Raw genomic sequence first — 57,671 nt, 5'->3', positions numbered from 1 at the left:
GCCGCAAGTTCATGCGTAGCCCCGCCGCAATGAACGCCTCCGCCGGCGATAATGACCGGAGCGTGCGCCGCTGCGATAAGAGATGCGACCTCGGCCAGTGCATCATCAGAGGGGCGGACGCGATCCAAGGGCCAATGACCTAACTGCTTTGAACGTACGACCGCCGGAGATTTCGCCTCTGCACGCAGGAGATCGGCTGGAAGCAGCAGAGCGGCTGGGCCGGCACGGCCCGACGCCGCGGCCGTAAACGCCGCGTCGACATAGTCGTCGATCCGCTCCGGAACGGTGACGCGCCGCACCCATTTAGTGCAGGACTGGAAGAGAGCAATCTGATCAAGGTCCTGAAAGGCATTTCGGTCCGTTTGGTCTCGCTCGACATCCTGCACAAGCGCCACGATCGGCACACTGGCCTTCAAAGCCTCGGCGAGCGGCGGCACGAGCAAAGTTGCCGCGGGGCCGTTTTGCGCGGCCACGACACCGACTTTTCCGGAGACACGGGCATATCCGTCAGCCATCGCCCCGCCCATGTTCTCCTGACGGTACGCGATTTGGCGAATGCCGATCGCTTCCGCTGCGAGGATGACCGCCGAGGGCAGGCTTTGCCCGAAGATGAATTCGACGCCGTGGCGGCGAAGAATGTTGGCTATACGCTGCGCAACGGTTACATTTGGATTCTGTTGCGTCATTTCGCGCGCTCCTTTCCGGGTCCGATTTTGGCCTCAAGAAATTCGTCAAATGCACTGAGGATACGGTCGATGTCGCTGTGGACCATTGGCGTCGAAAGACAGGCGGCGGCTCCATAGGGTAGAAGAATGCCCGCTTCCAGGAAGTAGCGGCTCATCGTTCGCATGATCCAGGCCTCTTCGGCGCTCAAATGGGCATCGCGATATTCGAGCGGTGCCACGCGCTTCGGATGGATGCGAAAGAGCGAGGCAGCGCCGGTAACCGAGAAGCGCGCGTCGCGGCTGGCAATGCTTGCCCTCAAGCCCGCGCGCAACCTCTCGCCCATCGCTTCGAGGCGATCGAATGCATCTGGGGTCATCGCTTCCATGGCCGCTAGGCCAGCCGCCATGGAAACCGGATTTGCCGAAAAGGTTCCCCCCTGCGGCAACAATGGCTGTGCATTTTCGGTGCCGAAAACGCGCATTACTTCCTCGCGGCCACCTATCGCACCGATCGGAAAGCCGCCTCCTATGATTTTGCCGGCCGTAACAAGGTCGGGTTTGAGACCGTATCGTGGTGAGGCCCCGGCATAGCCCTGCCGAAGATTGAGCACCTCGTCGGCGACGATCAGGATTCCGTACTTATGTGCCGTCTCCGACAAAGCCTCTATGAAGGTGGGCTCCGGGTGCAGCAAGCCTGCCCGGCTGGGCATCGGATCGATCAGCACGCAGGCAATGCGGTCGCTCGCCGCGCTCAGGCGCCTTTCCAACCCTTCGACATCATTGAAGCGAAGCAGGTGCACCTCGTCGGCGACGCTCGAGGGAGTGCCACGATAGGTTGGCGTGGGGATCGGAATAGGATCCCAGCCGTCTTTACCAGGCGAAACACCCTGTCCCGCCTCCGCCCAGTCATAGGCGCCGTGATAAGCTCCTTCGATGCGTGCTATTGCAGGCCTGGCGGTGAAGGCGCGCGCCGCCTTGATCGCGAACATCACCGCCTCCGTTCCGCTGTTGACGAAGCGGACCCGCTCCATTGCGGGAATGCGGGCGGTCAACAGTTCCGCGAGCGCGATCTCATGCTCCGTCGGGTTGGCGAAACAAGTTCCCAAGCGCAGCAGATCGACGACAGCTTCGGAGACGTGTGCGAAGCCGTGGCCGTGGATGAGCGTTGTGAAGTTGTTGTTCAGATCGAGGAGTCGGTTCCCGTCGACGTCGACGAGATAGGCCCCCTCACCACGTTGGGCATAGATCGGAAATGGATCCCTCTCGACCGATGCGCGGGTGGTTCCATCTGTAAATACGCCCTTGGCGCGATCGAATAGATGCTTGGACCTACTGCGCGCTGACGCCTGCCGCAGCCTGTTTGTTGCTTGAACGAGCATAGTTCTGCTTCCCTGAGTGAGAAATCGACCACTCGCTTTGCACGAGCTTCGCATTTTTGTTGCAACAAAAATGCGCCCCGTCAAGTCCACGCAACAAAATCTTATGACGATTGGCCGGCATCCCTCTCTGGATTGGCCCGCTTCAACCGGCGATATCCATCGCGAATATCATTCTCCATCGCCGCCCTGAGACTTGCCGCGTCGCGCTCTGCGAGAGCCTCCATTGCGATCTCGTGGTTGCGAACACCATATTTCTCCTCGGCAAACTCTGGGTAGAGATTGTGCAAGGACGGACCGATCCTCAGCCATAGGCTTTCGATCATCGAAACGAGCTGGGGAAGACCCGCGAGACGATAGACCGTAAAGTGGAATTCCTTGTTGTGCCACAGCGCTTCCGCGTAGCGCTTTTCGTCGAGGGCGGAATTTATAAGTTTCTGTAATGACTTCAGTTTCTCGACCTCAGCAGGCGTGCCGTGTTGGGCAGCCTGCTCCGATGCAAGCCCTTCCAGCGCAAGGCGCGTGAGCGTTATCTCTCGCAGGGCGCTCGCGTCGAGCACTGGAACGACAACCGTCTTCGGCCCGGCATAAAAAAGCGCGCCCTCGCTCGTCAGCCGATTGATCGCGTCACGCGCAGGCGTTGTGCTTACTTCGAGATCCTGGGCGATGGCCCGCACCGTCAACTTGTGGCCCGGCCTATAAACGCCACGGATGATGCGCTCTTTCATTTCCCGATAGGCGGCATCCCCCAATCTTTCCGGCGCTCTTTCAAGAGCTGGCGATTCCTTAGAATTGTCCGCCATTTCCCTCTCTCACTCGGTTGACACTGTGAACTTTTGATGCAACAAAAACAGAGTGTGAAGGTTTTGCAAAGTTTTTGTCGCATCAACGACTACTAGCAGCTTTCTCATGCATCGTCACGCGGACCGCAACAACGGCTCGCGCGGCGCCAGAACCCAACAACAAGCAAATGATTCCTGGCCCTCAAGGTCGGAAGAAGGCCCCTCATTGCGGTCCCGGCCCAAACCAAGGGAAAGGCGCCGAAGAGCGTCCAGCAGCTGAAAGGAAAGGCGGAATTGATCGGTCAATCTCTGTCCCTTGCGGGACTTCAAAAACGATACGGTGAGGCCCTCGCGGTTCGCGAGCTGTCGCTCGAGATCGCAGCCGGGGAATTTGTCTCCCTTCTGGGGCCCTCCGGCTCCGGCAAGACGACAGCCTTGACGATGATTGCCGGCTTCGAAAGCCCAAATGCCGGCAAGATTGCCATCGGCGGCCGGGACGTAACCTTTCTTGCGCCCAATCACCGGAACATCGGAATGGTGTTCCAGAAGTACGCACTCTTTCCGCACCTGACGATCCGCCAGAACGTCGCATTCCCGCTCAGGATGCGCGGGCGCATGCAGAAGACCGCGATCGCGCAACGCGTCGAGGAGATGCTGGATCTGGTGCAACTCTCCAGTTACGCAGAGCGCTATCCCAACCAGCTCTCGGGCGGTCAACAGCAACGCGTCGCCCTCGCGCGGGCTCTGGCTTTTGAACCGCCCGTTCTCCTGATGGACGAACCGCTTGGAGCGCTCGACAACAAATTGCGAGAGGCGATGCAGTTCGAGATAAAGCGGCTGCAGGAGCGACTTGGCGCCACGGTCGTCTACGTGACCCACGATCAGGACGAAGCGATGACGATGTCGGATCGGGTCGCCATCATGTCCAACGGCGGCCTGATACAGGTGGGCACGCCGACGGAGCTCTACCGGCAGCCGAAGACCGAGTTCGTCGCGGACTTCATCGGCCGAATGAATTTTCTCGATGGCGATTGCCTTGACTGTACGGCTGAGCAAACGGTTGTCCGTTTCTCGGAGAGAACCGTGCTTAGGCTCCGTGCTGCAGCAAACGAGCGAGCGCGCAAATATGATGTCGGAACGGCGCTGCGTGTGGCAATCCGTCCGGAGCGCATGCGCCTTGCGAAGCGAGGCGAAGGCGGGGCGGACGGATTGCCGGGCGTTGTCGATGCCGCAGTGTTCATCGGTTCGACATACATCTTTCTCGTCCGCCTGGCCGATCGCCCGGAAGTAAGCCTGCAGGTGCAGGTCGCCGCTGACGGACTGTTGCCATTCCAAAGGGACGACGAGGTGGACATCGTCCTCGACGGTGCAGCAATGCACGTCTTTCCAGTGGCAGAGAGGTGCGCCGCATGACGCGTTCACTGGCATCACTCCCACATTCGGTGTCCTTCCGCCGCTCGAGCTCCGCACGCTTTTATTCGCCAATCGCCTCCATGGCATTGGTCACGCCCCTCCTCGCGGCCATGCTGGCCGGCTTCTTGTATCCGGTCGCGCGGCTGATCGCGCTAAGCTTTTCCGGCGGAACATTCAGCCATTATCGGCGCATTTTCACCGAGCCGCTTCATCTCGAAGTTCTCTTCAGCACGATCGAGGTCGCCTTTGTCGTGACGGTCGCAGGCCTGCTATTGGGTTTCCCCGTCGCCTACCTGATGGCGCGGCTGAGCAGGGGCTTGGCCATGGCAGTCGCTGCCTGCGTCTTCGTCCCCTTGTGGACCTCAGTGCTTATCCGCTCCTATGCTTGGGTCGTCCTTCTCCAGCGCAATGGCATCGTCAACAAGCTGCTCGCCGATACGGGGGTGACAGAAGGGCCGTTGAAGCTGATCTACACCCAGGGCGCGGTCATCCTTGCCATGACGCATGTGCTGATGCCCTTCATGATCCTGCCGATATATTCGGCACTGCGCGCATTGCCTCCAGACTACGTGCGTGCCGCCCGCAATCTCGGCGCCGGGCCCATCCGGGCCTTCGTCACCGTAACGCTGCCGCTCAGTCTTCCCGGCATCTTTGCCGGCAGCGTGATGTGCTTCGTGCTCGCGCTCGGCTTCTACATCACCCCGGCACTGGTGGGTGGTCCGAGCTCGATGCTGATGGCGACGCTCATCGGCCAGCAGACGACGGTGCTCCTCGACTGGCCGTTCGCCGCGGCACTGTCGACCGTGCTTCTCGCCGTCACGCTCCTCTTCGTTCTGATGTTCCGCAGAACGCTATCGCTCAGCAAGGGATTGAACAGTGTCTATTGATCACGCACAGCTGCCGGGCCGAGTCCCTGCGTTGATGGATATCTTCGCCTCGCCAACGATCCGCGCCTATTCGAGAGCCATGGGGATCATCGCTATCGGCGTGGGGATCGGATGCATTCTCTTCTTCCTCCTGCTGCCGACACTGATCGTCCTACCGATGTCGCTCAGCGAAACCGATTATATCGAGTTCCCGCCCCAGGGCCTGACGCTGAAATGGTATAGTGCCTATTTCAATGATCCGGACTGGATGACAGCGACGTGGTTCAGTCTAAAAATAGCACTCGCGACAACCGCGACGGCAACTGTCGTGGGTACCATGGCAGCTCTCGCGATCGTACGAGGATCTCTTCCGTTCAGATCCACATTACAGGCGCTGGCGCTCGGGCCGATGATCGTACCCCACATCATCCTCGGCGTGGCGCTCTATCTATCCTTTGCACCACTGCAGCTCACCGGCAGCTTCTACGGCTTTCTTGTCGCACACACCGTGCTTGCAGTTCCTTATGTGATCATCACCGTCACGGCGTCGCTGCAACGCTTCGACCCGACGCTCGAACTGGCGGCATTGAACTGCGGAGCCAATAGGCTGCAGGCATTCTTTCTGGTCGTGCTGCCGAACATCGTGCCGGGTGTCGCAGCCGCCGCGGTGTTCGCCTTTCTAGCCTCGTTCGATGAAGCGACCGTTGCGTTCTTCATATCGGACATCGGTGGCAAATCGATCGGGCGCAAGATGTTCGAGGACATCGACTTCAACCTAACGCCTGTGATTGCTGCGGTCTCTACGGTGCTTGTTGCGACTTCCCTCCTGCTTATGGGCACGCTTCATCTCATGAACCGTAAATCCCGCTCCTAATCACGAACTTCAGACGAAGGAAGCTCTTTCATGATCTCTCCGCTTTCACGTTCCACAACAGTCCTGAAGACTGCGATTGCCGGGCTCCTGTCCTTGTTGCCCATTTCACTGCCGGCACTCGGCGCCGAGAAAGTAATCATCGCATCGACCGGCGGTGCCTATGACAAGGCCTTAAGGGAGGCCTGGTTCGATCCATTCACGAAGGCAACGGGCATCGAGGTAGTCACCGTCGCGGCGACGAACTCCGAGATGCGGGCCAAGGCGGCGGCGATGGTGAAAACCGGAAACGTCAATTGGGACCTCTATCTCGATGGCGAGATCCAGGCCGCGTCCAAGCCGCATCGGAAGGTCACGGAGGACCTGACCGAGTTCTGCCGGCAGTTTGCCGATCGCGAGGATCTCAGCGTCAATGCCTGCTCCGCTGGCGGGGCGCTGCTGCAGTCCACGGCTACGTTGTTGGCCTACAGAACGGGTAAACACGGGGATTCAGTTCCCGCCACTTGGGCCGATATGTGGGACACGAGGAAATTTCCGGGCGAACGCGCTTTTCCGAATTTCGATGATCCCTGGCGCGTCATGGCGGCCGCGCTGCTCGCCGATGGTGTCACGCGCGATGAACTGTTTCCGCTCGACATCGATCGCGCGTTGGCCAAGCTCGACCAGATCAAGCCTTCTGTCTCGCTTTGGTGGAAGACGGGCGATCAGAGCGTGCAAGGATTTCGTAATGGCGAGTATTCACTTGGGCAAATCTGGCTGACGCGCGCCAAGGCAATGCAGAGCGAGGGACTGCCGATCGCCTGGTCTTACAAGGCCGCATTCCTCGTTGGCGACCGGATAGCACTCCTCAAGGGGGCGCCGCATCGCGACAATGCGCTCAAGTTGATTACCTTCTGGCTAAACTCTCCTGCGGCGCAAGCCAAAGCGTGCGAAGTTCTTTCCTGTACGCCCCCGAGCAGCGATGCGATCGCGATGATGTCCGATGAGGCACGCAAGACGATGCCGCAAGGTGACGACGTTCGGGATTACGTCATCATTCCCGATGCAGAGTGGATCAATGCCAACGCTGCAATGATGTTGCAGCGGTGGAACGAGTGGATCCGCTGACTGCGTGCAGCGCCCGGATGCATGGAGGCGACGCGGCGCAGTGAACCCGCAGCGTCCGCGTATGTCCTCGTTGCTCCAATATGGTTGAAAAAACTTCGAGCTTGAACGCATTCGGAGCGGTTGCCGGTCTTCTTCGGGATTTCAGCGTGGGGCGCGTGGGCAGGGCCCGCTCGTCAGGAGGCATGCACGTTCACTGCAGCATCTGGAGGTCGCCGTCCGAGTTGCCAAACGCCGCGATCGGTCGCGGCCGATGGCTGATGGATGGCCGACGGGCTTGCCAGCCTTGTCGTCGATAAGGTTGACTTCTGCCAGTCGCATCAGCAAGGGCGTTCCGTCGCGCATTTCGAAGTAGGTCTTTCGCTGCTGCCGATCACCTGTTCCGGCGGAATGCATTCTTCGCTGAAGACGCGCATGGAATCGATGCCCCACCGGACGCAATGAACGTCTTGGAATCGTTGGCTCTGATGATAGGCCAGCAACTCCAACCTCGGCTGGTAGACCATCTTCATACAGAGCTGTCCGGTATTCGGATGCTTGGCGCCGGAAGTCCAGGCGCGGACGATCCGGTCGAACTCGTCTGTTGTCATGCCTGAGCGGGGCCATGACGATCTGCATAACCGCAGGTTCGCCACCCGAGAGCGCCACTTTCACATCGCCCTTCAGCAGTGAGGCAAGCGGCTACTGCTAAGACCATTCCGGATGTTGAAGAGCGGGCACCTCCACACGGTCAAGTGCGAACAGGAGTTGAAAGTACATCGGCTGCTCGGCCAACAAGGTGCCATCATTGTCAAGACGGCGATACGCTCCGGCACATGTACGAAATCCGCCGAACCTTGAGCGGCTAGGCGCTCGACGAACGAGACAACCGACTGCTTGGCTTCGCCTTCATTCCAGGAGGGAAAGCGCATCTGCACGCTGGGCAGTTGAAGCGAATACCAGCAGAATGATTGGCAACAGGTAGCTCTTTGCACCGCGAATGAATAGGTCTTGCCCAATCTCCTCACGGTTCTCATCAGCAGGCATGCCATGGGTTACGTCACTCTTTCGCGACATGTGCCGGGCCGCCGTGATCAAGGCCATCGCGATATTCCAAGAGCAGATCCCAAAGCCGGCCTTCACCGAGTGCAACGGCAAATTCCCTCGAAGCTAGATAGGGGATGAGTATCAGCAGCATGACCATGCTTGTTGCCAGAAGCTCTGGTAGCTTGGCGCCTCCAACTTCCGAAAGCGTGGCGGCGACCGTTCTGCCGTTGCTGAGCCCGACGATCGCTTCCTCGACGATGGAGAGGACTATGAGCAGAAGAAGGGTGAGCGCGACGAACAGCCCACCTTTTCTTTGCTGATTGAGACCGCGAGATAAGCTCCTTCATCTGCAGGAGTGGAACGGGATGGTTGGAGATCGCGCTGGTGCCATGCTTGGAGTCATGGATGAAGCCATGGATGAAGCCAGGCATGATGGAGTCTACCGGCGGATCGAGGTGATCACCGGTCGACGACAGCGGCGGAATTGGACCGACGAAGAGAAGGCGCGGATCCTTGCTGAAAGCGCAGAACCCGACGTGAACATCTCGGCTGTTGCCCGGCGTTGGGGCGTCAACCGTGGTTTGCTGAATGTCTGGCGCCGCCAAGCCGGGCTGACCGCTCGACGATCCGTGCAAGCCTGCGCGCAGCAGGCCATGTTCGTGCCGGTGACCGTCGTTGGAGAACGAGCGCCTCCCCAGAGCGCGTCGTCGGATATCGCTTCCGTTGCTTCCGGCCGAATTGAGATCGAGATTGCCGGAGCACGCATGACCGTGATCGGCTCGGTGGCGCCCGAGTTGGCGCAGGCGATCGTGGCAGCGTTGCGAGCACGCCGGTGATCGGACTTTGGCCGAATGGCGTGAAGATCATGGTGGCGACGCAGCCTGTCGACTTCCGGCGCGGCATGAATGGCCTTGTTGCGCTGGTGGCGTCAGCGCTTTCGGCTGATCCCTACTGTGGTGACGTGTTTGTGTTCCGCGCCAAGCGGTGCGATCGCCTGCGCTGCATTTATTGGGACGGGTCGGGCATGATCCTAGCGACGAAGTGGCTTGAGGCGGGCAAGTTCGTTTGGCCACCGATCCGCGATGGCGCGATGCAGATGAGTAGCCAAGAGTTCTCGCTTTTGCTGGCCGGTATCGACTGGACTCGGGTTAAACGGAACGTCGTAAAGCGGCCGACGAAAGTGGGCTGATCTTATTGGATTTGCTTGAAGATTCAGGATCATGTGCTAGGGTCAGCCATGCCGCTTCGACCCGACCCTTTACCTCAGGATGCCGCCCAATTGAGCCGGATCATTCTCTCGCTCGATGCGGAGAATGCCGACCTCAAGGCGCGCGTTGCCTTCCTGGAGGGTCAGCTCTTTGGGCCGAAATCGGAGAAGATGACGGCGATCGACCCGACGCAGGTGACGCTCGAGCTTGGCGATCTCAGCGACATTCCCGAGGCGGCCAATGACGATGTTGCACCCGTGGCTGAAGGGCCAAGACAGGAGCGGCGATCGCCGTCGCGCAACATCGGCCGTTTGCCCAAGCACCTCCCACGGTATGAAGAGCTCATCGAGCCGGAGAGCAAGATTTGCCCGTGCTGCTCGTTCGAGCTTCATTGCATCGGCACGGACGTCAGTGAGGCGCTCGACATCGTGCCGGCGGTTGTCCGGGTGAAGCGGACGATCCGGCCGCGCTATGCATGCCGGGCCTGCGAAAGCGTCATTGTGCAAGCGCCCGCACCGGCGCGCGTGATGGACGGCGGCATGGTGACTACGGCGTTTGCAGCCCATATCGCCGTTTCGAAGTTTGCCTGGCATCTGCCGCTGCATCGCCAGGCGCAGATGCTTGCCTCCTGCGGCGTGATCATCGATCGCGGCACGCTTGGCGCCTGGGTGACGCGGGTCGCCTGGTGGCTCGAGCTTCTCTACGATGCGCTTACCGCCTTCATCCGCTCCCAGCCAAGGGTGTTTTGTGACGAGAGTGTGCTGCAGAGGCACGGAAGGAGTTCAGTATGAACTGACACTGTGTCGTAAAGCTGTGTGAATGATGGAGGATGGCCCTCCGGGATCGGCTTTCAGGAGCGGGTCTCAAACCAGTCCGAGCTGCTGCGGTAAAGAGCCGTGGTGGTGAGCGTCGGATGAAAAGTTCGGACGAGATCCGAGCAGGTGCGTGTCCGAAAGACGAACGAAAGTGAACCCTCCGAAGACGCGTCGTTAAGAAATTCAAGCGTCGTCGAAACCAGGACCGTTTCGTCATCCTGGGATAAGCCCGCCAGGCGCCTGATGACTGGGCGGGCGGCGACCGGCGTAGAGGGGGCGTGAGTCGGACACAGGCTTTCACGCGGAACTGCAGGAACCAGGCTCCTGATGCCAAGGGAGAAGCCCAAGCGGAGCAAACCGCAAGGCGAGAGTACCGATGCAGGAGACTGGGGCGGACCGATCCGTATGAGCGTTGAGGGCCCTGTAATGGGGTCGGAGCAAAGGGGTCGGATCAGGTGGTCGTAATGCTTGGAACAACTGGAAACAGGATGACTTCGATAGATACGACAGACAAGCCGTTTCGAATTGAGAAGCGGCAAGTGTACGAAGCTTACAAAGCGGTCAAAGCCAACCATGGCGCAGCCGGAGTGGACGGTGAGACCTTGGAGATGTTCGAGAAAGACCTTGCGAGAAATCTCTACAAGATCTGGAATCGGATGTCGTCCGGGACCTACTTTCCGCCACCGGTGCGCGCCGTCTCCATTCCGAAGAAGACTGGTGGCGAAAGGGTTTTGGGTGTGCCCACGGTCAGCGATCGGATCGCGCAGATGGTGGTCAAGCAGATGATTGAGTCGGATTTGGATTCCCTCTTTCTTCCGGACTCCTACGGATACAGGCCGGGAAAATCGGCGCTGGATGCCGTTGGGGTGACGCGTCAGCGGTGCTGGAAGTACGATTGGGTTCTGGAATTCGACATCAAAGGGCTGTTTGACAATCTTCCGCATGATCTCTTGCTGAAGGCGGTCAGAAAGCACGTCAAATGCAACTGGGCTCTGCTCTACATCGAAAGATGGCTGGTCGCGCCCATGGAAAAGAACGGAGCAGTCATTGAGCGCACACGTGGTACCCCGCAAGGGGGCGTGGTCAGCCCAATCCTCTCGAATCTCTTCCTGCATTACGCGTTCGACGTCTGGATGACTCGGACGCACCCTGATCTTCCATGGTGTCGGTATGCCGATGATGGTCTCGTGCACTGCCGGACCGAGCAAGAAGCACAGGCCCTCAAGGCTGCGCTTCAAGCCCGGCTGGCAGCATGCGGACTTCAGATGCATCCGATCAAGACCCAGATCGTCTACTGCAAAGATAATCGGCGTCGGAAAAGGTATCCGACCGTCAAATTTGACTTTCTTGGATACCAATTCCGGCCGCGACAGGTGGCGACGGCGCAGCAGGATGAGTTCTTCTGCGGCTACACCCCGGCGGCCAGCCCGACGGCGCTAAAGTCGATGCGGGCCACGATCAAGAGCTTGAACATTCCGCGGCAAACGCCGGGGACGCTGGCTGAAATCGCCAAACAGATCAATCCGCTCCTCCGGGGATGGATTGCCTATTATGGGCGGTTCAGTCGTTCGGCCCTGTTCTCTCTGGCTGACTACGTCAATCGGAAGCTCAAGGCCTGGATTATGCGAAAGTACAAGCGCTTTCGGTTCCACAAAACTCGGGCTTCGCAGTTCCTGCGGCAACTTGCTCGAGATAATCGGGGCCTCTTCGTACACTGGCAGGCGTTCGGAACGAACCTGTTTGCCTGATGGGAGCGGTGTGAATCGAGAGGTTCACGCACCGTTCTACGAGAGGCCGGCAGGTGAAATCCCTCCGGCCTACTCACCCGCCGCTTCCGCGGCTCGATCCGGGACGCAAACGCACCAAGCTTTGTCAACTCTGGGCGCAGGCGGTCGACGACCGGCCATGGAATGGTCCGGCGCCGCCGGCGGTGGCCTATACTTTTGCTGAAAGCCGCAGCGCTCGCGAGGTCGAGGGGCAACTGTCGTCGTTTGCCGGCGTACTTCAGGTCGATGGATACCAGGCCTATAAAACCTTGGCCAAGCGCCGGGGGAAGAGCAATATCGCCCCCATGCGGCTGGCGTTCTGCCTTGCTCACGCGCGACGCAAGTTCGTCGATGTCGTCAAGCTGACCGGCTCTTCGGAGGCGCTGTCGATCCTGGCCAGGATCGCCGAGGTCTATCGCATCGAGGCGAAACTGCGCGGCGAAAGTGCCGATACCCGGCTCAGGGTACGGCGTCGCGAGACAGCACCCATCATGCGAGAACTGAAGGTCCAGCTCACCGAACTGAGCGAAGAGGTGTCGTCAAAATCGGCGCTGGGCAAGGCCGTCTCCTACGCGCTCAATCATTGGAACGGGCTGGCAGCCTTCCTGGAGGATGGCCGGATCGAAGCGGACTCCAATGTGGTCGAGCGTTCAATGAAATCGGTGGCTCTGACGAGGAAGAACTCGTTGTTCGTGGGCAACGAACGCGGTGGCAAGTCCTTCGCGGTCCTGGCATCGCTCGTCAACACAGCAAAGCTCAATAGTGTTGACCCCGAGGTCTGGCTTGCCGATGTGCTTGAGCGCATCATCTCGGGCAAGGTGCCCGCGAACCGGATGGATACGCTCTTCCCATGGGCCTGGAAGGCCGAACGCGAGGCCATTGCACGTCAGGAGCGACGGGCGGCATGACACAGAACAGCCAAGGGACGACGGCACGACCGAAGCTCGATGACAAGGCGTTCGAGGCGTTTATCAGGGCACGCCGTCCAGCATCGCCAATCTGGTCAATGAGCGGTCTCGATGGTTATCTTACGGCTCTCATCATCGGACCGAAGTTCATCGACCCACGCAAATGGATCCCGGAACTGACCGGTCCGGATGCCCTGAACCTGCCGATGGAAACGACCGAGCATCGGGCCGTACAGACCATTGTTGCGGAATATAACCGCATCTCGGCTAGCCTTTCCGAAACACCGAAAGACCACCGGCCCCGGTTCACCCGGATCGATGATCAGACCTTTGATATCTTCGATTGGGACCTCTGCTTTTTGTTGGGAACTGGATACGCGCCGAGGCTTTGGCAGCCGGTTCTTCGTGGTCATGCCGTCACTGGGGATATCATCGCACCCATCCGCAAGCTCGGCGAGGCAAAACGGAAAGTGACAAGCCAGGATGCTGCTGACGTCGCCGAAGCACTCGTCAATATCCGAACCTACTTTATGCCGAAGCGGGCAAAGCAGAAGTTCTGACCGAGCGCCAGAAACCTATCCGTCAATCATGAAAGCCGTGGGCCATTCGTTGCGCTCACGAAGAAGGTAGAGCCCGGCCTTGTAGGCGATGACGGAAACGAGCCGCAGCCTTCCATATCGTTCTCCCAATTTCATTGCATGGCCGAGAAGGATGAACTTCCCGAGGATCAGCGCCTTGATAATCGGGACGCCGAATGCAGAGACGTGCACGCCCTGACTGCCAAGTATAGCCATCTTGTAAAGGACGAGCGCACCGAAGCAGACGTACAGATACACGGACAAAAGGGCATACTCCTTCAACTCGCGCTTTGCTCTTTGGGCAATTGTCGCAGTCGGGCGGGCTTTCTCTATCGTCATCAGTCTGCCTTTCATTCGCGCTGAAGGTCGCGCCGGCTGCTTGCCTTGCGCGACCCTGCGATGATTTCATAATCGGGTCAGTGCCTTCCGCCCTCCTGCAGCTTCGCCAGCACCTCGTTCAGCGCGAAGCTTCCGGGCTTTTGCCGCGGCGGAAAATCGACGTAGGTCTGCAGGTGCCGGGCCACAAAGGCCTGGGCCGGCACGAGCGCAAACGCGTGCTCGACGCGCCATCTGGCGTAGTCGCCGGCGACATGCTGGGCCATCTCGAAGGGGTCCGCACGTAGGTCTATTAGCTTGGGGAAGCGCAGCGTTATCAACGGATCCTGCCACACATCGAGACCTTCGGCCCGCTGTTCCATGAACACGATCTTCCAGCGGTCATAACGCAGCCCGGCAAGATTACCATCGTCCGTCCAATAAAAGTATTCCTTGCGCGAACTTGGCCCAGTGCCGGCGAGGAGCTCCCGCTGATTGTAACCGTCGAGATGGACCTTGAATGTCTTGCCTGCCGCCTCGTAGCCCGCCAGAAGCTTCTCCTTGACGTTTGGTTCGCCAGCGGCGGCGACCAAGGTTGGCACCCAGTCCTCATGGGAGACGACGTCGTTGATTTCCGTGCCCGGCTTGATGACGCCCGGCCAGCGCATCGCACCCGGAACTCGGTAGCCGCCTTCCCAGTTTGTGTTCTTCTCGCCGTGAAACGGCGTGGAACCACCGTCGGGCCATGAAAAGACCTCTGCGCCGTTGTCGGTTGTAAACAACACGATGGTGTTGTCAGCGATGCCCAAGTCGTCCAGTTGCTTTAGAAGCTGGCCAACCATGCCGTCGAATTCCGTCATACCGTCGGCCACCAAGCCGAGGCCGGTCTTGCCTTGTGACTCCGGCTTCAGATGCGTGTAGATATGCATTCGGGTCGCATTGAACCAGCAGAAGAACGGCTTTCCGGCCTTCTGGTTCTTATCGATGAAATTCATCGCGGCGCCCAAGAATTCCCCATCGACCGTCTCCATGCGCCTTTTGTCGAGAGGTCCGGTGTCCTCAATTTTCTGCTTGCCTACCCTGCCAAAGCGCGGGTCTTCGGTCGGGTCATCCGTGTCGCTCGCGACGCATCTAAGCACGCCGCGCGGACCGAATTTGGCGCGGAACTGCGGGTCTTTCGGGTAGTCGGGGTTTTCCGGCTCCTCTTCTGCATTGAGGTGATAGAGATTGCCGAAGAATTCATCAAATCCGTGCACGGTCGGCAGGAATTCATTGCGGTCGCCAAGATGATTCTTGCCGAACTGACCGGTAGCGTAGCCGTGCGGCTTGAGCAGCTCAGCTAGCGTTGGATCCTTGTCCGACAGGCCTTCCTTGGCGCCTGGAAGACCAACTTTGAGGAGCCCGGTGCGGAAGCAGCTTTGCCCTGTAATGAACGCGGCTCGGCCCGCAGTGCAGGATTGTTGGGCGTATAGGTCGGTAAAGATCGCCCCTTCGTCGGCAATGCGGTCGATGTTGGGGGTTTGGTATCCCATCTGGCCGCGGTTGTAGGCGCTTGTGTTCCACCAGCCGATATCGTCGCCGAAGATAACCAGTATATTCGGCTTTTTGCCCGCCGTTTGCGCTTTTGCGCCCGCGCCGGTCAAAGACCCCAAAGCCGTTACGGCCAGCAAAGATCCTCCCGCAAGCAGAACCTCGCGCCGGCTTGGATGGCGGCGCGAATTTGCGTGCTTATCGCTCATCTTTCTTCTCCCTGATTGCTTTGAAGGCAGGCATGGTGGCACTAACACCCGCGGGCGTCCGGCCACTTCGGTCGGAACACACCCTCCCTCAATGATGTCGGATTTTCTGGCACTCTCCCCTTGATGGCGCTTCCGCTGTTTTTCTGGTGGCAATTCTATGAAGTTTATGACCAGGCGCTATTGTACTTTGGGGAAGACACTTCCTGTATGCGGGTAGACCCCGATCCGACGCTCAATCCGTTGCATCCCAAGCGAGTGCCTCCTTGACTGCAGCAATCAACGAGGCAGCGGCAAACGGCTTCTGGAGATAGGCGAGGCAACCCACCCTACGCGCCTCCAGTTGCCATCATCGATAGCCGTGATGAAAATGACCGGGAGCCGGCAATGAGCGGTTTTCAGCCGGCGCCGCAACTCCATGCCCGACATGTCCACAAGGTGCATGTCGAGCACGACGCAGCCGAGCTTCGCCGGCGTAGCGTGGCTGAGAAAGGCTCCGGCCGAGGAGTATCCCTCGGTCCTCAAACCACAGGCGTTCAGCAACCGCTCTACGCTCGTCCGCATGCTCGGATTGTCTTCCACGACAGCAACCGGTCGGGTTCCCAACGTACTGCCTTTCCAGTGCTGGTCGGCCGCGGAATGCGGTCATGAAGGCCATTAGGAGGCAAAATTGCGGTGTCGCCTATTGTCCTTAGGGGAAGACGAATGTGAAGGCCGGCGCGTCAGTCATGTGGTTTTTTCAAGCAAGCCCAGTCGTTCCGCCATCGACACGACCTCGGCCAGAGAGCGGACTCCCAGCTTTTCCATGACCTTGTGACGGTGTGCCTTGACGGTCCGCTCGGATGTGTTGAGCTCAAAGGCGACCTGCTTGTTGCGCATGCCACGAACGATCAGGTCGAAGACTTGTGACTCCCGTGGTGTCAGGCTGGCAAGAAGAGTATGCAACGCTTGGGCGCGATCGTGCTCCTTGCGTCTCGTCTCACAAAGCTGCAGCGCCCGTTCAACGGCTTCAAGCACCGCCGCGCTCGAGGCCGGCTTTTCGAGAAAGTCATGGGCGCCAGCCTTCATCGCCCGCACAGTAATCCCGATATCGCCGCGGCCGGTGAGGAAGACGATCGGCAGCAGAGGTGCCAAATCGGCAAGACGAGCCTGCAGCTCCAAGCCGGATAGGCCAGGCATCTGCAAGTCGAGCAGAATGCAGCCGGACCCCCTTGGCAGGCGTGCCAGTAACTCTTCCCCCGATGAGTAGGACTCGATTTGGAAGCCCGAGGCCGCGAGCATTCGCCCCACCGCTGCGCGGAACGATTTGTCGTCATCGACGATATGAACGGTCGGCCCCACTGAATCACCCCGGGCGCGCGAGGGGCAGGACAAAGCGAAAGACAGCACCGCCCTGCGGGCGGTTGTCGGCCCAGAGCTTGCCACCATAGATTTCTATTATGACGCGAGCAATCGAAAGACCAAGCCCGGTGCCAGTAGGCTTGGTCGTATAGAAAGCATCGAAGATGTTGCTGAGCTTGTCGCTTGGAATCCCGCTCCCGGTGTCGGAAATCGACACTTCAACCTTTTCATTTCTCTCTACCATCGTCGTTTGAAACATCAGATTTCGCTCGGCGGTCGGTGCTTGGAGCATGGCGTCCATCGCGTTGATCGCCAGGTTGAGAATGACTTGCTGGACATGCACCCGATCGGCGCGAACCGGCAGCCCTTGCGCGGACGCAATGGAACTGACGGTCACATCTCGTCGCTGAGCTTCCGGGTGAAGAATGTGAATCGCGCTCCGAACGACATCGTTCAAGTCGAATTCTTGCCAGTCGATCTCGCTGCGCTTCCTCAGCAATCCCCTCATCCGGTCAATGATGTCGCCAGCGCGCTGGTCGTCGTCGCGGATGTCGGCGAGAATCTGCTGGATCAGCTTCAAGTCGGGATTCGGTCTCTCGAGCATCAGGGCTGCGGTTTCGGCGTTGATGCGGATGGCACCGAGCGGTTGATTGAGCTCATGGGCGATCGAGGCCGACAGTGCACCGGCAGTGGCCGATTGGTTCAGATGGATAACCTCGAGAAGACGATGACGCGCTTGAAACTCCGCGGCTGCCCGGCGACGGCGTTCAAGGACCAACGAAACGATAACCAGACTTTGAGCTGCGACAAAGGCGGATATCGCTATGATCTCCTTCCAGTATTCTTGCCAAAGCGACCTTTCCTTGAACAATACGGCGGTGCCAAGCGGAAGATCGGCTTCGGAAAGCCCCCAACGCCGCAATTGCCGTGAATCGGCCATGTAGCTTTGCGGTACGGTGATATCGGTGATCGCCTTGCCGGCAAGGGCGTCGATGGCAAGACCGGCGACGGCGGTCCCGGTGGATTCGAAAGTCGCCGCATTGCCGCCGACGACGCCATGGTCCAGATATGTGGAATATGGACCATAGACCGGGGCGCTGGCCGCTTTCGCGATCTTTTCCAGTGAATTGCGCGGGACGAAGTTCCGGCCGGTGCGATCACTTAGCACGGTCAAGACGACGACAATTGTGTCTGGCGGAAGAGCTGCCACGCGCTCGACAAACTCCTCGATGGACAATCCGGTGAGATAGGTCGTCTCAATATAGCTCGGCAGGCCGATCAGGTCTTCCTGCGCCGCCGCGACCCATGCTTTGTCGAATTCGGCAGATCCCGCAATCACCACAACTTGCCGGGCGTCCGGCTGCAATCCGATCGCCATCTCGACGGTTTTCCTTATCTCGAATTCCGTCAATGCGCCCACGACGTCATTTGGCAAGCGCAACTCCTCGGCAGTGGCACTGCCGAATCCGCCGAAGACGATTTTCGCATCCGGCGCGATTGCATTTCGGTTCGCAACAATGAAACGGGTTGATTCCTCACCCAGGGCGATGACCAGGTCCGGTCGGCCATCGCTGTACTTCTCAGCGAGATAGCGTGCTATGCGATCGACGTGGCGTTTCTTCGGAAATCTTGAAAGATCGAGGAACTCCGAGAAGACCTCGACCTTGCCGGAGGTCGCCTCGACGAGCCGAGTTCTCGCGGCCTCACCGACGATATTCGTAGCGGGAATGCGCTCATCATAGGGGTAGAGGATCAGGACACGTGGAACCGGCCCTGCGCCTTGCACAGAATAAATTCCGGTCGCCGCGAAAATCACGACCAACAGAAGACAAATGAAGGTGGACGCGTTCGGGCATGAGGGGCTCACACGGATTCTGCCGAAACGTGCCTGGGACCGAGCAATCATGCGACACCAGGTGGCTGGAAATTATCGAGGAACGCTTCTGAAATGACCTTGAAAGATTACTTCGTCGGTTGCCCTAAAGGACAATATTCTAGACGCTAGCTTACCACTAAAATTCACTTATTGTGAGTGTCGGTTGCATTGATCCGACGTGCTTCGGTCCCCTCAGATTGTCAGCACATGCACGGCACCTGGGACGTAGCGATAGCGAAAGGACGTGCAGTGAGCATTCCGCACAGGTTCGGGGAGGAGTGAATCGATGATACCGACGAGGATCATTGCACTGAGCAGCGCGATGACGATCATGCTGTCATTGCAGGTGACCGCACCTCTTGCACAAGAAGCGCCTACCCCCTCCGGGCAGGAGCAAGCCGCCCCAGAACCGCTCTCCGAGGATGAACTCGAGGTGCTCGTCGCCCGTATCGCGCTCTATGCGGACGAGTTGGTCGCGCTGGTCTCGGCCGCGTCGCTTTTTCCCCTGCAGGTCGTTGAGGCGGAACGGTTTCTCGAGGCGCGCAAGAAGAACCCTGACCTGATGCCAAAGGAAGGCTGGGACGGCAGCGTGATCTCGCTGCTCAACTATCCCGATATCGTCAAGATGATGAGCGAGGAACTCGAATGGACGCAAAGCTTCGGCCAGGCGATCACCTATCAGCAGAAGGACGTGCTGATCGCCATCCAGCAATTGCGCGACGAGGCACTCGCCAAGCATATCATCAAGTCCGATGACAAGGTGAAGGTGGTCGAGGAGGGTGACAACATCATCATTCAGTCGGCGAGCCCTGAAACAATCTACGTGCCGCAATATCCGCCGGAGATGCTCTACGAGCCGGATTACGTGCCGGCTCCGGTGGCCTACTATCCGGATCCCTATCCCGCCTACTACTATCCGGCCGCGACGTTCTTCGCCGGAGCGGTGACAGGCGCGGCATTCGCCGCCGTCGTCGACTGGGATGATTGGGGCGTCTGGGGCGGTCGCTGGAACGGCGACATCGACGTGGATTGCAATAAGTGCTTCAACAACATCGATATTGACGGCAAGATCAAGTGGAACGATATCGACTGGAAAAACGTCGACCGCAGCAAGCTTCAGATCGATCGCGACCAGTTCCAGAAGTTCGACCGTACGAACATCAAGAACAACATCAAGGCCGACGGCGACAACAACATCCGCAACCGTGCCGCCGAAATCAATCGCGATCGGGTGGTCGCACGTCCGGGCGCGGGCGCCACTCAGATCAAGGATGTGCGCAGGAGCACACTCGAGGGCCTGAAAGCCCAACCGCGACCAGAGGTGCGGCCAGACGCACGCCCTGGCAGCGGACAGGCCGTGGCGAAGGCGCAAGGCGGTGGCTCGAAGCCCAGCGTCAACCGTCCCAAGGGCAAGAAGCCCTCGCAGGTCAACCGCCCGGCGGGCAAGCCGAAGATGGCGGCCAAGGCGCAGAACCGGCCGAAGAAGCCGTCCGGCCTCGGCAATGTTTCATCCGGGCGGCGGGAGGTGGCGTCGTCGCGTCGCGGCGGCGAAAGCATGGGCGGCGGCCATCGCGGCGGCGGATCGCACAAGGCGATCAAGCGTGGCGGCGGTGGCGGTCGCAGACGTTGAACGAAGGGGAAGCACGACCATGACACAGTTCTTGCATACTCTTCTCCTCGGATCGGCAATTACGCTCACGCTCGTCAATGCGCCGATCAATGTGGCTATCGCGCAGGCGCAGCCGCCGGTAAGCGTCGATGACTATGCCGCCGCAGAAGACCCGCCCGCCTTCGGCGATCCATCGAAGGCGGTCGACGCCTTCAAGTCGGCGCTGACCACCAATGACTTCGACGGTCTTGCAGAACTCCTTGGCCTTGACGCCGCAAAGCTGAGGACGGGTGAAGGAGCGATGGAGACCTTCAATCTCATCCGCGAGGGCGCGGCCCGCAAGGTCGTCGTGCGCGATCTCGACAATCGCAAGATCCTCGAGATCGGCGACCGGCTGTGGCCGCTGCCGTTCCCGATCACCGAGCGCGAGGAAGGCAAATGGGCCTTCGACACCTATGTCGGGCTCGAAGAGATCGTCAACCGCCGCGTCGGCGAGAACGAGCTTGAGGCGATAGAGACGGTACGGGCCTATGTCGAGGCGCAGAAGGACTATGCGGAACGGGATCGCGATGCCGACGGCGTCTTCGAATATGCCCAGAAGCTGATCAGCAGTCCGGGCCAGACCGACGGCCTCTACTGGCCGGCCGACCAGGGCGATGGTGCAAGCCCTGTCGGCGACGCCATCAGCGAAGCCGCATTGGAAAAGGCTGAGGCCGGCGAAGGCTATTTCGGTTATCGCTTCCGCATCCTGACCTCACAGGGGGACAACATAGCCGGCGGTCGGCACGACTACGTCATCAACGGCAACATGATCGCCGGCTACGGATTGATCGCCTGGCCGGTCACATATGCCGAAACCGGCGTGAAGACTTTTGTCGTCAACCAACAGGGCATCGTCTATGAAAGGGACCTCGGAGCGAGCACCGCGGAGATCGTGCCCTTCATCGACCGCTTCGATCCGGACGAAAATTGGAACGTGATCAACGACTGAACCGCTTACCTCTGAAGCAGCCAGGCCCGCAAGGGCTAGATAAAAACAGCATTCTAGGGGTCGCAGAAATGGCAGAGACATTGCATCCGGCCGCAGTCGATCATCTCCCTGTGTTCATCACCGCTCCGGGGGACACGGATATTCTCTTCAACGTCATGGTGGTGTTCGTGCTGCTGCTGATCTTCCTGATCGGCATTCTCTATCTACGGCTGCACGCGCTGCCGGAGCACATGGCGCATGGCGCGAGCAAGGGACAGCTACAGTTGGTCGCCGTGCTGTCGCTGATCGCGCTGTTCACCCACAATCATCTGTTCTGGATCGCCGCGCTGTTGCTTGCACTGATCGAGTTTCCGGATTTCTCGTCTCCCATCACCTCGATGGCCGACTCGCTTCGGAAAATCGCCGATCGGGACGATCGGTCGCTGGAAACCGCGCCGATGGAACCCCAAGATAAACCGACAAAGCCGCACCCAGCGCAGCCTGAGTCCCAACGGACACCGTTTGAACCGGAGCCTTCGGCGAACGACACTCTATCAGAGCGGAGGGGATGAACCATGCTTGAGTTCCTGATCTGCTCGATGCTTACGATTCTTCCGGACTTCCTCTTCCGCCGCTACGTTCAAGGAAAGAAGATCGGCCAGGACATCAATCTCTATTCGATGTGGTTCGAGCTGCGCTGGGGTATCACCGCCTGTGTCATTCTCACGCTTTCGCTGATCACCCTGATTTTCTACTACCATCCCGCAACCAAGAACGTCACCGCGGTCTTCCGCACGGTCACCATATTGCCGGAGTCGACCGGACGCGTGGCCGAGGTCTTCGTCGGCACGAACGAGAAAGTCGCGGCGGGCGCTCCCCTCTTTCGCCTGGACAACACGGAACAGCAGGCGGCGCTTGAAACGGCCCGCCGGCGTGTCGCCGAAATTGACGCCGAGAAGGCAGTCGCGCAGACCGAGCTGGCCGCGGCGGACGGCATGATCGCGCAAGCGCAGGGCGCGTACCAACAAGCGCTGGACGAACTCAACACACAGGTTGAACTCAATCGTCGCAACCCGGACGTAGTGGCAAGGCGGGAAATCGAAAGGCGTCAGGTGGCCGTGGACGGCCGCAAAGGTGCGCTTGCCGCCGCCGTTTCCAACAAGCAGACCCTTCAGACGAAAATCGCCTCCCTTCTGCCAGCGCAGAAGGCCAGCGCCGAGGCAGCGCTAGCCCAGGCCCAGGTCGAACTCGACAAAACCATTGTGCGTGCAGGCACCGCCGGTATGCTTCAGCAGTTTGCTCTGCGGCCCGGCGACATCGTCAATCCGATGATCCGCTCCGCCGGCATCCTGGTGCCTGATGATCGCCGGATTGGGCTGATCGCCGGCTTTGGCCAGATCGAGGCCCAGGTGATGAAACCGGGGATGATCGCCGAGGCGACCTGCGTCGGCAAACCCTTCACCATTATTCCGATGGTGGTAACAGAGGTCCAGAACGTTATCGCCACCGGGCAGATTCGCCCGACCGATCAGCTCGCCGACGTGGAACAGATGTCGCGTCCTGGGACGCTGACCACTTTCCTGGAACCGCTTTTCGACGGCCAGTTCACTGGCATCCCGCCCGGAAGCAGTTGCATCGCCAACGCCTACACCAGCAATCACGACGAATTGCACTCGCCGGACATTAGCACACCGCGCTGGCTGTTCCTGCACATGGTGGACGCCGTGGGGCTGGTACACGCCATGATCCTCCGGCTGCAAGCGCTGCTCCTGCCGGTGCAGACGCTTGTACTGACAGGGCATTGAATGGGAGGGGCGCCGGATTCCTTGACTGGCGGCGCCTTCTTGCTCGTCCCGGAAGCCTACGGGCCGGCGCAACGACGTATCCGCCCGCCTGGGTATGCAGCCGTCGATAACCGGTGCAAAGGACTGGAAGCAGATGAGTGCAGTCTTCAAGCATGGTGATAGAGGCCTTGCCGCGATCGTTCTGTGTCTCCAGCTCGTTTTCGGGCTTGCCGCTACGGTGGCAGCACAGGAGCCGGCGACCGCTACCGCGCCGCCCGCGAAGGTCCAGCAACTGATCGAATTGCTGGACGACCCGGAAGTCCGGCAATGGCTGACCGCCAAGCAGGCCGCGGCGCCGGCCGCCGCCACGACACCGGCGGGTCTCGCATCCCAATGGATCGCAGAAATCAGGAGGCACCTTGGCGGCATCAGGAACGCCGTGCCGCGGGTGGTTCCCGAGTGGATGGCGGCGAGAGAGCGCATCGCGGCCGAGATGCACCAAGGAACGATGCCGATCCTGCGCGGCTTCGCCTTTCTGCTCCTTGCCGGCTACGGCGCCGAGTTCCTGCTGCGTTATCTCCTGCGGCGCAGTGCAAGCCGAAGCTTGGCTCAGTTCGGGCCTGGTCTTGACGCTCTTCTTCGCATCGCACCGCTGGTCGTCTTTGCGATCGCAGCGATCGCGGCCTTCGTGTTAGCCGGCTGGCCACGCCAGCTCGAGGTGGCGGTCGCACCGCTGCTCATCGCCTGGATCGCCGCCCGCTTGCTGGTTGCAATCGCTGCGGCCGTGTTCAAGCCCGCAGAGGACGGCAGGGCGCTGGAGGGGGGCGTATCTCTCACGCCGGGAGCAGCGCATTTCTGGCACAGACGATTCGTGCTGTTTGCCTGTTCCGTTGCTTTCCTGTGGGCCGTCATCGACGTGATGCAGGCACTCGCGTTTCCGGCCGACGTCCGCGATCTTACGGCTGCCGCCCTCGGCCTCGTCGTACTGGGCCTGGCGATCGATACCGTGTTGCGCCGACCCGTCGCGGAAATGTCAGCCGGACGGCGGATAATGCGCAATGCGCTGCTCATCGGCTTCCTTGTGCTGCTGTGGCTCGTCTGGGTGGCGGGCATGAAGGTGCTGTTCTGGCTCGGCATCTATGTACTCGGCCTGCCGCCGCTGTTGCGTTTCACCAGCGCCACTACAAGGACAATGCTGGACGCCGAAGCGGCGGATAACGTCCGGGTCATGCGCAACGTCCTGATTGACCGCGGTGCCCGGTTCGCGATCATAGGGCTCGCGGCCGCCTGGCTCGCCGTCGTTTTCCGTATCAACGGCAGTGCGATGATGCAGGACGATGTTTTCAACCGGATCTTCCGCGGTCTTCTTGCAGGCGTAGTTATTCTGCTTGCGGCAGATCTGATCTGGCAACTGGCGAAGGGTTTCATCGATCTGCACCTGAGGCGGGCGAGCGTCAACGGTGCTGCCGACTCAGCGCAACTCGCCCGCAGCATGCGGTTGCGCACGCTGCTGCCGATCCTGCGCAATTTTCTCGCGGCCTTCATCGCGGTCGTCGCCGGCATGATGGTGCTTTCGGGCCTCGGCGTCGAGGTCGGCCCGCTGATCGCCGGTGCCGGCGTCTTTGGTGTCGCCATCGGCTTCGGCTCACAGACCCTGGTCAAGGATATCCTCAGTGGCGTCTTCTACATGATGGACGATGCCTTTCGGGTCGGCGAATACATCCAAAGCGGCAGCTACAAAGGCACAGTGGAATCCTTCAGCATCCGTTCGGTGAAGCTTCGGCATCACCGCGGACCGGTGTTCACCGTCCCTTTCGGCTCGCTCGGCGCTGTCCAGAACATGAGCCGCGACTGGGTTATCGACAAGTTCATGATCAACGTCGCGTACGATGCCGACGTTGCCAAGGTGAAGAAGGTCGTCAAGGGCATAGGCGCCGCGCTCCTCGACGATCCCGAACTCGGGCCGCTGATCATAGAAACGGTGAAGATGAAGGGCGTCGAGCAGTTCGGGGACTATGGCATCACCTTGAGTTTCGCCATGACGACGAAGCCCGGACATCAGACCCAGATCAGGCGCCGGGCCCAGGCCATGATCAAGGATGCCTTCGCGGCCAACAGCATCCATTTTGCCTCGCCGACCGTTCAGGTCGCCGGTGATGAAGCGCAAGCGACAGCGGCCGCCGCCGCGACACGCGACGCAATCGCGAAGAGGAATGTGGCCGCGGCGCAGAAGGGGGAGACAGCCGCCGAGTAGTTCATGGTCTGCGGGAGTGAAAGTGCATGGGCGCCATCGTTCTTGTGCCGCTTCACGGATATGGATCCGGCTCAAGACGGCAGCTGCACAATTTGTCAAACACAGCCGCTGCTTTGGATCCGAGACACGACTTTGCAGTGCCACCGGTATATGTCGCGAAGTGGATGCGAAGCTGCCGTTCGGCAGCTTCGCATCCACTTCGGCTGTTCACCACTGCAGCCCTTAGAAATCGACACCGAATGGCGGAAATCTGTGCAACTACGTCAATCGCTGGTCGCCAATCGCGTTTGAGCAATTCTGGCGCCACCGAGGATCCTTGTCCTCAAGCTCGTAGACGCGGCCGGGGACGATCGCGCGCCTGGTTGACGATCTCGATGGCGATCCCGGGGCGAATGACCGCGTCGTAAGAGCTTCCCGTTCAGGCATTCGTCTCTCCTTCTGCTTTCTTCAATATACTCATCGGGTGACGCCGCGAGCGCGATCGATGACGCGCCGCTGCCGCTCGGAGACGATCTTCTCGCTGCTTTGAATGCGAACCGCCTGCTGCAAGACCTGGAGCCGATCCCGCATCGCCTCGAAGGCGCGGCGCTGGGCCGGCGAGACGCGATTGATGACGTCCGTCTCGCCGCGCAGGATGGCGTTGCGGCCGAAGCGTTCATCGAGCGCGCGGCTGACTTTGGCGAACTCTCGGGCGATGTGCGGATCGAGCGAGCCCGCGGCGACGTCGAGCTTGCCGTCCTTGTTCTTGATCTGCGCCGCCAGCCGCTTGAGCGCGTCCTCGGCCGCTGGCGACAAACCGGGAATGGCAACCGCCATCCGGCGGCGCTCTTCGGTGATACTTCTAGTTTCGGCATCGAGGGCACTGGCATAGGACGCGCCGAGGGAACGGATACGGCTTGCCGCTTCCGGCACAGCTTGAAGTGCACCCTTCCTTTCCCGGCCGACCGCAAGCAACTTGTCCATGATGCGGTCGGAACCGCGCAGCGCCCCATAGGCGGCGGGATCGTTGGTCACCGCCGCGGCGATGCGCTCGGCCGCAAAGCCCTTGACGATCAGATCCTCGATCTTGCCGATCGCGTCTGCTGGGTCTCGCCAGACGCGTGTTGCCGTTTCAACGAGGGCCGCGCGGTGATGTGCATAGTGAGGAGCGGCGAGCGCTCGCTCCCTCGCTTCCTCGTCCACCGTCGTCTTGAACTCGGTGACAGGCGCAAGCATCGGCAGCACGGCAAAAGTCTCCTTCCCCAACTCGACACTGGCGCCGGCGACGATCTTCGACCGATCCTGTCTCTCGGCAAGGTGCTGTTCTTCGGCAAAGCGCCTGATGACGGCGAACAGGCGCGTCAGTTTTTCGCGACGCTCGGGGGCAATATCCTCCGGCATGCGCTCGGCGATGTTGCGCTCGGCAATCACATCCGCCTTCGCGGTGAAGGCACTCCAGCCGAAGCGTGCGGTCAAGGCCTCGTTGACGGCCTTGACCTCCTGGACCAGCAAGCGGTCCTCGACGGCAAAGGCAAAGGCGGTCCTGTAGGCGTCGTCTCCCCCTTGCTTGCGGACCGCCTCGATCTCGACCAGGCGCGCCATCGCCGTTTTCGAGAGCGCCGGAACCGACAATGCCATATGCGCGCGCCGCTGCTGCTCGCGGATACCGAAGCGCTCGGCGTTTCTGCGGAACTCGGTCGCATGAGCGCGTGCCAGAGGCAGCAATTCCGACAGCGCGGCTGTCGCCGCGGTGCGCTCGTCGCGCGCGGCGCGGCCGTCGACCACGAGCTCGGACCCGCGCAGGCGGCCAAGCCGCTCGGGTGCAAGGCCAAGGTCCTCGGCAAGCTTGCGCGGCTCGATGGCGGCGTCCGATGCCAGCGCATTCAGCGCCGACAGCGCGCCATCAGGATCGCGATAGATTTTCGCGAGCACCGGATGCACGATCGCCTCCCGCTCCTTCCACCGTTGCGAGGAGAGCTGCGCAAGACGTGCATCCTCCGCGACGCTGCGGGAGAATGTCGTGGTCGGCGGGACCAGATATTTTCCATCCGACGGAATTCCGGTCGAGAGGGTTTCGGTCCGTTCCTCGTTGTAGGCGACACGCCGTTCCCGCTCGATCGCAAAGCCGAGCGCAACGCTCGCCCGCTCCCAGAGCTTGGCCACCTGCTCCCGCTTCTCGGCAATCCCGGCCCAACGCCGCAACACCTCCGCTTCCATTCCGGCCGCGACCAGCGAGAGATGATAAAGCCCGCGCCGTCTGGCGAAGTCGCGGGCCTGCGCCTGATAACCGGCCTCATCCTCAAAATCGAGCGTCGTTGTCTTGGCGCCGGAGCGCGACAGGCGCTCGACGAGCTGCTTGAACAGTTGCGGCCGATGGCTCTCGCGCTCGATCCGCTCCCGGCGGGCCGCGGCGGTTTCCAGCTGGCTTGCGCTCCAGACATTGCGATCGACCTGCCGTTCCTCGAAGCGCTTCTCACCGGTTTGCGCATCGACAATCGGAACCTGGACCTTGACCCGCTCCACGCCGTCTTTGCGCAACGTGATCGTGTCGCCTTCCGCGGCGCCAGCATCCTTAAGCGCCTTCGGCAGGCTGACGCCCCAAAGCCGCTGGACGGTGCCGTCGTCGGTCCTGATGTCGGCATAGGGGCTCTCGTCCGCATCCTCATCATTGGGCCGGAACTTTGCCATCCCTTCTTTCACCAGTTCGCCGGTGACGCCGGCGGCATGGTCGACACGCGGCTTACGACCCCATTTGGGCTTCGCCTCGAAGTCCTCTTTCGCCGCGTAAAGATCGGCGCGGTCGCGATGGCGGGTCATCGCCACATAGGTCAGATGCTGGTCCATCATGCCGGTGGCAAGCACGAAGGTGCGGTCGACGGTCGACCCTTGCGACTTATGGATGGTCGCGGCATAGCCGTGATCGACATTGCGATAGCTGTCCTCGCTGATGACGACCTCGCGGCCACTGTCGAGACGCACCGACAGCAGCGTATCGCCGCGTCTGTCGCCGGTGGAAACGACCGTGCCGAGCATGCCGTTCTTCACGTATTGCGGTCCAAGCCGCCGTGCCCGCGGCTCAATGAAGCGGGCGTTTTCGAGGAAGATGATCCGGTCGCCAGCGGCGAACTCGCGAAGCCCACGCGCCGTCTGGAATTCCCGCGCCCCTGCAAGCGCGCCCTCGCCGATCATGACGTTGCGCAGGGCCTCGTTCAGCTTCCGGACGTCGTCGTTGGTGTGGGCGAGAACCAGCAGCTCGTCGCCGCGAAGGCGGCCCGGATGTTCGCCGTCGGCGGATTTCTGAAGCAGGTCACGGCGGGCATTGGCCCAATCGGCAACGATGCGGTCGACGATCTCGGCGCGGGTTTCGGTCTCGACAATCCGGCCCTGCTGCGCATAGGCATCGAGACCCTCTTCGACCTTGCCGCGGGCAAAGAGACGCGAGGCATCGCGCGCCCACGCATCACGCTGGCGGCGCACGCCGGCAAGTTCGGCAAAGCCGATCCGTTCGGTGATCGCCCGGAACGCCGCACCCGCCTCGATCGGCTGCAGCTGCATCGCGTCGCCGACCAGCACGGCTTTCGCGCCGGCATCTTCCACCGCCTTCAGGATCCGCGCCATCTGCTGCGACGACACCATGCCGGCCTCGTCGATCACCAGCACATCGCCACGCTGGAGCAGATCGCGCCCGCTTTCCCAGGCCAGTTCCCAGGAAGCCAGCGTGCGCGACCGGATGCCGGAACTGTCCTCCAGCCCCTCGGCCGCCTTGCCGGCCAAGGCTGCGCCGATCACCCGCCGGCCTTCACCTTCCCAGGCGACGCGGGCCGCCGCCAGCAGCGTCGACTTGCCGGCCCCGGCAAGACCGACGACGGCTGCGATGGCGTTGTCACGCGTAACATGACGGACCGCATCGACCTGCTCGAGATCGAGCCGGAAGGGCTTTTCGGTATCAGCCGTTTCGATGCTTCGGACGGCTGCGGCGGCTCGCGCGTCGGAGACGCCGAAGCCCTTGCGCCTTGACAGCACCTCAGCCGACCGCGCCATGGCATATTCGAGGCGCAGCATCTCCCGGGTGGTGAACACCGCCGGCTGCTTCGCCTTGCCGGTCTCGGCATCGATCTGCTGCGGCTTCAGCAGCACCAGCTCGTCGGACGCCATCAGCCGCGCCCGGATATTGGCGAAGTCGACGGGATCGTCGACATAGCGGTGCAGCGCCCTGGCGATATCGCGCTCGTCGAAGGTGGAGCGTTCGTTGCCAAGCTGTTTCAACAGAAGCCCAGGCTCGGCCAGCAGCCGGTCGGCCATTTCGTGCCGGCGGGCGAGATCGGCCGGCGCAAAATACATCGCGATGCCCTTGCGGGCGAGCGCCGCCTTTTCCGGCCCAAGATGTTTCTGTGCGATGCCGTCGAGGCCCTGCTCGGCATAGGAGCGGCCGTCGAGGCGGATCTCGTGGCCGGCAAGCGCCAGATGCCGGTTGGCGGTTTCCGCCCAGGCGATCTTCCAGGCCTTGATCGTTTCCTTGTCGCCGGCCCAGAGCTTGTAGACGATCTTGCCGTTCGGCCTGTCCGGCGTGACGACACGCAGCGGCTCGCCGTCTTCGCCCAGGACCGGAACCTTCTTCGGCCCGAACCCCTCCTCCGTCAGCGGACGCAGCGCGGTCATCAGATGGATGTGCGGATTGCCGTCCTTGTCGTGATAGACCCAGTCGGCGACCATGCCTTTCGACGTCAAATTGTCCCGGACGAACTCACGCACCAGGGCAATGTTCTCCGCCCGCGTCAGCTCTTCCGGCAAAGCGATGATCAGCTCGCGCGCCAGCTGCGCGTCCGCCCGCGTCTCGTGAGCCTCAACCGCATTCCAGAGCGCCTCGCTCGCCTTGGCGACCGATCGCCCGTCAATCGCCGCCTTCAGCCAGGCGGGGATATCGTCCGGCAGCGCCAGCTCCTCATGCACCAGCTCCGAGGCGCCGCCGCGATAGCTGAACGAGGTGCCGGCCTGCTCGTCGATCATCCGGGTGCGATGGCGATAGGCGGCGGCCGAGACGATGCTGCGTCCCGCTCCCCTGCCGATCACCTGCGCTCTGACGAACATGATCGCCACTGATGTCTCCAGACCTCTCCGAGCACGTCGCGCCAGCGACGTATATTGCGCCCTCAGACCGATCGGACCGAAGGACCGATGCCGCTTCTCGGTTGCAGGCTAGCCTATTTAACTATATTGTTCTAGATAGTATAACCGTGTCGTAGAGATTGCTCGAACCGGAAAGGACACATCCGAATGGCCGCAAAATCCTCGATCTCCGACATCGACGCCCAGATCGAAAAGCTGCGTGCGCGCCGACGATCGCTGATAGTAAAATCCGCCGAACGGTTTGCGCGCGCCGCGACAAAATCAGGTTTGGCGGAGATGGAGATCACGGAGGAGGAGCTTGACCGGATCTTCGAAGAAATGGCCGCGCGATTTCGCAAAGACGAGAAGAAGGGGGTGGATCACGCAACTGCTTCGCCGCGTCGGCCAGCAGCTGGCGCAACTGGAACGGCGGCGGAGGTTTCTCATGACGGCTGATCGCAAGAACGAGGCCCGCGAGAAATTCCGGCTCGGCGGCATCGTCGTCAGGGCCGGACTGTCGAAGGCGGACCGGGCGTTTCTGCTCGGCGGCTTCATCGAACTGGCGAGGGTCACGCCCGGCTCTGCCGAGCATCGGCGGCTGCGCGATATCGGCGAGGAAGCCTTCAAGGCTCCCGCGCTTGATGGCGGTTCGCCTAGCACCGGGGAGACGGCGGAATGGCACTGAAGGCAAAACCGCATCCGAGCCTGTTGGTCATTCTCTTCCCCGTCGCCGTCACCACCGCTGCCGTCTATGTCGTCGGCTGGCGCTGGCCGGGGCTCGCCGCCGGCATGTCGGGGAAGACGGCATATTGGTTCCTGCGGGCGGCGCCCGTGCCAGCGCTACTGTTCGGGCCGCTCGCCGGCCTGTTGGCCGTTTGGGCCTTGCCATTGCACCGGCGAAGGCCAGTCGCAATGGCGAGCCTCGCCTGTTTTCTGACGGTCGTGGGCTTCTACGCGCTCCGTGAATTCGGCCGGCTGTCCCCCTCCGTGGAAAGCGGTGCGCTATCATGGGACCGGGCGCTGTCCTACCTCGACATGGTCGCTGTCGTCGGCGCGGTCGTTGGCTTTATGGCCGTCGCTGTCTCCGCGCGCATCTCCACCGTCGTGCCCGAACCGGTAAAGCGCGCTAAGCGCGGAACCTTCGGTGACGCGGACTGGCTGCCGATGGCGGCGGCGGGAAAGCTGTTTCCGCCGGACGGCGAGATCGTCATCGGGGAGCGCTGCCGCGTCGACAAGGACATTGTCCACGAACTGCCCTTCGATCCAAACGATCCGGCGACTTGGGGCCAAGGCGGCAAGGCCCCTTTGCTGACCTACCGCCAGGACTTCGATTCCACCCATATGCTGTTCTTTGCGGGCTCGGGTGGATACAAGACGACCAGCAACGTCGTGCCGACGGCCCTGCGTTATACCGGGCCGCTCATCTGCCTCGATCCGTCGACCGAGGTCGCGCCCATGGTGGTCGAGCACCGAACCCGCGTGCTCGGCCGCGAGGTGATGGTGCTTGATCCGACGAACCCGATCATGGGCTTCAACGTGCTCGACGGGATCGAGCACTCACGGCAAAAGGAAGAGGAGATCGTCGGCATTGCCCACATGCTGCTGTCAGAAAGTGTGCGCTTCGAAAGCTCGACCGGCTCCTACTTCCAGAACCAGGCGCACAATCTCCTGACCGGCCTGCTCGCCCATGTGATGCTGTCGCCCGACTATGCCGGACGGCGAACCTTACGCAGTCTCCGGCAGATCGTATCCGAGCCAGAGCCGTCGGTGCTGGCGATGCTGCGTGACATTCAGGAGCATTCCGCGTCCGCTTTCATCCGCGAAACGCTCGGCGTCTTCACGAATATGACCGAGCAGACTTTTTCGGGCGTCTACTCTACGGCGTCGAAGGATACGCAGTGGCTGTCGCTCGACAGCTACGCCGCACTCGTTTGCGGCAACGCGTTCAAGTCGAGCGATATCGTCTCGGGCAAGAAGGACGTTTTCCTGAACATCCCCGCGTCGATCCTGCGCTCCTATCCGGGCATCGGCCGCGTCATCATCGGCTCGCTGATCAATGCCATGATCCAGGCCGATGGCTCATTCAAGCGCCGGGCGTTGTTCATGTTGGATGAGGTCGATCTCCTCGGCTACATGCGCCTCCTCGAGGAGGCACGCGACCGCGGCCGCAAGTACGGCATCAGCATGATGCTGCTGTACCAATCCCTAGGGCAGCTGGAGCGGCATTTCGGGAGGGACGGTGCGGTGTCGTGGATCGACGGATGCGCCTTCGCCTCCTATGCCGCGGTTAAGGCGCTGGACACGGCGCGCAACATTTCCGCGCAATGCGGAGAAATGACGGTTGAGGTAAAAGGAAGCTCCCGCAATATCGGGTGGGACACGAAGAACAGCGCATCGCGCAAATCGGAAAACGTCAATTACCAGCGCCGGCCGCTGATCATGCCGCACGAAATCACCCAGTCGATGCGAAAGGACGAACAGATCATCATCGTCCAGGGCCACAGCCCGATCCGCTGCGGGCGCGCGATCTACTTCCGACGGAAGGACATGAACGAGGCGGCGAAGGCCAATCGCTTCGTCAAGGCGATCCCTTGAGGAGCCGCCAGTGTCACGTTGGGAGAAGCCCCATCGATCAGAACGGCGCCGCCGCGCAAACGGGTCCTCCGCGCCGGGCGGAGTGAACCAGTCGAGGAAAATCGTGTAGCCGATCGCAAGGGCAACAAGCCCGAGCGCCGTCAGATCGAACGCCCAGAAGGACATGCCATTGGCCCGCGTGGGACGGGCGTATACCACGATCGAGATCGGCACCTTGACCATAGCATCATGAAACTGTGATTGGGCGAAGCATGCAAAGGATATGGAAGGCGAGATACCACGCGCTGTAAACCGCCGCTCTGACGATGCCGAAGGCGCTCACGAACGGAGGCCCGACGATGAACCGAAGCGCAGGAAAGTACCGCTTCGGCTCGTCGCGTCGGTTTCGCGTTAAGCGCTTTGAGGCTCTGTCGACTGACCGGTTCCCTCGGCAGGAGACTATCCGTTTCCTGAGAGTTTATCCGCAAGCCCAGATCGACCCAAGCGAGAGGGCAAACGCCGCCCTCAGAAGGGCGGCGCGGCGTCAATGGTGCCCTCCAGTTCGGCGATCGCTGCGGCCAGTTCGGCCTCAGCCAATTCCAGCTCCGCTTTGATCTGGCAGCGTTCGGCGGCGTCCGCGTTCCTGAGCTCGGCGCGCAGTTCTTCTACCTGGATTTCAAGTGCAATCGTCATCGTCGTCATCTCCTTGGATAGTGTGAAAGATGACGCCCGGAGTCGTGAGGATCGGGCCGGGTCAAGGATCGCGTCAGCGACCGCCGGAGGCGGCGAGCGGAGGAACCGATTTTCTGACGGTGCCCTTCAGGGCAGCGGTTGAAAATTGGAGGGGCCGCGAAGTCCTTGAGGCGGCGCGATGCTCACGGCAGACTTGGCTATCTGAGCAGACAGGCTTTCCTCTCGTGTGGCACGGCAGGAGGAGCACAATCGGGCTCGATGCCCGTTTTTGCTCCCGATGCTGCGCGAAACGATGAAACGGCGAAAGCGGCCCCGATTGCTCGGGGCCGCTCGCTTGGCTCGTCAGTCCGGATTGTTCCACAGGATCACCTTCTTGCTGGGATCGCCGCCGGGTGCCGGTGCGAGGTTGCCGAAGATCACGCCGATCTCGGGGGCCTCCAGCTTCACCGAGAGGTATTCCTCGCCCGTCTGGCGGGCGATGCGGTTCCAACCCGCTCCGATCTCGAAGCCGGTCTTGCGGTGGATGACGCGGTAATCGGGGGCTTCTTCGCTCGACTTGCTTGCGTTCGGGATGATGGCGATCGGGGCGTTGACCCGGATGGTGGCGAAGACGCCTTCGAGGATGCCGTCGGTCTTCTGCGTCAGGGTTGCGATCGTGGTGGCCATGGTTCTGTCTCCTTCGGTTGCTCGGGACCATTCCCGATGGCGCACGAAGAGACGGCCGACCTGCTGCGGTCAGCTCGGCCGAAATTTTTGCAAAATTCTATTTTCCGCCGAGAGAAAAAGAACCGAAATCGAATTTTTCAAAAATTTCGGCTCGAGACTTACCCCTTTAGGGGTTGGCCGCAAAAGCAGGCGGTCGTCTATACGAGCGACATAAAACGGGAATGGTTCGGGCGACTGAAGGACGCGACAAACCACCATAGCCGCCCGACCCAGCGCTGCGGGATATCGGCCGCATCCCTTGAACGTTTTGCCTGCAAGCCAGTCAATTGCGTACCCTCGCCCGCTCCCAACTACAGCAAACGGGTGGGCACCCCTTTCGATATCATCCCTTTGTTGATCCGAGAGGTCGACGCGGCCACGGTATGGCGCCTGCAGACCGTGCGGCAGTACCGGATGAAGCTAATCGCGTGGACATCAGACGAGTGATCTTTCCCCACTCGTCCCTCCGCGCCCGGCCATCTGAGCCGTCGGTCTTCGCCAGGCACATCGCCGCTGGCAAGCGTGCCATCCGAGCGATCGGAGCCGGCTTGGGCAGTGCAACCAAGCCCGTCGGAGATCACGAGACAACAGGATCCGAGCAAGTGACGTCATCGGCAACTTTGATCTTTCCGCGCAATGCTCCTGGTTTCCGTATGACGACGTCTGACGACGGCGGTCCGATTTCCGCAACGACCTTATGATGGGACGTGAGGACGAACCTCTGCCCGTCTTCGACCTGCTTGAGGAAGGACGTCAGGTTGCCGCGAAATTCCCGCACGCCGACGCGGCGGGGAGTTGATGTCTGCTGCCGGGATTGAGGCATGGCGAGGCTCCGTTTCAGTGGGAAATGTGTACACATTTTTCAAGAAATGAAAGCTTGTCGAGCCGCGTGGAGAGACGGAGACCCGGCCGGCATGACGAGGACATGTTGTCGTGAGGCGGAAGGGCGCGGCCTTTCTCGCCTGCATGTTGAGACGACCGCGGTGACCATGCCAGCCATCAGCACCGCGATATCTCGATGCGCTGGCCGGTGCGGAGATCGACCAAGGCGATCTTGCCACGGTCACGTCCCGACACAATCGCTGTCGCCTCGACAGACGCTCGCATGCTCCGATCCGTGGGCCCTAGGAAAGTGTGGCTCCGGCTTTCACTTACTCCGTCCGATTGACGCGTCGGCCCGATTTGCGCGGCGCCTCGCCAAAGGCTGCGGCAATCCTCATCATGAAGGCCTTGCTGAACCGGCCAAGCGCCTGCTCGTCCGGCCCGATGTACCAGGATCGTTCGGCGACATCGTAATTGTATTCGTCGACAACGACCCACAGCGCTTGCGATCGCTAAGGCCTGCCCGCCGGCACTCGATATCAGAAACTTCCAAGGCGATCCTATCGGCCTGCGGCGGCTGGGTTGTGAACGCGAGAAGCGCCAGATGCGTGAGAGCCATTCGCCGCGCTCGTGTTGCCACGCCCAGAGATAGGGATAAGCAATCACCTGACCGGGCAGGAACTCACGACTCATCGTCATACCTTTCGGCCGCGCCAGCCGGTCGATCTCCGCGGCGAAGAGCTCCCTATGCTCCTCCGGCATCTCGGAAGCGCGATGGACGCTGCGCGGATCGCGCCGGTGCGCATCTGCTCGTAGTATTCGTAGCTCATCAGCACGAAGCGGGGTTTCTGGTGCTTGGTGAGAACCATCTTTTCCAGATTTGCAAGAAAACGGCGCTTACGCGCCGCTTCCCGAAGCCTGCCAGACCGGGATGCCAAGGCGGCGAGCCTTGTCGGCGAGGTTCTCGGTGATGCCGGAGCCGGGAAAGATGACGACGCCTGATGGCATGACCGAGAGCATGTCGTCGTTGCGGCGGAAGGGTGCCGCCTTGGCGTGCTTCGTCCAATTCGGTTTGAAGGCGATCTGCGTCACCTTGCGCGCCTCGGCCCAGCAGGCGGCGATGCGCTCTGCTCCCTTCGGCGAGCCGCCATGCAGCAGAACCATATCAGGATGTTTCGCCAAGGCCTGATCGAGTTTCGCCCAGATCCGTTCGTGATCGTTGTAGTCGATGCCGCCGCCGAAGGCGATCTTGGTGCCGGCCGGGATCAGCACCTCGGTCTCGGCGCGGCGGCGGGCGGAAAGAAAGTCGCGGCTGTCGATCATCGCCGCGGTCATATTGGCATGGCTGACCTTGGAGCCGGTCCGCGGCCGCCAGGCGGATCCGGTCTGAGCTTCGAAGAGATCGGCTGCATAGTCGCGCATGAACTCGAAGGCGTTGCGGCGCTCGAGGAGCGTGATGCCCTCGGCGATCAGGCGTTCAAGCTCGACGCTTTTCACCTCCGAGCCGTCCTGCTCGCTCTGTCCCGCGCGCTGCGCGTCCTCATTGCGCTGGAGCTCGCGCTGGATGCGCTCGCCGGCGCGGTGGAAGAGATTGACCGTCGACCAGAGCAGATCTTCGAGATCGGGTTCCAGCCGCGTGTCGCCAAGCATCTCGAACATGGCGCCGAACATCGCAGTCAGCGCCGACTGGACGACCGGCTCCTCGGGAAGTGGGCGCGGGTCTGGTTCGTCCTGGAAAGGGCGATGGCCGTAGATTTGCATCTCGTAGATGAAGCGGTCGGTTGGGGAAGACGCGTGGTGGGGCTCGAAGGCGTCGTCGAGGGACAAGGTAAGACTCATGATGATCTCCGTCGGTTTGGGCCGCGGCTTTCGCGGCCTGACGGCGATCCCTGTCCATGCGGCGGCGGGCCGGAACCGCGAGCGCAGCGAAGCGGCCCAGCGCAGCGCCGGGCGGCTGAGGGAGGGTTTCTTGTCCCGCGAGGAATGCCGGGTTGCGAAGCGGCCGGCAGGGGAAGAAACCTGACTGACCCGCTGAAGACCCGCCTGCCGTATGGTAAGGGTCGTCTCTCGGCAGGTCCGCGGGCGCCCGCCCACCCGTACGCGATCAGCAGGGTCCGGCCTTCTCTGCCACGCCGCGCCCTCCCCCCGCCTTCCCGTCCAGCAGCATCAGGTGGGCAAGAACGCCTCGGCGTCTTCCGGCGCGAGCTGGGCTCTCAGGTGCACAGTGAGCCGATCGGATCCGAGCCGGAGCAGGTCCTCGTTGAAGTCGCCGAGCTCCGGGGCAAGCACGAGCGGTAGGATCCCGAGCGCCTGCGCGCGGCGGCTCAACCGCTCGGCGCCATGCCGGCCGGCCGCGTCGGCGTCGGCTGCGATGTAAAGGCGCCGGCAACCATCGGGCAGCCGAAAGGCGGCAAGGTGATTGGCGGTCAGCGCCGCGGCCATCGGCATACCGGGCATCACGTGCGCGACTGACAAGATGCTTTCGAGCCCTTCGCCCGCGGCCGTGACCGGCACTGGGCCATGGGCGGGAAACCGGAAGCGCACGGCATTTCCGAGCAGCCCACCGAGCGCGCGGCGGGGATCGTCCACCTTCGCCTTTCCGTCGCCCCCCGGATCGAGCCAGGTGCGATGCACACCGGTGATCGCCCCGGAGGGATCGGTCACGGCTGCGATCAGCGCCGGATAGCTAAACGTCCTGCCGGTCACGAGGTCCCGGTAAAAGCACGAGGGATGGAAGCGGAGCGCCTGGTGCAGAGCTGCCCGGAGGATGCCCCGCTGGCGCAAATAGCTGTCGGCTAGTGTGCCGGCGAGCGGCTTCGTCATCCGGAACAAGCGTCTTGCGCGTTCGCCTGCCGGTCTATCGACCGGCGGATCGGTGTGGGCGTCGCCCCTGTGGGACGGCGCAGGATGGGGAAGGCTTAGGAAACGCCGCACCTCGTCTGCGACATCACGGAAGTCCACCAACCCGCAGGTCTCTCGAACGAGGTCGAGAAGATCGCCATGTTGAGAGGTTGCTGCATCCGTCCACCGTCCGGCACGCGGGCCGGAGAGATGGACATAGAGCGACTTGCCCTTGCTGTTCGCGACGTCGCCGACGATCCAATAGTTGCCGGCCCGATGACCGGCGGAGAGGTAATGACGGCAGACCGCCTCGGCGTCGCGCGCGAGGCGATCGGCCAATTGAGAAGCGGACAGCATGGCGATCACACCGGTCCAGTGACATCGACGATCGGATGTCGTTCGACGAGGCGAGCGAGGATCGCCGATCCTTCCTCGGATGTCGGAATGAAGAACCTGAGCTTCCAGGCGATCGTCTCGGAGAACAGACCCATGGATTTGAGCCTGTCCCGCGTCCCGTCGGTGAAGCCACTGAGTGCGACACGACGGTCGTTCATCAACCGAACCCGGCGCAACGTCATACCGCCGGCGAGGGCAACGACCGAGGAGCCGCCGAGAAGCGATCGCCAGACCTGTTCGGCGTTGATGACCTCCGTCTGATCGAGCCCGAAATTCCGGCTAAGCCGTGAAAGCCCGCCGGTCTGGCGCTGACCCCGGGTAATCGCGTCGAGTGCGTCGAGGCGCCGAGCAATTGTTGACAGGAAGCGCCGTTCCGCCTTGACGTTGGTGGCGATCATGCGGAAGCGCGGCGGCTGTACGATCGCCATGAAGCCGGTACCGGCGGACGGTTCATCCACGGTATCGTTCGCGATGACGCCGGCGGCGTGAGCCGCGACAAGGCCAAGCGGCAGCGGCGTGGAAAACTGCTGGAGCTGTTGGCTTTCCTCGGAGCGCTGTGTGTGGGTCAGGATCGGGCCCACGACCTTCTTCAGCATGACCAGCGCCGCCTGAGGCGCGTTCGCGCGAGCGGAAATCGCTGCACCCAGTTTGCGCAGAAACAGGATCTGCGCGACCTCGGTCGCCGCATAGGCGTCCTTCCGCGCCGAAAAGCCTTCGGCGTCCGATCCTCCGACGACATTGGTTAGGGTAGCGCGAAGATCGGTGGTGCCAATTGCCTGGCCGCGTTCGAGAAACGGCAAAAGCTGATGGCCTGCAACAAGATTTTTTCCTGCACGGTCGGCACGGACGGAGGGAGCCAGCGGGACGGCGGCCGCGTTCGCGGCGCGAAAGGAGGTCACGTTCATGGGAAAACCCTGTCGAGAGCGGGATGGAACTGCCCGCCCGGACGCTCTCCAAGCCCCAGCAGGCCGTCCCTCTCTGGCCCCTCTCTCCCTCCGGGGCGATTAGGCAGCCAGCACGCGACTTTCAGCCGGGTGCGAGCTCCAGTTCGACGAACGCCGCAACGCCGGCGACAGACAAGTCATGCAGAACGGCCTTGCACCCAGCGGTGATCCAGGTTGCGGTCTCTCTGCGCTAAGCTGATGGACATGGAGGAAATCGCGCTCGGCAGTCGCGCGCTATCGTTTGAAGGCTTCCCGATCCTTGAATGAGAAGAGTGTGTCGCCCGGGCCGCCCCAATAGGCTGGCGAAGCACACGGGCTGAATGACTCCGAGCGGAAGTTCAGAAAAACGGGCGCGGCGGCGCAGTGCCTATTGAATGCGGACATCGTCATGATGCTCTCCTGAAAATGCCGAAGGCCCTGTGCTCCTATCGGAGCGCCGGACTTGGTTGGGGAAGATGAAGGTGGAATTGCCAGGGTGAGGACTGAGGCGTCGGGTCGGACCACCGAGAGCCTCTCCTCCGGGCTAAACTGCCATCCCCCGCCGCCCCCTTTCTCCTCTGGCTGCTACCTCGGAGACATGCGCAGACAGTCTGATGCTGACGCCTCGGCACTTGAAAGGACAGATGCCAAGAGCCTTTACTATCAAATTTTTGATAGTAACTGAAACGGTGTCCGTGTACCTTCGGCCGAAGCAAGGGGAGAATAGAGGTGCGTAACTTTGCGATCGGCGATCAGACAGTGGACGAATCCTCGCCCGAGTTTCGGGCGCTGCTTCCGCACGCCTATGAGCAAAAGCTTCGCCCGATGTGCATGTGCAAGGAACCTCCGGTTCCAATGTATATCGCGCGCCTGGACGATCAGTATCTCATCAAGCGCATGCCGCTTTCGGGGCGCGACCACGATCCTGCATGCCCCTCCTATGAGCCGCCCTACGAGCTTTCCGGTCTCGGTCCCCTGATCGGCAATGCGATCCAGATCGGTGCCAGCGGCAAGGCGGACCTGAAGCTGGATTTTTCGCTGACAAAACGCGGGCCACGATCGGCGCCGGGGGCGTCGGCTGAGGCGGCGGAGCCGGGCATCCGCAGCGAGCCGAAGAAACTGTCGCTCAGGGCGATGCTGCATTATCTCTGGGAGGCCGGCGAACTGACGGAATGGCGCTCGACGTGGACGGGCCGGCGCGGCTGGGGCCGGGTGCGTACGAGCCTCATCAATGCCGCCTCGCAGATGACCGCAAGGGGCGGTCCGTTGAGCGACATGATCTTCGTTCCTGAGGTGTTTCATCCTGACGACAAGGACGGGATCGCTGCTCGACGCGCCGCCGCGCTCAAGCGTATCCAGACTTCAGGTTCGGGAACGCGCAAGCTCATGATGATCGTGGCCGAGGTAAAGGAGTTTGCCGCGGCCCGCGAAGGGCACAGAATCGTCGTACGGCACCTGCCCTTCCCGCTGATGATCGAGGATGGCGCGTGGCGGCGGCTCGCAGGGCGCTATGAGACCGAACTGGAACTGTGGCGCTCGAGCGAGGCGTTGCACCTGATCGTCATCGCGACCTTCGGCGTCTCGACCGCCGGCATCTCGTCGGTCGACGAGGTCGCCCTGATGGTGGTCAACGAGCATTGGCTGCCATTCGAGGACACTCACGAATTGCGGCTCTTGGAAAAGCTCAGTCATCTCAAGCGAAAGAGCGTCAAGGGGCTGCGTTTCAACCTACCCCGCGATGCGCCGATCGTGTCAGTAACATTGCCCGAACAGAAACCCGTCCCCGTCGCGATGTTCATTGTGCCGGCAAGCGCCGGAGATGAATACGAGCAGGCACTCACCAATATGATAGACGCGAGACCGGAGATCGCACCTTGGATCTGGAGAGTGGCCGAAGGCGAGATGCCGCGACTGCCTTGATACGGGAACACGGAGCTGCGGGGGCGTTGACCGGGCGAGACGATAAGAACACCTGTGGCATTGACAACTATCCGTCTTATTCAATCGGACCTTCGTGAAGCCTTCAAAAAACCGTTCGCCGTGGAGACCAAAATCGGCGTCGCCTCACCACCGCTCCTCGGAGGCTCAATGATCGCGCCACGGTGCCCCTGCACCACGAACGGCCACGGGAATTCGCTCAAGTCGATGTCGACTGACGTTGCCGTATCGGCGTCGCCGGACAGGGCGGGCAGAAGGGCAATGATGCGGCTGGCAATGAAGATGTTGAGCGCACTGTCGACGTGTGGCGCCGATGGGCGAAAGGCTTCGTTCAGTTCGTGTCGCCTCACGCGGATCGGATGCATCGCTCCGAAATCGGTGAACGGGACAAGGCTCGCTTCGATTTCGCTGCATTCGAGCGCATTGGTCAGAACCAGCGTTTCGGGCGGCGTGATGTGGGCAAGAGGGATGGGCGGGTGGCAGATGATGCTGGCTTCGATATTGGTCATGGCATTGATTTTCTGAGTGCGAAACGCCCGGCACAATGGCCGGGCGATGAAGAGGATTGATAAGGATGTGCATGCTTAAGAGGCAGCAATCAGGCTGCGCTTTCCAGCAGCTTCCTCGCTTTGCCCTCCAGTTCGAGCCGCGTGTCCTGATGGGCTTTTCCGCGGGCAAGCGCGGTGATGCCCTGGACAAAATCGAAGATGCTCTCGGGTGGCCGCCCTTCTTCGGAAAGCACCGTCTCGATGATCTTGCCGGTTTCGGCCTTGGAGAAGCCGCGCTTGCGCAGGAACTCCGAGCGATCCTCGTCATTCCGCGCAACGACCCGCTCACGCGCGGCGCGGATGCCGGCAATGAAGGGCGCGGGCGAGGAATTGGCGAAGTTCGTCAACGCCGGGGCGGCTTCATGGGCAAAACGTTGCGCCGCGAACTTCGAGTGCCGGATGGTAATTTCCTCGAAATTTTCGGTGCCCCAAAGATTACGATTGGCACAAACCGCCCGCAGATAGAACGAAGCGATGCCGAGCGTCTTGGACCCGACTTCGGAGTTCCAGGCATAGAACCCGCGGAAGTAGAGGTCGGGCTCGCCGTTCGGTAGGCGACCGGCCTCGATCGGGTGCGTGTCGTCGACGAGGAATAGGAACACATCACGGTCACTGGCGTAGAGCGTGGTCGTATCTTTCGTGACATCGACGAAGGGATTGTGGGTCATGGTTGACCAGTCGAGCATGCCCGGCACCTTCCAGATCGTGTCGCCGGTTCCGTTGCCGGCGATGCTCATCACGGCGGCAACCAGATCTTTATCCCAGATGCGCCCGTATTCAGGGCCAGTCACCGCCCGCAGCTCGACGCGACCGTCATCCATCTCCAGTGTTTTGACCAGTTCGGCTTTGTGGCTCAGAAGCCCGTGCTGAAGATTGATCGCCGCCAATGGCGCAGGCAATTGTCGCATATAGCTCGCGGGCGCACCGGCCAGGCTGCAAAGCTGACCGTAACTCCAATGCGTCGGCGCAATCGGCTCACGCCCGCCGGGAACGATCAACGCAAGACGCTCGGCATTGTCACGGGTGGCTTCCACGCGGATCTCCGCGCTTTCAACCGTTCGAACACGGGCGCGATCGGTTCTGGCGCTGACCGCGCAAAGAAGATCGGAGAGCGACAGGAAGCGCTCATCGTCGGGGCGCGAGAACCATTCGGATGAGACGCGGCCGATGCGCTCGCCGCGGGAAATATCGACCCTGAAGCCGGACGAGACCGGCCGCGGGCTGGAAATCATGGTGTTCATGCTCAAATCTCCTCAAACGAAGAATCCCGGCTGATCGCTGTCGCGACACCGGGCTGGTGGGGTGGAAGACGGCTCGCCGAAGCGTCTGTCGGGCGCGGCAAGCGGGCGGGACGCTCAGGCGCGCCGAGGGCGGCGCGTGTTGGTTTCAATCGATCGCCTGGAATATCTCGACAGCCTCTGGATGGTCGGCCGAATAGGCGTAGAGACGGCCGTAGCCTTCAGAGAGATGTTCGGACTGATACTGGAAGGAGAGATGGGAGAAGGCGAACAGTGTGGCGATGATGCCGGCGGCCTCGGCGGACACCTCCCCCTGAAATCCGGTGATCTCGCCGGTGATCCGAAACCGCGATTTGGATTGCGGAGCCAGGAAGAGCGGCTTGCCTTCGTGTTCGTAGAAAGCCCAGAAGCCACCGCCATAGTCGAGCGGGCTCAGCCGCTCCATCAAGCTATAGACTGCATTCTCGGCGACGATCAGGAGTGAACGACCGAACAGGGTGGGCAGGAATTCCGGGCGACTCGCTTCGGGGACAATGGTGGCGCTTTGGGGTGCAATCACGGATGTCGACATCGATGTACTCTCCAGAGAGGCGACAGGGTTCAGGCCGGACAACCCTCTCTCCATTGCCCGGCTTCAACCCTCCCTGGCCCCTCTCTTCCTCCTCCGGCCGACTGCAGCCGCCCCTTCCCGGGGTCCTGCAGCCATTCGCCATTATCCTGCTCGAACAGGTCGCACATGACGACACGGCTGGCAGCCTCATAGGGCGTCGATGCCGACATAGACGACGCGTCGATCGGACGCCCAGACCGCGGTCTCGTCAGCATCCGGCGGCTGTAATAGGCGTCCTGATTATGGGACCGCGAGATCGTGTCCCAAACCTGCTCCTGCCGGAGGTGGTCATTGGTGGTCGAAAATGCCAAGCCTGGCCGAGCTCTCGTCATTGGCATAGAATTCGAGCAGGCGCGGCGAGACGGAGGTCAGCCGCAGGCGCTGCCTCACCGTCGCTACCGAGATGTTGAAGCGGGCGGCGATCTCTTCCTCGTCGAACCGTGATCGCGCGGCTGCATCAAACCGCGAAACTCGTCCAGCGGATGCATTTCTTGGGTTGTCTTCAAGTGTCCTGTTAGCTGGATGACGTCGATTCTTAGATCTTTTTGCCTGCGCCTTGTTTTTTCAGGGTATTTTTGGCGTTGAAGCGCAGCCGCACGGTGTCAATCACGATGGCTTTCTCGACGGAAGCGATAGTCGCCCTTAGATGCGCGTAGTGCTTTGCCAATCGCTTTGTTGATTTCATCGACATTGCAAGCTTCTGGGTGGAACTTGCGACCTACCCACCGGCGCATGGCCTTATGTTCCTCATGATCAGGATCAAGCCACGCGTCGAGGAAGTCAGCATAGCCTGAAGTGCCACCGACATCTTCTGGAGGTCCGGATCGTTTGCCGGCAAGACAGCGGGGATATTTCACACCTTCCTGGCGGGCGACGCGCTCCAGGCGCAGCAGATGACGCCAATTATCGCCGAAGTCGTATTCGTAGAGGATCGTGAGAGGGTTTTCCTCGGGATCGCAGGGAAATTGAAGGTCGATCATCCTGACCTCAGTCGCCTCGAAGGTGCGGCTGTCGGACAGACCGTCCTCATCGAACTCCGGGGCTCCGTAGATAAGGCCCCCAATATTGAACTGATGCAGATGGCTGTCGGTCCAGCCAAAGGCCGCTTGCAGCACCTCGTGGAGTTGGGCAAGGTTGAGAGTGATCGGCAATTCGACAGTGCGGCTGATCTTGGGCTCGATGCCGAGGATATGGACCTCGGCGCGCACAATGAAGCGGTCTGGATCGAATGGGTCAAGCATGCCGCAGATCATGCCGCGCACGAGTTTCGCAGGCAATGGATGAGCGACAAATATCCTTTGGCGGGGCGACACGAACGCACAATCTTAGACGACGTCAGGTTTTTAGCCAGCGCGGGAGGGGCACCGGCTTCGCGGATCGATCACGTACGGCGATCAGGCGGGCGCTATGACGCTTCTGCCGCTCAACCTCCGTTTCGGCTTCTCGACGAAATGACCCGCAACCTCGTCAGCGACTACGGTATCGACCTATCCCGGCAGAAGGATGCGAAGTGTCATGGAGGAGGCATTCCCTGATGCGGGCTGGAAGGATGGGAAAAATAGAGCCGGACATGCGGAACGGTCCCAAGGATCGGAATGTTGTCGCGGCAGCAGTCGCTGCCGAGCCACTGTCATCGTGACCTCGACATGCGCGATTTCAGCAACCTTTCCGACGGCATCGTTGCCATAAGCTCTGATGAATTGCTTTCGAAGATCCTCGCGAAAGATCCAACGGAGGTACTCGAGGCGATCACGGCTCAAGCAGGCGCTACCGGCGCCGACCACATGGGAGTTGATCGAAAGCTTGCGCTCACTTCACCTGGTTTCGCCGAGCAGGCGCTCGAAGCCTTAAATGACGGCTGACCTTAGTCGGTGACGACCAGGAGCCGCGCTCCGGCGCTACTGGAAATTCCGGCTCTTGATCTTCAGCGTATCGATATGAAGATCCGGCACGAGTATGTCCCTCGCGCGAACGCCCCGAGGAGCCTTTCCGCGGGAATCCGCGCTGCCCGGCGAACCATGGGCGAATTCGTCGCCACGGCCAGTCGGCGGCCGAAATGCGCCATCGCGCTCGGCAAGGCTCGACAGGTCGGCCGAGAGATCAAAGAGCTGCTGGGCGACGAGATGAACCACCTCGCCTTCGCGCTGGATCCTGCCGTTGATGGCCATCATGCTGGCGCCGAGCACCACGCGGCGCGACCGCTCGAAGAGCTTTGGCCAGACGACGATGTTGGCGATACCGGTTTCGTCCTCAATCGTGATGAACATCACTCCCTTCGCCGATCCCGGCCGCTGACGCACCAGCACCAGGCCGGCGGCCATCAGCCATTGCCCGTCGTGCGCCCTCATCGCCTGGGCACAGGTGACGATCCGGCGCTTGGCGAGGTCGTCCCGCATGAAACGCAAGGGATGCTCCCGGAGCGTCAGGCCGGTATGACTGTAGTCCTCTACGACGTTGTGACCGTCGGTCATCTGTCTTAGCTCGACTTCCGGCTCCTGCTGTTCGGCAATTGCCCGAGCCTCGCGATCGGCGGCGGCGGTGAAGAGCGGAAGCGGCTCGTCGCGCAATGCCTTGATTGCCCAGAGGGCATCCCGTCGCTCGAGACTGAGAGACGGCAGGAAGGCGTCGGCCTCAGCCAGCTCGACCAGCGAGGCGACCGGCACGCCCGATCGCCGCCACATGTCGTCAACCGATGTGAAGGGTTCGTCGGCGCGGGCGGCTACGATCCGCGCGGCGTCGGCGGTCGCCAGACCGCGCACCAAGCGCATGCCGAGCCGGACCGCATGCCCGCCGGAGCCGTCGATTGGCTCAAGCATGCAGTCCCAGCGTGACCGGTTGATGCAGATCGGCCGGACTTCGACACCATGCTCGCGGGCATCCCGGACGATCTGGGCGGGGGCATAGAACCCCATGGGCTGCGAGTTCAACAGCGCCGCGCAGAAGACATCCGGAAAATGGCATTTGATGTAGTTGGAGGCGTAGGCAATCAGTGCGAAAGAGGCAGCATGGCTCTCGGGGAAGCCATAGGAGCCAAAGCCTTCGAGCTGTGAGAATGTCTTTTCCGCAAACTCCTTTGTATAGCCGTTTCGGGTCATGCCGTTCACTAGCTTGTCCTTGAATCGCGAAACACCACCTGTGAACTTGAAGGTCGCCATGGATTTCCGGAGCTGGTCGGCTTCGCCGCCGGTAAACCCCGCACAGACCATGGCCACCTTCATCGCCGACTCCTGAAACAGTGGCACGCCGAGTGTCTTGTGGAGAACCGCCTCCAATTCGGGCGTCGGGTACTCGACCTTCTCCTTGCCTTCGCGCCGGCGGAGATAGGGATGGACCATGTCGCCCTGGATGGGCCCGGGACGGACGATCGCCACTTGGATGACGAGGTCGTAGAAGGTTCTCGGCTTCATGCGTGGCAGCATGGACATCTGCGCCCGGCTTTCGATTTGGAATGTGCCTAGGGTGTCGGCCTTTCGAATCATCGCATAAGTCGCCGGATCCTCCTGCGGGATGGTGGCAAGATCGATATCCTCATGCTTGTGCTCGCTGATCAGCGCGAATGCCTTGGCCATGCAGGTCAGCATGCCGAGCGCCAAGACGTCGACCTTCATGAATTTCAGCGCCTCGATGTCGTCCTTGTCCCATTCGATTACCTGCCGGTCGGCCATGGTCGCCGGCTCGATTGGCACCAGATCATCGAGCCTGTCATGGGTGAGCACGAAGCCGCCGGGATGCTGACCGAGGTGGCGCGGCGCACCCATCAGCTGCTGTGCAAGTTTTAGAGTCAAAGTGAGACGCCGATCGTCCGGATTGAGGCCGAGTTCACGCACCTGCCGTTCGCCGACGGTCTCCGACCAGGACCAGATGCCGGAGGAGAGCGTCTTGATCAGGTCCTCCGGCAGACCAAGGGCCTTGCCGACATCGCGAATGGCGCCTTTGGCCCGATAGCGGGTGACGGTCGAGCAGAGAGCCGCCTTGTCGTGGCCATAGGTCTTGTAGATCCACTGGATCACCTCCTCGCGCCGCTCGTGCTCGAAGTCGACATCGATGTCGGGCGGCTCGTCGCGCTCTTGGGAGACGAAGCGCTCGAACAGGAGATCGTTGGTCTCGGGATCGATCGAGGTGATGCCGAGCACGTAGCAAACGGTGGAATTGGCGGCCGATCCCCTGCCCTGACATAAAATGCCCTGCGACCGGGCATAGCGGACGATCGAGAAGACGGTCAGGAAGTAAGGCGCATATTTCATCGTCTCGATCAGCGCCAGCTCATGGCGGATGGTCTTCTCGACATGAGCCGGCAATCCCTCGGGGTAGCGCGCCCTGACCCCCTCCCAGGTGTAGTGCTGCAGCGACTGTTGTGCCGTCATGCCTAGGATCAGCGCTTCCTCGGGATATTGATAGACGAGCTCTTCCAAGGAGAACCTGCAGCGCTCGACGATCTCCATGGTTCGCGCCAGCGCTTCCGGGTAAGCCGGAAAGAGACGGGCCATTTCTTCCGGCCGCTTCAAGTAACGATCGGCGTGCCGCTCGCGCTCAAAGCCGACATCGTCGATGGTCATGCCGGTGCGGATGCAGGTGACGACATCCTGCAGCTGCCGGCGGCCGTGCTCATGAAACAGCACATCATTGGTGACGATCGTCTTTACCCGGTGTTTGACCGCCAGGTTCGTTAGCTCGTGCAGTCGCAGCTGATCGTTGGGCCGACGACGAAGACAAAGAGAGACATAGGCGCGGTCGCCGAAGACCTCCGCTATCTTCCTGAGCTGCACGGCGCAGACCTCGTCGGCCAAGTCCGGCACCAGGATGCCGATCAGGCCCTCGGCGTAGAGCGCCACATCGTCGAAATGGATGATGCAGTTTGCCTTCCCGCCCCGGCCCTTGCCCAAGGTCAGCAGCCGCGTCAGCCGCGAATAGGCAGCGCGATCGGTCGGATAAACGAGGATCGACATGCCGTCCTGCAGATCGAGCCGGCAGCCGACGACCAACCGCAGGCCTGTGGCGCGCGACGCCTCCAGCGCCCGGACGATGCCCGCCAGGCTGTTGCGGTCGACGACGCCGAGCGCTTCGATACCCATCAGCTTTGCGGTGGCAAACAGTTCCTCAGCCGAGCTTGCGCCCCTCAGGAACGAGAAATGCGTGGTGACCTGGAGCTCGGCGTAGCGCATCACGCAAACATCCCGTGCATGAACCACTTATGCGATCCTGTTTCCGCATCGACGCCGTCGCCGGATCGGAAAATCCAGAAGCGCTCGCCCCTATCATCCTCGACGACGAAATAGTCGCGGACCGCAACGCATTCTGAGCTGCGTTTCCACCACTCCCCAAATATCCGCTCCGGTCCGTCGGCGCGCTTCACTCTGCGCCGCTTGCTGCGCCACGTGAACGAGACGGGCGGATGATCGGGCAAAAGCGCGATCACTTCGATCAGTTCGGGACGCGCCAGAAGCCGCGGCGGTCTTGGCCAGTTGAGCGGCCAGGTGGCGCCGTCCTCGTCGGCGATCGGAGCGATCCGCCGGACGCTACGTTCCGGGACATCGCTTGCGACCGGGGCCACACGGAATATCCGCTGTCCACCGCGATTGCCAAGCACGTCGATGAGCGGCGTCACATCGGTTACCTGTTCTTCAATGAGTGACGAGGCTGACTGTGCCTCGATCAGCGGCTCGGCGAGGATGGCCGCAAGACCGAGCTTCTCGATGCCGAAGCCTGGTTCGATCCTCTCGATGCGGTCGCGGAAGAGTTTCGTCAGCCAGGCGATGTCACGGACCGGCTTCGCCGTCCCCGCCCTCAGTGCCTGAATGGTGTTATCGACGCGATGGACGATGAGGTCGGCGCGTCTGACCCCAAGCCCGCGCTTCTCGAGCTCAAGACAGAGCTGCCGCACCAGGCGGCTCACATATTTCTCGATCGTTTCCGGCGCGCCGATGGGCTCAGCGAAAGATTTTTGGACCTCGACAAGTTCCGCCGGCCGGATCGGATCTATCGGCTCAGCGATATGGCCGAACATCTGATCGAGACGGCGGCCGACCTCCAGGCCGAAGCGCAGCGTCAGCGGTGCCCGCGGTGTGGCAGCCAAGTCGCCGACGGTGGTAAAGCCGAGGGTTCGAAGGCTTTGAACAGTTTCGGCCGGCAGCCGCAGCGACGACAGTGGCAGCCGGTTCGCGGCCCTGGCGGCATCGCCGCGCCCGACGATGACCGTCTCGCGATCTGTGGTCCGGGCAAGCGCATGCGCGGCACCCCAGGTATCGGCGATTGCCGCGCGGGCAGCGAGACCCCGGCCGCGGAAGCGATTGACGAGGCCGGAAAGCATCAAGTCCTCGCCGCCCTGAAGATGATCGGCGCCTTCGGTATCCATGACGATACCGTCGGGAGGGTCCATCGCGACAACCGGAGAATATTGTGACAAGGCCCAGAGCGCCAGCCGTTCGAGGGCAGCGAGATCGGCTGCCGTATCGGCATCGATCATCACCAGACCCTGGACCAGTGCCTGCGCCTTGGCGGCCGGCATGCCGACCCGAAGGCCGAGCTTGGTCGCCGCCGTATCAGCTGCCGAAATCCATCGCTTCGAACCGCTCCTGGCGATGACCACCAGCGGCTTTTCGACCGATAGCGAAGGATCGGCCCGCCTGATCCGGTCCGTTGGCAGTTTCGGAAGAAAGACAGATACGACCCTGGCCATCACATGCTCCGATGATGAACTCGCCTCCCTCCCCAGCTCTCACGCGCATAAGCTCCGCCAGCCATCGCGCCCGGCCAACACCCGGCACGGGAAGCGGCTCGGACGGCAGCACCGAGATCCGCCAGCGCGTTGCCGCAGCCGTTGGCATGCCAAAGTCCGAGGCTTCCGTCTGGCGCCGCCAGCGGCGGATCACCAGCCCCAATGTCCCCGACTTTTCCGCCGCGAGCTGCAAGCGGCGGGATGCCGTCATCGGCAGTCGCACCAGTTCGGCAACCACGGCGCCGAGGCCGCCGTAACGCAAAGCTTCTTCAAAGCTTGCGAGCACCGTCTCTTCCTTATCGCACTCGACGAAAATGACGCGGTCGGGATGAAGCCCGACCTGGGCGAGCGCCGGAAAGAACAGATCGAAGCGTGTCAGGCACCAGACCACCTTGCCGGTGGTACGGGCGGCGATGCCGCCGATGAAGAGTGCCGCGGCGGCTCCATCGATCGCGCCGTTTCCGCCACCGGCCACTTCGTGCAGCGCGCCAAAGGCGAGCCCACCTCCCGGCAGTTGCGCGTCGAGCTCGGGGACCCCGAACGGTAAGATGCTCCGATTGCGTGAGCCTGCCCCTTCCAAGCTGGCGATTTTCCCGCGCAACTCGCGGAGGACGGGGTTCGAAGTGGCGACGGCTGCGGACATGATCTCCTTTACGGCAACCCGTTTTCGGCTTGAGATGGCGCAATATGTTCTGTATTTGTTCTCAAAGCGGACATGAGTCAATGCGCATGTGGCGCGCGGAAGTTGAGCGACAGTGCCCATCGGAGAATTCCGCCAACGGATTCAAATCGATGGCGGGAATGGGAATTTTTCGCATGCGCCCACGGCAGCCTATGAACGATCTGGCCCCGAAACTGAAGAATCGCCGGAAGCCGATCGTCGAATTCATCTGTGCCCATGTCATCGGCACTGCGCGCTTGAGCGCAAGCTGTTGGTGAAAGCGTTTGGCGCTGGCATGACCTTCGCTGTGATCCGCCGGCGCATGGCGATGGGCTGCGAGCCCATACAAGCACCGTAGGGTGACAAAATGCGGCGCGCACTTCCCATGTCTGGGCGATACAGATTGTCCTGATGGAGGCGAGGCCATGACAAACGACGAAGGCAGCGAGCGGCCGCGCAAAATCGTGCATGTGGACATGGATGCCTTCTACGCATCGGTCGAACAGCGCGACAATCCCGACCTGCGGGGCCTGCCGGTCGCCGTCGGCTATCCTGCCGCCCGCGGCGTGGTGGCGGCCGCCAGCTACGAGGCGCGAAAGTTCGGCGTTCATTCGGCGATGGCTTCGGTCATTGCGAAGCGCAAATGCCCCGATCTGATCTTCGTCAAACCACGTTTCGAAGGCTACAAGGCCATCTCGTTGCAGATCCGCGCGATATTCGCCGAGTACACGCCGATGATCGAGCCGCTATCGCTCGACGAGGCCTATCTCGATGTTTCCGAAATCCTGAAGGGCACGGAGATAGCCACCGTCATCGCCCAGGAAATCCGGGCAAAGATCAAAGCGACGACAGAGCTCAGCGCCTCCGCCGGCATCTCCTACAACAAGTTCCTGGCGAAGATGGCTTCCGGTCAGAACAAGCCGGACGGCCAGTTCGTCATCACGCCGAAGAACGGCCCGGCTTGTCGAGCAGCTTCCGATCAAGAAGTTTCACGGCGTCGGGCCCGCCACAGCCGAAAAGATGCATCGGCTTGGGATAGAAACACGCGCAGACCTCAAGGAGCAGACGCTCGAGTTTCTGGTGGAGCATTTCGGGGAGTCGGGGCCATGTTTCTACGGTATTGCCCGTGGTATCAAGGCGGACCGGGTGCGAAAATCCGTCGGCGCGGAAGACACGTCCCTCCGAGGATATCCATTCCTTTGAGGCGGCTCGCGAAGGTCTTCAGCCGCTGATCGAGAAAGTCTGGAGTTATTGCGAGGCCAAAGAGATCAGCGCCAAGACCGTGCCGCTCAAGGTGAAATATGCCGACTTTCCAGATCACCCGGAGCAAGACGGTTGCGGCACCTTTGCAAACGATCGGTGATCTCGAGGAGGTGGTCGGCTTGCTTCTCGCACCAATCTTTCCGCCGCGAAGGGGAATCCGCCTGCTCGGCGTTTCGCTGTCATCGTTGGAACGGCAGACGCTACAAACGGAACCGCAGCTGCGGCTGGCGCTTTAGACTGCCAGCATCGGCTGAACAGGAGAGGTTGAATGGCGCGTAACCCGGACCCTGCCGGCAGCCGGCGAAGAATTTCGCCTTCGGGTACCAGTCCGTCGAACCAGGCCATGCGTTGCTCCCGTCTCAGAACCACCATCTGCCGGTCGTGAAACGGCGCAAGATCGTCATTCGCCTCGATCGTCAGGATGGCATAGGACTCTGGCCAGTCGTTGATCGCCGGCCGCCAAATCCCCGCGAAATAGAACCAGTCACCATTCGCGAGCGAGAAACTGAAGGTTCGGTGGCGAAACTCGGAAGCGGGCACCAGGCAGCGGTGGGTCGGAAACGTCCTTCCTTCCGATCGAACGACGTTCACGGCGCGCGCATCGCCGTCGCGCGGGCGCAGCCCCCACGGCAATTCCACCATCTCCACATCGCCGTCATGGCGCCTTATGATCACCCGGCGCTCGTCGAGCGGAGCGTCGGACTGGAAAACGGTCGCACTCGTCATAGTTAGAACATAGCAGGAACAACACCCACACAATCAGACCTGAGACGGAGGATGCATGTGCAATGATTATCGGCTGATGGTGGATGTCGCCTCGATCGTCGAGGACTTCGCCGACCTGAAGATCAAGGTCCGTTTCGGCGAAGGCGCGCCGAATCTTGAACCGCGCGAGGACATCAAGATCACCGATGTCGGCCCCATCGTCAGAACGCTTGACGGAGCCCCCGATGAGGTCGAGCTCGTGCAGCGGCGCTGGAGCTGGCCCGGGCCGAACAAGCGGCCGGTGTATAATTTCCGATCTGAGGGGCGCGAGTTCAATTCCAATCGCTGCCTGATCATCGCCGACGGCTTCTACGAGTTCACCGAACCGAAGGACCCCAAGAAGAAACGGAAGGACAAATGGCTCTTCACCAAGAAGGACGAGCCGATCTTCTGCATCGCCGGCATCTGGCGCGAAATGCCGGGGGTCGGCCAAGCCTTCACCATGCTGACGATGGAGCCGGGGCCGGACATTGCCCCATACCACGACCGGCAGATCGTCATTCTCGAGCGCAGCGCCTGGGCCGACTGGCTCGACCCAACGGTGTCCGCGAAATCGCTGATCAGGCCGCTCCCCATTCGGACACTATCGGTAGAGCAGGTCGGCTGAACCGGAAAGGCTCCGGACGGGAGACTAAAGCGGCTATCATGCGATCAAGCCGAGCGCGAAAAGGCAGCCGTAGCCTCCAGGAACTCTCGCGCATATTAGCACATGGTAATCCACTCATCGACCTCAGCTTTTAGGCGAGTAGGTGCCGATGCTCCTGTACGTAGCAGTATGCCTTTTTGTTATGTTTGGATCGGCCAATGCGCTGCCCGGCAACGACCTCGGACGTGTGCCAAACCGCCATGGAACTAGATCAAGTAGCGGCTAGCGGCTTCGTAAGTTGACGCGACTTTCCCCGGTACGGCGCATCGTCTGTCCCCTTGAATGGAATCAACCATGGGTCTCCTCGCCGGCCGACTGGGTTCTGGTACGTCGCATAAGTATCGATGGGCAGCGTAGCGGGGCGTTGATCGTTACGAACCGTGCCGGCTCTGTTCGGACACCCATAGCGGTTACCGCCGCCCATTGTTCGTGAAGGTCGGCCTCCGGCGCCAGTTTTTTAGCAGGGGTTCGAGCTACCGGCTGCGAGCCCATCTTTTCTTATCCATAGGGTGGATGATTGCTATCCTCATAATCGATTTTACCAATCTTGCTGAATGTTATTTAGGACACCCTGAATGAAGGCGGGCGGGCGGTCGTCCGTAGTCCTACTGTTGCGCCTAGATTATTTCGGAGAGAACATGTGCGGGATTGTTGGCATCGTGGGGAATCAGCCGGTATCGGAGCGGCTGGTCGAAGCATTGAAGCGCCTGGAGTATCGCGGCTATGATTCGGCCGGCGTCGCGACGATCGACGCGGGAACGCTGCAGCGCCGGCGGGCCGAGGGCAAGCTGGTCAACCTCGAGAGCAGGTTGAGAGAGGAGCCTCTGGCCGGCCCCATCGGCATCGCCCACACGCGCTGGGCAACCCATGGAGCACCCACGGAACGCAACGCCCACCCGCATTTCACTGAAGGCGTCGCCGTGGTTCACAACGGCATCATCGAGAATTTCGCCGAGCTCAAGGACGAGCTGGCGGCAGGAGGAGCGGAATTCCAGACGGAGACGGACACCGAGGTCGTCGCGCATCTTCTGGCGAAATACCGGCGCGATGGACTGGGGCGGCGCGAGGCGATGCATGCCATGCTGAAGCGCGTCAAGGGCGCCTACGCACTGGCCGTTCTCTTCGAGGACGATCCGTCGACCATCATGGCGGCACGCAACGGGCCGCCGCTGGCGATCGGCCACGGCAACGGCGAGATGTTCCTGGGTTCGGACGCGATCGCGCTTGCTCCCTTCACCAATGAAATCACCTATCTCATCGATGGTGACTGGGCCGTCATCGGCAAGACCGGCGTCCATATCTTCGATTTCGACGGCAATGTCGTCGAACGTCCGCGCCAGATTTCGACGGCTGCTGCCTTTCTGGTGGACAAGGGCAACCATCGCCATTTCATGGAGAAGGAGATCTATGAGCAGCCGGAGGTCATCGCCCATGCTCTCGGGCATTATGTGAATTTCATAGAAAACCGTGTCGTTCCGATTTCCGACGCCATCGATTTCGGCAAGGTCCCGAGCCTGGCGATCTCTGCCTGCGGCACAGCTTATCTCGCCGGCCTGATCGGCAAATATTGGTTCGAGCGCTATGCCCGCCTGCCGGTCGAAATCGACGTCGCGTCCGAATTCCGCTACCGCGAGATACCGCTGTCGCCGCAGTCGGCGGCTCTTTTCATCTCCCAGTCGGGCGAGACCGCCGACACACTGGCCTCGCTGAGATATTGCAAGGAGCACGGCCTCAAGATCGGCGCGGTGGTCAATGCCCGCGAGTCGACCATCGCACGGGAATCCGATGCGGTCTTTCCGATTCTTGCGGGCCCTGAGATCGGCGTCGCCTCGACCAAGGCTTTTACCTGCCAGCTTGCCGTCTTGGCCGCCCTTGCGGTCGGCGCGGGCAAGGCCCGCGGAACGATCAGCGGCGAAGAGGAGCAAGCGCTCGTAAAGAGCCTTGCCGAAATGCCGCGCATCATGGGTCAGGTGCTGAACAGCATCCAGCCGAAGATCGAGAGTCTGTCGCGCGAACTGTCCAAATGCCACGACGTCCTTTATCTCGGCCGCGGCACCAGTTTCCCGCTGGCAATGGAAGGGGCGCTGAAGCTCAAGGAGATTTCGTATATCCACGCCGAAGGTTACGCCGCGGGCGAACTGAAGCACGGACCGATCGCCCTGATCGACGAAAACATGCCCGTCATCGTCATCGCGCCGCATGACCGCTTCTTCGACAAGACGGTATCGAACATGCAGGAGGTGGCCGCACGCGGCGGCCGTATCATCCTGATAACCGACGAGAAAGGTGCAGCCGCGTCGAAGCTCGATACGATGCACACGATCGTGCTGCCGGAGGTCGACGAGATCATCGCGCCGATGATCTTCTCATTGCCGCTTCAGCTTCTCGCCTACCATACGGCCGTCTTCATGGGGACCGACGTGGACCAGCCGCGCAACCTTGCGAAATCGGTAACGGTCGAATGATGGCCCCACTTTCATAGTTGGCAACGCTCCTCCGTCGTAAAGCACCACACCTCGTATTTAAGCAAACGTCGAATAGAGCTCAAGATGACGATATCTGCTCAGTGCAATCTCCAGAAACTGGCGTTCGCCACAACCCTGGCCGTGACCATCGTTCTTTCGCAAGGTCGGGCAATTGGGCAGGTTAAACACGGTAGCCCGATCGAGCTTGCCAAAGCCGACGTAAGCACCGCCGTCCGGCAAGACATGGCAAACGAAGTTCGTATAGTCGGCTCTCTAACGCCCATTCGACGTTCTACACTGACCTCGCGCGTGTCCTCGACGATTATTGAACTACCTGTTCAGATCGGGGACGTGGTCAATGCCGGCGATCTCCTCGTCCGTTTCGAAAGGGGAGCTCTCGAATCGGCGGTGACGGGGCGAAAAGCAGAGGCGGATGCCCTTAGCGCGCAGACCGAACTCGCCGAGGCAGTGCTTCAGCGAAACACGCGACTGGGTGAACGAGGCGCGGCATCGGAGGCCACGAGGCTTGCTGCGCTGGCGGATGTGCTTGATCTTCGCGCGCAGCTTAGATCGAAACAGGCCGAGGTTTCGGACGCCGAACGATCGCTCTCCCATGCAGAAGTGCGAGCCGAGTTCGGTGGCGTTATTGCTGCGCGTTCGGTTGAAGAGGGCCAGACAGTTCCGCTGAATACCCAACTGATGACTATTGTCGAGCTCAATCGGCTGGAAGTTGACGCCGGTGTTCCCACAAGCCGCATCCCGCTCATTCGCCTCAAGCAGTCCGTAGAGCTGATGGTAGAGGGTTTTCCGGGTCGGACGTTTTCCGGAGAGGTCGCTCGTATCTCGCCCACCGCCGACGCCGGATCCCGTGCTGTGCGAGTGTTCATCGCCGTCGACAACGAGGAAGGCCTGTTGAGAGGCGGAATGTTCACCATCGGCGATCTAAGAGTAGACGACCAGAAGGATGTCATCGCACTACCGGCGACTTCAATCCGACACGACGCAGATGGTTTTTTCGTTCTCAAGGTGGAAGCGGGCGTTTTGCAAAGACGACCTGTCGGGCTCGGCAGGAGTTGGAGCGACCGTGATCTTGTTCAGGTGTCGGGAGTGAGTGAGGGCGATGTTATCGTAACCGCCCCATTGCCCGATCTCGTCGCCAATACGCCAGTGATCATCGAGGGCATCTGAGGGATGTTCCTCACACGTGTCAGCATCAACCATCCGGTCTTCGCTACCATGATGATGGTGATGATCCTTGTCCTTGGTCTGTTTTCATATGGTCGACTCGGTGTCGATCACTACCCCGAGACCGACCTGCCAGTCGTAGTGGTCGCGACCACCTACACCGGAGCATCGCCCGAATCGGTCGAAAGCGAGATCTCACGGCCGATTGAGGCGGCGCTCAACACTATCGGCGGAATCGACACCATCACTTCGGAATCCTACGAAGGGCGTTCGATCGTCGTGGTGCAGTTCGAAGTCGATGTCGATTCACAGGACGCGGCACAGGAGGTGCGCGA

45 protein-coding genes and 9 pseudogenes (2 of these 54 cut by a window edge) are annotated in these 57,671 nt (G+C 61.2%); 27 read left to right on the top strand and 27 right to left on the bottom strand.

Going from position 1 to position 57,671, the window contains the following annotated elements; genetic code table 11:
- The 3 genes from PZL22_RS31115 to rctR form a co-directional block, all read right to left on the bottom strand.
- Positions 1-686: the 5' portion of an acetolactate synthase catalytic subunit gene (locus PZL22_RS31115; protein WP_015242376.1), read on the bottom strand. Its footprint begins 1,027 nt before the window's first position; 686 of the gene's 1,713 nt are visible here — the first part of the coding sequence; its start codon is at positions 684-686; its stop codon lies beyond the left edge, outside the window.
- A complete protein-coding gene (locus PZL22_RS31110) occupies positions 683-2,044 on the bottom strand; it encodes an aspartate aminotransferase family protein (protein WP_127527804.1) in 1,362 nt (453 codons plus the stop codon). Before PZL22_RS31110 ends, PZL22_RS31115 begins: the two co-directional genes overlap by 4 nt.
- Before the next feature lie 101 nt (positions 2,045-2,145).
- Entirely contained in the window at positions 2,146-2,844 is a 699-nt protein-coding gene (rctR, locus tag PZL22_RS31105) for a GntR family transcriptional repressor RctR (protein ID WP_284718756.1), read from the bottom strand.
- Positions 2,845-3,117: 273 nt separating this feature from the next.
- On the opposite strand from rctR, the gene PZL22_RS31100 reads away from it, so the two are divergent.
- Genes PZL22_RS31100 through PZL22_RS31085 form a run of 4 tightly spaced genes read left to right on the top strand, consistent with a single transcriptional unit; the run spans position 3,118 to position 7,080 of the window.
- Positions 3,118-4,236 (top strand): ABC transporter ATP-binding protein, encoded by a 1,119-nt coding sequence (locus PZL22_RS31100; RefSeq protein WP_088201158.1) that lies wholly within the window; start codon positions 3,118-3,120, stop codon positions 4,234-4,236.
- Positions 4,233-5,123: an ABC transporter permease gene (locus PZL22_RS31095; RefSeq protein WP_010967496.1), complete on the top strand. Its 891-nt coding sequence runs from the start codon at positions 4,233-4,235 to the stop codon at positions 5,121-5,123. Before PZL22_RS31100 ends, PZL22_RS31095 begins: the two co-directional genes overlap by 4 nt.
- Positions 5,113-5,976 carry an ABC transporter permease gene (locus tag PZL22_RS31090; protein WP_027993980.1) on the top strand — a complete coding sequence of 288 codons (864 nt, stop codon included), beginning with the start codon at positions 5,113-5,115 and terminating at the stop codon, positions 5,974-5,976. The genes PZL22_RS31095 and PZL22_RS31090 overlap by 11 nt, the downstream gene beginning before the upstream one ends.
- 30 nt (positions 5,977-6,006) lie before the next feature.
- Entirely contained in the window at positions 6,007-7,080 is a 1,074-nt protein-coding gene (locus tag PZL22_RS31085; RefSeq protein ID WP_127701456.1) for an ABC transporter substrate-binding protein, read from the top strand.
- 885 nt (positions 7,081-7,965) lie between these two features.
- Here the strand turns inward: PZL22_RS31085 and PZL22_RS31080 are convergent.
- Positions 7,966-8,160: a hypothetical protein gene (locus PZL22_RS31080; protein WP_127622993.1), complete on the bottom strand. Its 195-nt coding sequence runs from the start codon at positions 8,158-8,160 to the stop codon at positions 7,966-7,968.
- Between the two features lie 308 nt (positions 8,161-8,468).
- Between PZL22_RS31080 and tnpA the strand changes: the two genes are divergently transcribed.
- From tnpA to PZL22_RS31050, 6 genes and pseudogenes are all read left to right on the top strand, one after another.
- Positions 8,469-8,939: an IS66-like element accessory protein TnpA gene (gene tnpA, locus PZL22_RS31075; protein WP_012477208.1), complete on the top strand. Its 471-nt coding sequence runs from the start codon at positions 8,469-8,471 to the stop codon at positions 8,937-8,939.
- Entirely contained in the window at positions 8,936-9,292 is a 357-nt protein-coding gene (gene tnpB / locus PZL22_RS31070; protein WP_284718731.1) for an IS66 family insertion sequence element accessory protein TnpB, read from the top strand. Before tnpA ends, tnpB begins: the two co-directional genes overlap by 4 nt.
- 48 nt (positions 9,293-9,340) lie before the next feature.
- Positions 9,341-10,081 (top strand): annotated as a pseudogene (locus PZL22_RS31065) (IS66 family transposase); the annotation flags it as partial.
- A gap of 533 nt (positions 10,082-10,614) precedes the next feature.
- Positions 10,615-11,874 carry a group II intron reverse transcriptase/maturase gene (gene ltrA / locus PZL22_RS31060; protein WP_127634456.1) on the top strand — a complete coding sequence of 420 codons (1,260 nt, stop codon included), beginning with the start codon at positions 10,615-10,617 and terminating at the stop codon, positions 11,872-11,874.
- Between the two features lie 80 nt (positions 11,875-11,954).
- Positions 11,955-12,800: pseudogene (gene tnpC / locus PZL22_RS31055) on the top strand (IS66 family transposase); the annotation flags it as partial.
- A complete protein-coding gene (locus PZL22_RS31050; protein ID WP_012477211.1) occupies positions 12,797-13,360 on the top strand; it encodes a UPF0149 family protein in 564 nt (187 codons plus the stop codon). The pseudogene tnpC and the gene PZL22_RS31050, both read left to right, overlap by 4 nt.
- Positions 13,361-13,420: 60 nt before the next feature.
- On the opposite strand, the pseudogene PZL22_RS31045 reads toward PZL22_RS31050, so the two are convergent.
- From PZL22_RS31045 to PZL22_RS31025, 5 genes and pseudogenes are all read right to left on the bottom strand, one after another.
- Positions 13,421-13,717 (bottom strand): annotated as a pseudogene (locus PZL22_RS31045) (hypothetical protein); the annotation flags it as partial.
- A gap of 77 nt (positions 13,718-13,794) precedes the next feature.
- Positions 13,795-15,432: an arylsulfatase gene (locus tag PZL22_RS31040; protein ID WP_127701457.1), complete on the bottom strand. Its 1,638-nt coding sequence runs from the start codon at positions 15,430-15,432 to the stop codon at positions 13,795-13,797.
- Positions 15,433-15,664: 232 nt separating this feature from the next.
- Positions 15,665-16,035 (bottom strand): annotated as a pseudogene (locus PZL22_RS31035) (response regulator transcription factor).
- 120 nt (positions 16,036-16,155) lie between these two features.
- Complete coding sequence (locus PZL22_RS31030) at positions 16,156-16,770, bottom strand: response regulator transcription factor (RefSeq protein WP_284718755.1); 615 nt, start codon at positions 16,768-16,770, stop codon at positions 16,156-16,158.
- Between the two features lie 4 nt (positions 16,771-16,774).
- On the bottom strand, positions 16,775-18,676 hold the full coding sequence (locus PZL22_RS31025) for a sensor histidine kinase (RefSeq protein WP_127701458.1): 1,902 nt from the start codon (positions 18,674-18,676) through the stop codon (positions 16,775-16,777).
- Positions 18,677-18,932: 256 nt separating this feature from the next.
- On the opposite strand from PZL22_RS31025, the gene PZL22_RS31020 reads away from it, so the two are divergent.
- From PZL22_RS31020 to PZL22_RS31000, 5 genes are all read left to right on the top strand, one after another.
- Entirely contained in the window at positions 18,933-20,276 is a 1,344-nt protein-coding gene (locus tag PZL22_RS31020; protein ID WP_127546097.1) for a DUF3300 domain-containing protein, read from the top strand.
- Positions 20,277-20,295: 19 nt separating this feature from the next.
- Complete coding sequence (locus tag PZL22_RS31015) at positions 20,296-21,246, top strand: DUF2950 domain-containing protein (RefSeq protein ID WP_013845394.1); 951 nt, start codon at positions 20,296-20,298, stop codon at positions 21,244-21,246.
- 68 nt (positions 21,247-21,314) lie between these two features.
- Positions 21,315-21,797, top strand: coding sequence for a hypothetical protein (locus tag PZL22_RS31010; protein WP_284718754.1), 483 nt, complete (start codon positions 21,315-21,317; stop codon positions 21,795-21,797).
- A 3-nt stretch (positions 21,798-21,800) separates the two neighbouring features.
- Entirely contained in the window at positions 21,801-23,030 is a 1,230-nt protein-coding gene (locus tag PZL22_RS31005; RefSeq protein ID WP_122102939.1) for an HlyD family secretion protein, read from the top strand.
- 133 nt (positions 23,031-23,163) lie between these two features.
- A complete protein-coding gene (locus PZL22_RS31000) occupies positions 23,164-25,263 on the top strand; it encodes a mechanosensitive ion channel family protein (protein WP_284718753.1) in 2,100 nt (699 codons plus the stop codon).
- A gap of 456 nt (positions 25,264-25,719) precedes the next feature.
- Here the strand turns inward: PZL22_RS31000 and traA are convergent, their stop codons facing one another.
- Positions 25,720-30,339, bottom strand: a complete 4,620-nt coding sequence (gene traA / locus PZL22_RS30995; protein WP_284718752.1) for a Ti-type conjugative transfer relaxase TraA — start codon at positions 30,337-30,339, stop codon at positions 25,720-25,722.
- Between the two features lie 177 nt (positions 30,340-30,516).
- Here traA and PZL22_RS30990 point away from each other — a divergent pair, with 177 nt between their 5' ends.
- Genes PZL22_RS30990 through traG form a run of 3 tightly spaced genes read left to right on the top strand, consistent with a single transcriptional unit; the run spans position 30,517 to position 32,943 of the window.
- Positions 30,517-30,804 carry a TraC family protein gene (locus tag PZL22_RS30990; RefSeq protein WP_127702059.1) on the top strand — a complete coding sequence of 96 codons (288 nt, stop codon included), beginning with the start codon at positions 30,517-30,519 and terminating at the stop codon, positions 30,802-30,804.
- The gene (locus tag PZL22_RS30985) at positions 30,794-31,033 is read left to right on the top strand and encodes a conjugal transfer protein TraD (RefSeq protein WP_122102936.1); all 240 of its coding nucleotides are present in this window, start codon (positions 30,794-30,796) and stop codon (positions 31,031-31,033) included. Before PZL22_RS30990 ends, PZL22_RS30985 begins: the two co-directional genes overlap by 11 nt.
- The gene (traG, locus tag PZL22_RS30980; RefSeq protein WP_122102935.1) at positions 31,024-32,943 is read left to right on the top strand and encodes a Ti-type conjugative transfer system protein TraG; all 1,920 of its coding nucleotides are present in this window, start codon (positions 31,024-31,026) and stop codon (positions 32,941-32,943) included. Before PZL22_RS30985 ends, traG begins: the two co-directional genes overlap by 10 nt.
- A 504-nt stretch (positions 32,944-33,447) precedes the next feature.
- Here the strand turns inward: traG and PZL22_RS30975 are convergent.
- Both PZL22_RS30975 and PZL22_RS30970 read right to left on the bottom strand, forming a co-directional pair.
- Positions 33,448-33,615 (bottom strand): hypothetical protein, encoded by a 168-nt coding sequence (locus PZL22_RS30975; protein WP_014531615.1) that lies wholly within the window; start codon positions 33,613-33,615, stop codon positions 33,448-33,450.
- A 342-nt stretch (positions 33,616-33,957) separates the two neighbouring features.
- Positions 33,958-34,281 (bottom strand): DUF736 domain-containing protein, encoded by a 324-nt coding sequence (locus PZL22_RS30970; RefSeq protein WP_010967482.1) that lies wholly within the window; start codon positions 34,279-34,281, stop codon positions 33,958-33,960.
- Between the two features lie 36 nt (positions 34,282-34,317).
- Between PZL22_RS30970 and PZL22_RS30965 the strand changes: the two genes are divergently transcribed.
- Complete coding sequence (locus tag PZL22_RS30965) at positions 34,318-34,767, top strand: hypothetical protein (RefSeq protein ID WP_234833267.1); 450 nt, start codon at positions 34,318-34,320, stop codon at positions 34,765-34,767.
- Positions 34,768-34,897: 130 nt separating this feature from the next.
- On the opposite strand, the gene PZL22_RS30960 is transcribed toward PZL22_RS30965, so the two are convergent.
- From PZL22_RS30960 to PZL22_RS30945, 4 genes and pseudogenes are all read right to left on the bottom strand, one after another.
- Positions 34,898-35,143: a type II toxin-antitoxin system Phd/YefM family antitoxin gene (locus tag PZL22_RS30960; RefSeq protein WP_015242402.1), complete on the bottom strand. Its 246-nt coding sequence runs from the start codon at positions 35,141-35,143 to the stop codon at positions 34,898-34,900.
- 328 nt (positions 35,144-35,471) lie between these two features.
- Positions 35,472-35,835 (bottom strand): annotated as a pseudogene (locus tag PZL22_RS30955) (hypothetical protein).
- Positions 35,836-35,841: 6 nt separating this feature from the next.
- Positions 35,842-36,080, bottom strand: a pseudogene (locus tag PZL22_RS30950) (hypothetical protein); the annotation flags it as partial.
- A complete protein-coding gene (locus PZL22_RS30945; protein WP_017277557.1) occupies positions 36,040-36,981 on the bottom strand; it encodes a DUF2493 domain-containing protein in 942 nt (313 codons plus the stop codon). The pseudogene PZL22_RS30950 and the gene PZL22_RS30945, both read right to left, overlap by 41 nt.
- Between PZL22_RS30945 and PZL22_RS30940 the strand changes: the two genes are divergently transcribed.
- Positions 36,980-37,165 (top strand): hypothetical protein, encoded by a 186-nt coding sequence (locus PZL22_RS30940; protein ID WP_017277558.1) that lies wholly within the window; start codon positions 36,980-36,982, stop codon positions 37,163-37,165. The two genes, PZL22_RS30945 and PZL22_RS30940, sit on opposite strands and share 2 nt — an antisense overlap.
- 143 nt (positions 37,166-37,308) lie before the next feature.
- On the opposite strand, the gene PZL22_RS30935 is transcribed toward PZL22_RS30940, so the two are convergent.
- Positions 37,309-38,340, bottom strand: coding sequence for a DUF7146 domain-containing protein (locus tag PZL22_RS30935; RefSeq protein WP_015242406.1), 1,032 nt, complete (start codon positions 38,338-38,340; stop codon positions 37,309-37,311).
- A gap of 5 nt (positions 38,341-38,345) precedes the next feature.
- Positions 38,346-39,284 (bottom strand): strawberry notch C-terminal domain-containing protein, encoded by a 939-nt coding sequence (locus PZL22_RS30930; protein WP_284718751.1) that lies wholly within the window; start codon positions 39,282-39,284, stop codon positions 38,346-38,348.
- Positions 39,285-40,031: 747 nt separating this feature from the next.
- On the opposite strand from PZL22_RS30930, the gene PZL22_RS30925 reads away from it, so the two are divergent.
- Entirely contained in the window at positions 40,032-41,222 is a 1,191-nt protein-coding gene (locus tag PZL22_RS30925; protein WP_013845378.1) for a DUF1173 domain-containing protein, read from the top strand.
- An 80-nt stretch (positions 41,223-41,302) separates the two neighbouring features.
- Here the strand turns inward: PZL22_RS30925 and PZL22_RS30920 are convergent, their stop codons facing one another.
- From PZL22_RS30920 to PZL22_RS30900, 5 genes and pseudogenes are all read right to left on the bottom strand, one after another.
- A complete protein-coding gene (locus PZL22_RS30920; RefSeq protein WP_088196101.1) occupies positions 41,303-41,749 on the bottom strand; it encodes a hypothetical protein in 447 nt (148 codons plus the stop codon).
- Between the two features lie 89 nt (positions 41,750-41,838).
- Complete coding sequence (locus tag PZL22_RS30915; RefSeq protein ID WP_013845376.1) at positions 41,839-43,029, bottom strand: hypothetical protein; 1,191 nt, start codon at positions 43,027-43,029, stop codon at positions 41,839-41,841.
- Positions 43,030-43,174: 145 nt separating this feature from the next.
- The gene (locus PZL22_RS30910) at positions 43,175-43,597 is read right to left on the bottom strand and encodes an antirestriction protein (RefSeq protein ID WP_013845375.1); all 423 of its coding nucleotides are present in this window, start codon (positions 43,595-43,597) and stop codon (positions 43,175-43,177) included.
- A 119-nt stretch (positions 43,598-43,716) separates the two neighbouring features.
- Positions 43,717-44,127, bottom strand: a pseudogene (locus PZL22_RS30905) (ParB/RepB/Spo0J family partition protein); the annotation flags it as partial.
- A 111-nt stretch (positions 44,128-44,238) separates the two neighbouring features.
- Positions 44,239-44,889: a plasmid pRiA4b ORF-3 family protein gene (locus PZL22_RS30900; protein ID WP_284718819.1), complete on the bottom strand. Its 651-nt coding sequence runs from the start codon at positions 44,887-44,889 to the stop codon at positions 44,239-44,241.
- Between the two features lie 342 nt (positions 44,890-45,231).
- Between PZL22_RS30900 and PZL22_RS30895 the strand changes: the two genes are divergently transcribed.
- Complete coding sequence (locus PZL22_RS30895; protein WP_013845373.1) at positions 45,232-45,498, top strand: hypothetical protein; 267 nt, start codon at positions 45,232-45,234, stop codon at positions 45,496-45,498.
- A 36-nt stretch (positions 45,499-45,534) separates the two neighbouring features.
- Here PZL22_RS30895 and PZL22_RS30890 read toward each other — a convergent pair whose 3' ends face one another.
- The 3 genes from PZL22_RS30890 to PZL22_RS30880 are packed head-to-tail and all read right to left on the bottom strand — an operon-like array spanning position 45,535 to position 50,994.
- Positions 45,535-48,798: an error-prone DNA polymerase gene (locus tag PZL22_RS30890; protein ID WP_127701488.1), complete on the bottom strand. Its 3,264-nt coding sequence runs from the start codon at positions 48,796-48,798 to the stop codon at positions 45,535-45,537.
- Positions 48,798-50,222 carry a Y-family DNA polymerase gene (locus PZL22_RS30885; protein WP_027991000.1) on the bottom strand — a complete coding sequence of 475 codons (1,425 nt, stop codon included), beginning with the start codon at positions 50,220-50,222 and terminating at the stop codon, positions 48,798-48,800. Before PZL22_RS30885 ends, PZL22_RS30890 begins: the two co-directional genes overlap by 1 nt.
- Positions 50,176-50,994, bottom strand: coding sequence for an ImuA family protein (locus PZL22_RS30880; RefSeq protein ID WP_127626967.1), 819 nt, complete (start codon positions 50,992-50,994; stop codon positions 50,176-50,178). The genes PZL22_RS30885 and PZL22_RS30880 overlap by 47 nt, the downstream gene beginning before the upstream one ends.
- Positions 50,995-51,437: 443 nt before the next feature.
- Between PZL22_RS30880 and dinB the strand changes: the two are divergent.
- Positions 51,438-52,511 (top strand): annotated as a pseudogene (gene dinB, locus PZL22_RS30875) (DNA polymerase IV).
- On the opposite strand, the pseudogene PZL22_RS30870 reads toward dinB, so the two are convergent.
- Positions 52,508-53,001 (bottom strand): annotated as a pseudogene (locus PZL22_RS30870) (SOS response-associated peptidase family protein). The pseudogenes dinB and PZL22_RS30870 overlap by 4 nt on opposite strands.
- A gap of 55 nt (positions 53,002-53,056) precedes the next feature.
- On the opposite strand from PZL22_RS30870, the gene PZL22_RS30865 reads away from it, so the two are divergent.
- The 4 genes from PZL22_RS30865 to nolG all read left to right on the top strand — a co-directional run.
- Complete coding sequence (locus PZL22_RS30865; protein ID WP_014989989.1) at positions 53,057-53,647, top strand: SOS response-associated peptidase; 591 nt, start codon at positions 53,057-53,059, stop codon at positions 53,645-53,647.
- A gap of 677 nt (positions 53,648-54,324) precedes the next feature.
- Entirely contained in the window at positions 54,325-56,151 is a 1,827-nt protein-coding gene (gene glmS, locus PZL22_RS30860) for a glutamine--fructose-6-phosphate transaminase (isomerizing) (protein ID WP_284718750.1), read from the top strand.
- A gap of 84 nt (positions 56,152-56,235) precedes the next feature.
- Positions 56,236-57,339, top strand: coding sequence for a nodulation protein NolF (gene nolF, locus PZL22_RS30855; protein ID WP_127584552.1), 1,104 nt, complete (start codon positions 56,236-56,238; stop codon positions 57,337-57,339).
- A 3-nt stretch (positions 57,340-57,342) separates the two neighbouring features.
- Positions 57,343-57,671, top strand: the start of a protein-coding gene (gene nolG / locus PZL22_RS30850; protein ID WP_127627105.1) for a nodulation protein NolG. It continues 2,869 nt past the right edge of the window; the window shows 329 of its 3,198 coding nt (coding positions 1-329); its start codon is at positions 57,343-57,345; the stop codon falls past the right edge of the window.

This window comes from Ensifer meliloti, assembly GCF_030064585.1.
GTDB classification, from domain to species: domain Bacteria; phylum Pseudomonadota; class Alphaproteobacteria; order Rhizobiales; family Rhizobiaceae; genus Sinorhizobium; species Sinorhizobium meliloti.
This window is presented reverse-complemented; position numbering and strand designations above follow the sequence as displayed.

What these genes read in the sequence shown, in the direction of transcription:
- traG (WP_122102935.1), top strand. Translation starts at nt 31,024, where the DNA reads ATGGCACTGAAGGCAAAACCGCATCCGAGCCTGTTGGTCATTCTCTTC.
- PZL22_RS31050 (WP_012477211.1), top strand. Translation starts at nt 12,797, where the DNA reads ATGACACAGAACAGCCAAGGGACGACGGCACGACCGAAGCTCGATGAC.
- PZL22_RS31095 (WP_010967496.1), top strand. Translation starts at nt 4,233, where the DNA reads ATGACGCGTTCACTGGCATCACTCCCACATTCGGTGTCCTTCCGCCGC.
- glmS (WP_284718750.1), top strand. Translation starts at nt 54,325, where the DNA reads ATGTGCGGGATTGTTGGCATCGTGGGGAATCAGCCGGTATCGGAGCGG.
- PZL22_RS30880 (WP_127626967.1), bottom strand. Translation starts at nt 50,994, where the DNA reads ATGTCCGCAGCCGTCGCCACTTCGAACCCCGTCCTCCGCGAGTTGCGC.
- PZL22_RS30865 (WP_014989989.1), top strand. Translation starts at nt 53,057, where the DNA reads ATGTGCAATGATTATCGGCTGATGGTGGATGTCGCCTCGATCGTCGAG.
- tnpA (WP_012477208.1), top strand. Translation starts at nt 8,469, where the DNA reads ATGGTTGGAGATCGCGCTGGTGCCATGCTTGGAGTCATGGATGAAGCC.
- PZL22_RS30935 (WP_015242406.1), bottom strand. Translation starts at nt 38,340, where the DNA reads ATGCTGTCCGCTTCTCAATTGGCCGATCGCCTCGCGCGCGACGCCGAG.
- PZL22_RS30960 (WP_015242402.1), bottom strand. Translation starts at nt 35,143, where the DNA reads ATGCCTCAATCCCGGCAGCAGACATCAACTCCCCGCCGCGTCGGCGTG.
- PZL22_RS31005 (WP_122102939.1), top strand. Translation starts at nt 21,801, where the DNA reads ATGCTTGAGTTCCTGATCTGCTCGATGCTTACGATTCTTCCGGACTTC.
- PZL22_RS30965 (WP_234833267.1), top strand. Translation starts at nt 34,318, where the DNA reads ATGGCGCACGAAGAGACGGCCGACCTGCTGCGGTCAGCTCGGCCGAAA.
- PZL22_RS30970 (WP_010967482.1), bottom strand. Translation starts at nt 34,281, where the DNA reads ATGGCCACCACGATCGCAACCCTGACGCAGAAGACCGACGGCATCCTC.
- PZL22_RS30975 (WP_014531615.1), bottom strand. Translation starts at nt 33,615, where the DNA reads ATGACGATTGCACTTGAAATCCAGGTAGAAGAACTGCGCGCCGAGCTC.
- PZL22_RS31010 (WP_284718754.1), top strand. Translation starts at nt 21,315, where the DNA reads ATGGCAGAGACATTGCATCCGGCCGCAGTCGATCATCTCCCTGTGTTC.
- PZL22_RS31025 (WP_127701458.1), bottom strand. Translation starts at nt 18,676, where the DNA reads ATGATTGCTCGGTCCCAGGCACGTTTCGGCAGAATCCGTGTGAGCCCC.
- PZL22_RS31040 (WP_127701457.1), bottom strand. Translation starts at nt 15,432, where the DNA reads ATGAGCGATAAGCACGCAAATTCGCGCCGCCATCCAAGCCGGCGCGAG.
- PZL22_RS31080 (WP_127622993.1), bottom strand. Translation starts at nt 8,160, where the DNA reads ATGGCCTTGATCACGGCGGCCCGGCACATGTCGCGAAAGAGTGACGTA.
- PZL22_RS30900 (WP_284718819.1), bottom strand. Translation starts at nt 44,889, where the DNA reads ATGATCTGCGGCATGCTTGACCCATTCGATCCAGACCGCTTCATTGTG.
- PZL22_RS31020 (WP_127546097.1), top strand. Translation starts at nt 18,933, where the DNA reads ATGATACCGACGAGGATCATTGCACTGAGCAGCGCGATGACGATCATG.
- PZL22_RS30910 (WP_013845375.1), bottom strand. Translation starts at nt 43,597, where the DNA reads ATGTCGACATCCGTGATTGCACCCCAAAGCGCCACCATTGTCCCCGAA.
- PZL22_RS30890 (WP_127701488.1), bottom strand. Translation starts at nt 48,798, where the DNA reads ATGCGCTACGCCGAGCTCCAGGTCACCACGCATTTCTCGTTCCTGAGG.
- PZL22_RS31085 (WP_127701456.1), top strand. Translation starts at nt 6,007, where the DNA reads ATGATCTCTCCGCTTTCACGTTCCACAACAGTCCTGAAGACTGCGATT.
- PZL22_RS30985 (WP_122102936.1), top strand. Translation starts at nt 30,794, where the DNA reads ATGACGGCTGATCGCAAGAACGAGGCCCGCGAGAAATTCCGGCTCGGC.
- PZL22_RS31110 (WP_127527804.1), bottom strand. Translation starts at nt 2,044, where the DNA reads ATGCTCGTTCAAGCAACAAACAGGCTGCGGCAGGCGTCAGCGCGCAGT.
- PZL22_RS30920 (WP_088196101.1), bottom strand. Translation starts at nt 41,749, where the DNA reads ATGACCAATATCGAAGCCAGCATCATCTGCCACCCGCCCATCCCTCTT.
- PZL22_RS30930 (WP_284718751.1), bottom strand. Translation starts at nt 39,284, where the DNA reads ATGAACGTGACCTCCTTTCGCGCCGCGAACGCGGCCGCCGTCCCGCTG.
- nolF (WP_127584552.1), top strand. Translation starts at nt 56,236, where the DNA reads ATGACGATATCTGCTCAGTGCAATCTCCAGAAACTGGCGTTCGCCACA.
- PZL22_RS30895 (WP_013845373.1), top strand. Translation starts at nt 45,232, where the DNA reads ATGTTGTCGCGGCAGCAGTCGCTGCCGAGCCACTGTCATCGTGACCTC.
- PZL22_RS30915 (WP_013845376.1), bottom strand. Translation starts at nt 43,029, where the DNA reads ATGAACACCATGATTTCCAGCCCGCGGCCGGTCTCGTCCGGCTTCAGG.
- PZL22_RS30945 (WP_017277557.1), bottom strand. Translation starts at nt 36,981, where the DNA reads ATGAGTCTTACCTTGTCCCTCGACGACGCCTTCGAGCCCCACCACGCG.
- PZL22_RS30940 (WP_017277558.1), top strand. Translation starts at nt 36,980, where the DNA reads ATGATGATCTCCGTCGGTTTGGGCCGCGGCTTTCGCGGCCTGACGGCG.
- ltrA (WP_127634456.1), top strand. Translation starts at nt 10,615, where the DNA reads ATGACTTCGATAGATACGACAGACAAGCCGTTTCGAATTGAGAAGCGG.
- PZL22_RS31000 (WP_284718753.1), top strand. Translation starts at nt 23,164, where the DNA reads ATGAGTGCAGTCTTCAAGCATGGTGATAGAGGCCTTGCCGCGATCGTT.
- PZL22_RS30990 (WP_127702059.1), top strand. Translation starts at nt 30,517, where the DNA reads ATGGCCGCAAAATCCTCGATCTCCGACATCGACGCCCAGATCGAAAAG.
- PZL22_RS31015 (WP_013845394.1), top strand. Translation starts at nt 20,296, where the DNA reads ATGACACAGTTCTTGCATACTCTTCTCCTCGGATCGGCAATTACGCTC.
- rctR (WP_284718756.1), bottom strand. Translation starts at nt 2,844, where the DNA reads ATGGCGGACAATTCTAAGGAATCGCCAGCTCTTGAAAGAGCGCCGGAA.